Source organism: Cobetia sp. PDI-12MA, assembly GCF_059507695.1.
Genome location: NZ_CM183351.1, coordinates 3,965,784 through 4,023,454 on the forward strand (window position 1 = coordinate 3,965,784; position 57,671 = coordinate 4,023,454).

Here is a 57,671-nt window from a genome sequence, read left to right on the forward strand (position 1 = left end):
CTCAGGCCTGAGGGATTCATGCGCTATTGGACCAACGAGCTATGGCGCCTCGGCTACCTTGCCGGTGGCTTCGGCCTGATCGGTGGCCTGCTGGGCCATCTGGGCTGGGGCCTGGCGCTGGGTCTGGCGCTGTATCTGTTCGTCCATCTCAAGCACTTGAAGAGCCTCTATACCTGGCTGATCACCAATCCCCATGAAGAGCCACCGCCCGGCGATGGCGTGTGGGGAGACCTGCTCGATCGTCTCTACCGCTATCAGAAGGGCCAGCGTCAGACTCAGGAGCGACTGCGCAGCATCCTCAACCGTATCCAGGAATCCTCCGAGGCCATGCGCGACGGCCTGGTGATGCTGGACAACCACGGTGACATGGAATGGTGGAACAGCGCTGCCGAGCAGCTGGTCGGTCTCAAGGCCAGCCACGACCGCGGCCAGCACATCACCAACTATCTGCGTGACCCCGCCTTCATCGACTACTTCAATCGGCTGGCCTACCGCGAGCCGCTGACGCTGCAGTCGCCGCTGTCTGACAACCTGACGCTGCAGATTTCCATCACCCTGTTCGGTGACAACGAACGTCTGGTCATGCTGCGTGACGTCACCCGCCTCTATCGCCTGGAAGAGATGCGCCGCGACTTCGTGGCCAATGTCTCCCATGAACTGCGCACGCCGCTGACGGTACTGGCCGGCTATCTCGAGACCTACTCCGATTACGCCGATGACCTGCCACCGCGCTGGCAGCGTGGGCTGGGCCAGATGAAGAGCCAGACCGACCGCATGCAGCACCTGGTCGAGGACCTGCTGACCCTGTCACGCCTGGAAACCGACGAGCTGTCCGACAACGGCCGCTGCATCGACATGAGTGCCCTGCTCGGCCATATCCGCGACGACGCCGAAGGCCTGTCCCAGGGACGCCACACCTTCTCCATCGAGGCCGATGCCAGCCTGTCACTACGCGGTGAGGAGCAGGAACTGCGCAGCGCGATCTCGAATCTGGTCTTCAATGCGGTGCGCTACACTCCCGAAGACTGCCATATCACCCTGCGCTGGAAGGCGGATGACCAGGGCCTGCTGGTCGAGGTGGAAGATGACGGGGATGGCATCGACCCGGTCCACCTGCCGCGTCTGACCGAGCGCTTCTACCGCATCGACAAGGGCCGCAGCACCGCCACGGGAGGCACCGGTCTGGGGCTTGCCATCGTCAAGCATGTGCTGATTCGCCATCAGGGCCATCTGGAGATCGACAGCCACCCCGGCGAGGGTGCGCGCTTCCGCTGTCACTTCCCCGACGAGCGCGCCTGTCAGACGAGCGCTCCCCGGACCAGCAGTGCGCTAGCCCGGTGATGTGCTGACTCCGTGATGAGCTGAGCCGGAGGCCAGCCCAACGCGGAACACCCCGCAGCCACCTCGAAAGGAGGCGACTGCGGGGCGTTTCTTTTGGTCCGCCAGACGACGCTGCGGCTACCTCAACGACAAACCAGTACAGCGATGAACCAGCTGCGACAGGCTGTCTCAACGACGCGGCGCCGGCAACTGACGGTAGTGGCTCTGCCACATCAGTACCGCCCCGGCGACAGCGCCCGGAATGAACAGCAGATTGGCCAGAGGCACCAGCGTCATGACGAACACCGCGGCGCCGAAGGTCAGTGAGGGCCACCAGCGCGCCTTGAGGCGCTGCTTCATGTCACCGAAGCTGACCTGATGGTTGTCCATCGGGTAGTCGAGGTACTGGATCGACATGCTCCAGGCCGAGAACAGCCCCCACAACAGCGGCGAGAGCAGGTTCAGACCCGGGATGAAACCGATGATGAACAGCGCGATCATGCGCGGGATGAAATAGCCCAGCTTGGCCATTTCACGTCCCAGCGAGTCGACGCCGATCTTCATCAGCCCACGGTCATCGTCAATCAGTGTGCCATCCAGGCGATGCTCGACCTTCTCGGCCAGAATGCCGTAGAAGGGCGCGGCGATCAGGTTGGTCACCAGGCTGAAGGTGAAGAACACCACCAGCAACAGACTCACCACCAGCAGCGGCCAGATCAACCAGCTGAGCCAGTCCAGCCAGGCCGGCACCTTGAGCATCCAGTAATCGATCCAGCCACCGAACTGGTTGAACAACACCCACAGCGTGATGCTGTAGAGCACCAGGTTGATCGCCAGCGGTACGAATACGAAGCGGCGCAGCCCCGGGGTATAGACCATACGGGTCCCGCGGACCAGCGCCGATACGGCATCAATCATGCGACGTCCTCGTCATCTCAAAAGAACCGGCCAGCCAGCAGACTGACCGGAGCCACACCCTAGCACTCCCGCCTGCGCAGCGCAGCTGTCGGCCGCATGAGACTGCTCGCGCTCCCATGACGCAATCGCCCCGCGGCCTGCCGATGGGCAGGTGCGGGGCGAAGCATCGTGCAGAAGTCTGCGGGCGTTGCGTCACACCCGGGAGTTCAGCTCACTTCTTGTCCAGGTCCTGCGGCTTCAGGTCATGGGTGTCGGTATGACGCACGTCCACGCCCTTGACCAGGAAGATGACGTACTCGGCCAGGTTGTCGGCGTGGTCACCGATACGCTCCAGCGCACGCAGAATCCACATCACATTGAGCACCGGCGTGATCTGGCGCGCGTCTTCCATCATGAAGGTCATCAGCGAGCGCATGGCACTTTGATATTCCAGATCCACCGAGGCATCTTCACGCAGTACCTTGAGGGCAAGGTCGGTATCGAAGCGCGCAAAGGCCGTCAGGGAGTCACGCACCATGCTGCGCACGTGCTGGCTGAGGTGTCGCACCTCGACCATGCCGCGCGGGCTCTGGCCGTTCTCGACCAGCGAGATGGCGTTGCGTGCGATCTTGCTCGATTCATCACCGATACGCTCGAGATCGGAGGTGGCGCGGATGACGGCCAGCACCAGACGCAGGTCGGAGGCCGCCGGCTGACGGCGGGCCAGCACCCGGGTGCACTCGTCATCGATCTTGAGCTGCATGTCGTTGACAGCCTTGTCGTTGTCGCGCACCCGTGTGGCGGTCTCACTGTCGCCTTCCAGCAATGCCGTGACGGCATCCTGCAGCTGCTTCTCTACCAGTCCGCCCATGGCCAGCAGGTGTGTCTTCAGTGCATCCAGCTCGTGATTGAACTGCTCTGAGATATGCTTGCCGTGCGAATCGCTGGTGATATCCATTTCCCTCTCCCGGAAAGTCGCCCACCGAGTCAGGGGGCGTGACATGAATGACGTGACAAGTATGGCCCACTGCTGACTGACACAGCGGGCTCCCCCTCAGCATGCCGACACTTGATTGCAGTTATGTTTCACCCATGACTCAAAGGCGCTATCTGGCCTACATCGTCAGCAATATCAGGGCGAAAAGGCTACCTGGCTGCACGTTCGCGCATGAGCGCGCTAACCGAAACGCCCCGTGATGTAGTCTTCGGTCTGGCGGCGGCGCGGGTTGGTGAACAGCTGATCGGTCGGGGCGAATTCCACCAGGCGGCCCTCATGCAGGAAGGCGGTATCGTCCGAGACCCGCGCGGCCTGCTGCATGTTGTGCGTGACGATGATCAGCGTCAGGCGTGAGCGCAGCGAACGGATCAGCTCCTCGATCTTGAGCGTCGAGATGGGGTCCAGCGCCGAGGCCGGCTCATCCAGCAGCAGCACCTCCGGCTCGACCGCCAGTGTCCGCGCGATCACCAGCCGCTGTTGCTGGCCACCCGAGAGCCCCAGCGCGCTGTCGTGCAGGCGATCCTTCACCTCTTCCCAGAGTGCCGCGGAGCGCAGACAGGATTCGACCTTGTCATCGAGGTGGCGCTTGTCATTCTCGCCGACCAGCCGCAGCCCGAAGGCCACGTTCTCGTAGACCGACATCGGAAAGGGGTTGGGTGTCTGGAAGACCATGCCGATCCGGCGGCGCAGCATCGGCACGTCCACGCCGCGCGCATGGATGTCCTCGCCCTCGAGCAATACCTTGCCGGAAAGACGTGACTGTTCGTCGAGATCGGTCATGCGATTGAAGGTACGCAACAGGCTCGACTTGCCGCAGCCGGAAGGGCCGATGAAGGCCGTCACGCGCTTGCGTGCGATCTGCAGGCTGACATCCTCCAGTGCGCGTCGCGTCTGGTTCTCCTTGCCGACACGCGCCTGATAATCGAGGCTCAGGTGGCGGGTTTCCAGGCAGATGTCCTCAGCTGGCCGCGCAGGCGTCTCCTGAAGAAACAACTGGGGCTTGGGCTGTTCAGAGTCACGCCTCATTCGGTGGCTCCCTTGTAACGTTGTGCCAGCATGTGACGCAGGCGAATGGCACTCAGATTGAGGCATAGAATCACGACTACCAGCACCAGCGCGGTCGCATAGACCAGCGGCCGACTGCTGAAGGCGTCGCTGCTCTGGAAGGCCAGATCATAGACCTGATGCCCCAGATGCATGAATTTCCGGTCCAGATGCAGCCACGGGAAGCTGTCATCCAGCGGCAGGTCCGGGGCCAGCTTGACCACCCCGACCAGCATCAGCGGCGCGACTTCACCCGCCGCACGCGCCACGGCAAGAATCAGCCCCGTCATCAGCGCCGGCGAGGCGGCCGGAATCACCACGCGCTTGAGCGTTTCCAGGCGGGTCGCTCCCAGCGCCAGCGCGCCTTCGCGCAGACGACGCGGCACGCGCGCCAGCCCCTCTTCCGTGACGACGATCACCACCGGCAAGGTCAGCAGAGCCAGCGTCAGCGAGGCCCACAGAATGCCGCCGGTCCCGAAGGTCGGCGTCGGCAGCCGCTCGGAATAGAACAGCTCATCGATCCCGGCCCCCAGTCCATAGACGAAGAAGCCGAGACCGAACACGCCGTAGACGATGGAGGGTACCCCGGCCAGATTGCGCAGCGCGATGCGCGTCAGGCGCGTCAGGCGCCCCTGATGGGCCACCTCGTGCAGATAGAGCGCCGCCATCACGCCGAAGGGCATCACCATGATCGACATCAGCACCACCATCAGCACGGTGCCGAAGATGGCGGGCCAGACGCCACCGAAGCCCTCGGTGGAGGCACCGGCCACGAAGTCGCGAAAACGCTGGAACGTCATCATCAGCCGGCCGCTGAAGCCCATCGCATTGGGCTGCCAGGCATTGCGGATATCATCGAGCGCGATGCGGCCTTCGTAGCCGCCATTGCCGCCCAGCAGCAACTGTCCGCCCGCCAAGGCATCACGCAGGGCACTCAGCTGACCTTCACGCTCGATGAAGGCGCTGCGCACCTCTTCCAACTCCTCCTGTATCTCCCGCTCGAGCTCAGCGTCCTCATGAGCCTGCGCCGCTGCAACGTCAGCAGAGGGGCTGCGCCGGGATGCCAGAGACTGCTGCAGCGCCTGATAGCGACTGCTCAAGGCTTCACTGTCCAGGCGCAGCGCCTGCAGCTGGCGGCGCTCGCTCTCGATCATCTTCAGGCGGGCAAACAGTGGCTCGGTGTCTTCGGCCAGGGGCCGGGCAGGCCCGTCGCCAACATCGGGCGTGTGGTCCATCTCCCCTGTCATCGGGTCACTCAGCGCCCGTGGCATGCCGTAGAGAGTACGGCCGTCGCGCATTTCCAGCATCAGCGCCTGGCGGGGGAAGGTCATCCTGTCGAGCAGCGTCTCCGGCAGCCACTGCCAGCTGGCCGCGGCCCCGTCACGCGAGGATGTCTGCAGCAACCACCATTGCTGGCGAGCGTCGTCCCCCTCGCCCGAGGCGACACGGCGCATCTCCTCGTGCATCAGCTCGCCGAGCAGATGGCGATTGTCGGCCGCCGGCTCTCCGCGCGTGGTGGTCAGGGCCGTGGGACTTTCCCCCGGCTGCGCCGTCAGCTCCACCTCGACCAGCCGGGAGGGCCAGAAGTGACTGAAGGAGCCCACCACCAGCAGGCTGAGCAGGCCCAGCACCAGCACCAGCGAGACACTGACCGCCATGGCGTTCAGCCAGCCCCACGGGCCGCCATCACGCCAGTATCGCTGAAGGCGTCCGACCAGCGGCTCGCGTGGGCGCAGCAGTGAGGAGCTGGCGCGATTCGTGTCAGGGCGTCTCATCCCCAGCTCCCCTGATTGGGCGGCGTGAAGCGCTGTCGCAGCACTTCCGCCAGCGTATTGACCACGAAGGTGAAGACGAACAATGCCAGGGCAGCGAGGAACAGCAAGCGGTAGTGACTGCTGCCGACCTCGGCCTCCGGCAGCTCGATGGCCAGGGTCGCGGCCAGTGAGCGCAGGCCCTCGAACAGGCTGGCATCCACCAGCGGCGTATTGCCGGCCACCATCAGCACGATCATCGTCTCACCGACAGCGCGCCCCATGCCGATCATCATCGCCGAGAACAGCCCGACCGCAGCGGCTGGCAGGATGACGCGGCGCAGGCTCTGCCATGGCGTCGCGCCCAGCGCCGCAGAGCCGGCGGCCAGGCCACGCGGCACCGACGAGAGGGCATCCTCGCTGAGCGTGAACAGGGTCGGCATCACCGCCAGCCCCAACGCCATGCCGGTCACCAGGGTATTGCGCTGGGCATAATCGATGCCGTAGTGGCTGAACAGCCATTGACGGAGGTCGCCGTCGAACCACCACTGCTCGACCTGGCCGGCGATTGTCACATCCAGCCACAGCAGCACGAACAGCAGTGGCAACAGCCCGAAGGCCGCCATGTTTTCCGGCAGCAGGTTGCGCCATGCGCGCGGCGCCAGGGTCCACAGGAAGCCGGCCGCCATGGTGCCCAGCGGAATCAGGACCAGTCCCAGCAACACCGCCATCAGCTCACGCTCGACAAAGGGCGCGACCACCAGAGCGGCGATGAAGCCGATCACCACGGTCGGCAGTGCCTCCATCATCTCCAGCAGCGGCTTGATGCGGGAACGCTGGCGCGGCGCCATGAAGCAGGCGACATGGATGGCACAGCCGAGCCCCAACGGCACGGCAAACAGCAGCCCGGCCAGCGCCGCCTTGAGCGTGCCCCACATGATGGGCACCAGCGACAGACGGGGTTCGTGGGTGCCGGTGCTCTCCAGCTGCCAGATCCACTCCGGCGCAGCGCGTCCCTCATACCAGACCTTGCCAAAGATGGCGTCGAGCCCGACGGCCTGATGCGGGTCATGTATCGCAAGCCCGGCATAGGCCTTGCCGAGCGCCCCCAGCGGCGCGTCCTGAGCGAGCTGACCGGGCAACCTTGCCTCCCGGACCGCCGATGCCAGCAAGCGGCGGTCATCATTGTCGAATTCCAGCGCCACGCCTGTCGCGACCCGGGAGGCATCCAGCCAGTCCAGCACCTGACGGCGACGCTCGCTGGTGGCCAGATAGAGGCCAAGGCGGCCGTTGGCGTCCAGCGCGGCAAAGCCGAGGCTGTGATGGGCGGCAGCCATCGTCACCACCGGCGCCGACAGGCCACTGTCAAAGACGCCGGCCTTGACCAGCGGCTGCGCGTGCGCCGGCAACAAGTAATGGGTCAGGCCGCCTGCCGCGTCCCCGACGATCAGGCTTCTGCCGCCACGCAGGACGCTGAGCGCGGTGATCGCCGGCGATGACGCGGAGGCAGAAGAGCTCACAGCGTGATGTGCCAGCTTGCGTGCCAGCGGCCCGGTCCCGCTGGAGGCCTCGCTCAGTTGCCACTGGGTGAAGCCATCGCGGTCAGCGGTGACCAGCAGACGCCCCTGCTGCGAAGACAGTCTGGCCGTGCCCGGCAACCACTGCTGCTGCCACTCGGAGTGCCGGGGCTGACTTGCCGCATCGCCATCCAGCGCGCCTGCGGTGGCGTGCGACGCCGACAGCGTCAGGCGTGCCAGCCACAGGCCATCGCCATCCTCGAACGGAATACGCAGCCACAGCTGGTCGCGACTGAGCACCAGGCTTGCCTGGCGGCGCTCAAGTCCTGCGGGAACCTCGATGGCACTGCCGCGCAGGCGAATGCCCGCGGCGGACTGCTGTACCACCTGCAGACGATCATCCGCGAGCCAGACACCCGCCAGCGGCGAGGTGCGCAAGTCCGCCGTCGAATCATCACTGGCCAGCACGGGAGGCAGCCCGTCACGCGCGAATAGCCGCATGCCAGGCAAGGCGCTCAGCCAATCAGGGTCGCTCAGCCAGTCAAGGTCGGTCTGAGCGGCAGGCATCTGCTGGTCGATCGCCTGCTGTTCGAGCGGCTTGACGCTGGCGGGCTTGAGCAGCGGCCACGACACGCTGACCAGATAGGCCAGCATCACGACGACGATGACCATCACGCCCAATCCGGCCGCTGTCAGCCACAGACTGGCAAGACGGTCATGCCGCAGACGACGACGCTGCATTCGGGAGGCATCAACTGCCGACATGAAATATCACCACGAAAGGATTCGCGCCCGGGAGTGTCGACTCCGCAGACGCATGAAGCAGGTATGGCACCGAGATTATGTCCAGGTGATGACAGAAAGATGACAAAGGCGAATCAGAGGGCATCAACATCCTAGAGCCCCAGTTGCTGACGCCAGTGCAACAGCTGCTTTTCCGGCAATGGCACATAGCCACCACGCAGGATGGCCTGCTGGCCCTGACGCGACATGATCAATGACAGGAAGGCCTGTTCCAGCGCCGGGAGCGGCTCGTCCGGCACGCGATTGACGTAGATGTACAGCGCACGGGTCAGCGGATAGCGGCCGTCGCGAATGCTGGCCCGGCTCGGGAAGACAGCGTGGCCACCCGCCTCACGGCTGACGGATAGCTGCTTCACCAGCGGCGAAGAGGTGCTGAAGCTGGCATAGCCGATGCCATTGGGCGAGGAGCCCACCGCACCGATGATGGAGGCCGAGCCCGGCTGTTCGCTGACATCGAGACGGAAATCGCCATCGCACAGCGCGATTCGGCGAAAGGCGCCGTAGGTGCCCGAGGTGGCACTGCGCCCGAAGCGAGTGAGCTGGCGGTCATCCCACTCATCGCTCAGCCCGAGCTGGCCCCAGCGACTGGCCGCCTGCCCACCACAGTTGTGCGTGGCGGAGAAGATGGCATCCAGCTGCGCGATGCTGATCTCCTCCAGCGGATTGCTGCGATGCACGATGATGCCCATCGCATCCAGTGCCACGGGCACCCCCAGCGGCGGATAGCCGAATTCACGCGTGAAGTCCTGACGCTCCTGGTCACTCATCGGGCGCGACATCAGGCCGATGCGAGTGGTGCCGGCGATCAATGCCGGTGGCGCCGTCGAGGAGCCCGCGGCCTGCAGCTGCACGCGCACCCCCGGATGATAGCGGCGCAGCTGGGCAGCCCAGCGCGTCACCAGCACCGACAGGGTATCGGAGCCCACCGCCGTCAGGTTGCCCACTACCCCGGACACCGGGCGATATTCGGGCACCTTGTCGGCCAGCGCCGGAGCCGAGAGCGTCGAGAGCCCCAGCAGGCAGGCAAGCGACATCAGTCGCAGCGACGGTGGGCTTGAGCGCAGACGAGGCGCACCTGCGGAGGGCACATAAGAGGAAGGCACGGATGACCCGCGAAGCGAAGCGAACACGGCGCGAAACCCTGTACGGACAAGCGTCCCGACGGAAACTGACATGGCGACTTCCCACCAGAGAATGAACGAGATGACGATGCGACACGGAGCTGGCCACTGCTTGCCATGCCCGTGGTGACGGGCATGCGACGGTAGCTCAGGATGGCCCATGTAGCATGACGAAACACTGCGAGTATCCGCCATTGCTGCGTTGAGGAACGATACTCCATGCTGCAGCGCAAAAAAATTTCCTGACAGTCCCTTGTCAGTGAGGACAGTGCTTTGTCCGCCAGAGTAGGATACAGGAGATGATGAAGCCGCTGCGGCTCATCCGCCATGGCCTGCGTCGCGCTGCTACCACCGATGGCACCCGATGACGTCCTTCGGCCATTGCCGAAGCCTCCTTTGCAAGGCAGCGCCCTGCGCAAGGAAGTGCCCTAGGCAAGGAAGCGCACTGCGCCAAAAGACGCACCTTTTTCAGATGGAAGGGTGCAGAAATGAAATGGCCATTTTATAACAACAAGATAGCGAGTCATGACATGCAAGCTCTGGATGATATCCCGACGCCGAACGGCACACTGACGCTCAAATTGATCGCCCAGCGCCAGGACACCAATCTCTATGGCGACATCAGCGGCGGCTGGCTGATGCACCGCATGGACGAGGCCTGTGAGCTGGCCGCCGGGCGCGTCGCCCACGGGCGCACTGCCACCGTAGCCGTCGAGGGTCTCGATTTCCTGTCGCCGGTGCGTATCGGCTCGGTGGTCAATATCTTCACTCAGGTGGCAGAGGTCGGGCGCAGTTCGATCAGACTCTCCGTCGAGGTCTGGATCCGCCCGCCGCAGGAGCGCAATCAACATGCGCTGACCAAGGTGACCGAAGCCTGCTACGTGATGGTGGCACTCGATGACAATGGCCGCATCCGTGCCGTACCGGAGCAGGCCAGCACCGCCATCACCGGGGAGCAGGACTGAGCCAAGCGCCTCGCCCCTCTTCTTGTCAGCCACACGCCAAGAAAAAGCCGCCCTCAGGGGCGGCTTTTTCGTCAACAGTCAGTCACGCAGTCAGACAGTCCGTCAGGTAGCCCGAAAGAGACTCGCTCAGGCTTCGCCCAGCACTCGTCCACGCGCATCCAGATAGGCCTGCTCGCCGATACGTGACCAGGGCGCGACCTGCTGCTGGAAGGCGCGATAGGACTCATAGACGCGCCTGGCGTCCTCGTCCTTGGCGATGAACTCGTCCAGCACCTCGTTGGAGGCATCGAACAGCGCCGCATAGACGTCCTGGGGGAATTCACGCAGTTCCACACCGTGTTCCTCGACCAGCGAGGTCAGCGCGGTAGCGTTGCGCAGCGCGAACTCATCCACCATGGCGTGATTGGCGATTCTGGCCGCCTGGATCACCACCTGCTGCAGATCTTCCGGCAATGCCTGCCAGGCCTCGAGATTGACGGTGCCTTCGAGGATGGCGGAAGGCTCGTTCCAGGCCGGTGAGTAGTAATACTTGGCCACCTGATGCAGGCCGAAGGCCAGATCATTGTAGGGGCCGACCCAGTCGGTGGCATCGATCACGCCGGTTTCCATCGCGGTGAAGATCTCGCTGCCCGGCAGATTGACCGCGCTGGCGCCGATGCGATTCATCACTTCGCCCGCCAGCCCCGGCAGGCGGATCTTCAGGCCCTTCATGTCCTCGAGACTGTTCACTTCCTTGTTGAACCAGCCAGCCATCTGGGTGCCGGTGTTGCCCACCGCCAGCGGCTTGAGGTTGTGGCGCGAGTAGATCTCGTCCCACAGCTTCATGCCATCGCCGTGATACAGCCAGGCGTTGGTCTCGGTGGTGTTCATGCCGAAGGGCACGGCGGTGAAGAACTGGGCCGCAGGGACCTTGCCCTTCCAGTAGTAGGAGGCCGAGTGGCCCATCTGGGCAGTGCCGGAGGACACGGCATCGAAGACTTCCAGCGCCGGCACCATCTCGCCGGCGCCATAGACCTTGACCTGCAGGCGACCACCGGAGAGCTGACCGATCAGGCTGGCGAACTCATTGGCACCGGTGCCCAGTGCCGGGAAGTTCTTCGGCCAGGAGGTGACCATCTTCCAGTGGATGGTCTCGCCCTCGGAGGCATTGGCGGTGGACACGAAAGGCGCGGCGGCGAGACCGGCAGCACCGGCCCCCAGAGCAGAGAGAAAACGGCGGCGTTGCATGGGACTTTCCTTGTTCGAGTTGTGGGCAATGCATGACACGGCATCAAGACAGCAGATTGTCTGCCACTATGCCGCGACCCATGGATGGCCCACAACTGCACCAAGGCCGTAATGGCGCACGAATACCGCGCCCCCTGCGCCACTCTTCACCTCTTGCCAGCGCCTCGTATCAGCGCCTGCTATCAGGACTTGCTGTCAGCTCAGCACTTCCAGCTTGGCAAAGCCCAGCACCAGCCACTTGTCGCCTTCGCCCTCGAAGCTGATCTGCACGCGCGCGCGCTCACCCTGGCCTTCGGCATTGATGACCACGCCTTCCCCGAACAGCGGATGGCGCACCAGGCTGCCAAGCGAGAGTGCCGGCATGTCGCCATTGGCCTCGACACTCTCCTGACGCGGACCGGATGGACGGCGATTCGGCGTGGCGCGCTGGGTCGAGACCGGACGCGAGACCTGACCACGCAGACGCACCTCTTCCAGCAGCTCTTCCGGCAGCTCACGCAGGAAGCGCGACGGCCGCTGGAAAGTCTCCTTGCCGTGCATGCGCCGCAGCTCGGCGTAGGTCAGGTAGAGGCGCTGCATGGCGCGGGTGACACCGACATAACACAGGCGACGCTCTTCCTCGAGACGCCCCGGCTCTTCCAGCGACATCTTGTGCGGGAACAGTCCCTCCTCGACCCCGGCGACGAATACCACCGGGAATTCGAGTCCCTTGGCGGAGTGCAGCGTCATCATCTGCACGCATTCCTCGCCTTCGGCGGCTTCATGGTCGCCGGCATCCAGTGCGGCTTCGGCGAGGAAGGGTTCCAGCGCCTCGGCACCTTCGCTGGGGGCTTCCGGGTCCATGCGCTCGCCCTGACTGAAGGCACGGCAGGCATTGACCAGCTCCGAGAGGTTCTCGAGGCGTGCCTGGCCCTTCTCGCCCTTCTCGGCGGCGTGATGCTCACGCAGGCCGGTGGCGTGGATGACGTGCTCGACCAGCTCATGCAGCGCCATGCCGGCGGTGTCGTTGTCGAGGCCATCGATGATGTCGGCGAAGGCTCGCACGGCAGTCGCGGCGCGTCCCTTGAGGGCGCCATCGGAGACCGCATCGCTCATCGCCTGCCACATGGTCAGGTTGCCGTAGCGTGCGCGCTCGCGCAGCTGCTCGACGGTGCGCATTCCGATGCCACGCGCCGGCACGTTGATCACGCGCTCCAGGGCGGCATCGTCCTCGCGGTTGTTCATCAGGCGCAAATAGGCGAGCGCGTTCTTGATCTCGAGACGCTCGTAGAAGCGCTGGCCGCCATAGATGCGATAGGGCATGCCCTGGCGGATCAGCGTCTCCTCCAGCACGCGTGACTGGGCATTGGAGCGATACAGGATCGCGATCTCGTCGCGGCTGTAGCCATGCTCATTGACCAGCTCACGGATGGTATCGGCGATATAACGCGACTCGTCGATATCATTGAAGCCGGCATAGACACGAATGCGCTCGCCACGACCGCTATCGGTCCACAGCTCCTTGCCCATGCGCCCGCCGTTGTGGCTGATCAGGGCGTTGGCGGCCTCCAGAATGGCGCTGGAGGAGCGGTAGTTCTGCTCCAGACGCACCACGCGGGTGTTGGCGAACTCCTCGGTGAAGCGCTGGATGTTCTCGACCCGCGCGCCACGCCAGCCGTAGATGGACTGGTCATCATCGCCGACCACGGTCATGCACTCGCGATCACCGGCCAACAGCTTCAGCCAGGCGTACTGCAGGGTGTTGGTATCCTGGAACTCGTCGACCAACAGGTGGGCGAAGCGCTCGCGGTAATGCGCCAGCAGATGCGGCGTATCACGCAGCAGTTCCAGCGAGCGCAGCAGCAGCTCACCGAAATCGACCAGGCCGCCGCGTTCACAGGCGAGCTGATAGAGCTCATACATCTCGACCATCTTGCCCATGTAGGCATCGCCATGGGTCTGCACCTGATGGGCGCGCAGACCTTCCTCCTTGCAGCCGGCGATGAAGTACTGGACCTGCTTGGGCGGCCAGCGCTCATCATCGACGTTGTGCTCCTTGAGCAGCCGTTTGACCATGCGCAGCTGGTCATCGCTGTCGATGATCTGGAAGTGCTCGGGCAGGCGCGCCTCCTGCCAATGGGTGCGCAGCAGACGGTGACTGATTGAGTGGAAGGTACCGACCCACATGTGGCGCAGGCTGCTGCCATTGAGCGCCTCGAGACGCGTGCGCATCTCCCGCGAGGCCTTGTTGGTGAAGGTCACCGACAGGATGGCGTAGGGCGAGAACTGATATTGGTCCATCAACCAGGCGATGCGGTGAACCAGCACGCGGGTCTTGCCGGAACCGGCCCCCGCCAGTACCAGCATGTTGCCCGGCGGCGCGGACACGGCCTCACGCTGATGCGTGTTGAGGTGATCGAGGAGGGGCGATTCGGTCATGCAGGGCTCACCACAGGGCAGAGGAGTCGAGGAGCGGAGCAGCGTGAGATTCGCTGCCCCTGTTCAGGCATCCACCTTATCACAGCGGCCTGCCCTGCTCTTCCCCGCGCCGGCCTTCCTTGCACATACGTGCCTTGCACTTGCCTTCAAGGCAGAGGATGCCCAAGTGATGCTCAGTGGGTATCGAAGTCGTGGTCGTCGATGCGCAGAGTGGCGAGGCTCTTCTTGACTGCCTCCAGCTGCTCCTTGAGCTTGGGGCCACGCGCCTTGGCGACACCGACCGCCAGCGTATCGACGATTACCAGGTGCGCGATACGCGAGCTCATCGGGGTGTAGATCTCGGTGTCTTCGTGCACATCGATGTGCAGCGGCAGCGTGACTTCATCCGCCAGTGGCGAACCACTCGGGCACAGCCCGATGACGGTCGCGCCGGCGTCACGCGCCAGCCGCACGCTGGCGATCAGTGCCTTGGTGCGGCCGGTCTGGGAGATGGCCACCACCACGTCACGCGGCCCCAGCGTCACCGCTGACATGTTCTGCATGTGCGGGTCGGTGTAGGCGGCAGTGGAGATCTGCAGGCGGAAGAACTTGTGCTGGGCATCGTGAGCCACGGCGCCCGAGGCGCCATAGCCGTAGAACTCGACCCGGCTGGCGGAGGCCAGCGAGTGGATGGCACGCGCGACGGCTTCGGCATCCAGGCGGTCACGCACCGACAGCAGGGTACCGATGGTGGAATCGAACAGCGAGTGCGAGAACTCGGCCACGCTGTCGGAGTCATTCATGGAGAACTGGGCGAACTGGGTGCCGGTGGCGAGGCGTTGCGCCAGCTGCAGCTTGAAATCCTGGAAGCCGGCAAAGCCCATTGCCCGACAGAAACGCACGACCGTCGGCTCACTGACCGATGACTCGCTGGCCAGATCGACGATCCGCATGTGAATCACTTCCTCCGGATGACGAAGGACATAGCGTGCGACCTTTTGTTCAGAGCGGCGGAAATTCTCCATCCGGCTCCTCAGGTCGTCGAAGATGGCATGGCTCACGGCACACTCCTTGCAGACTTCATGGGCATGCCTGAGCTTACGTCATCCCCCCGGGGGTGTCGCCTGCACAGGCAGGCTATAGTCACAATTTTGTCAAGTGAGCTATAGTAAAACGGTGTGGCGCCAGTGAAAGCCCACATCCTTTGGATGCCATGGAGGTCGAATCATGCGTAATTCAGAGCAGGTAGATACGCTCAAGAAAGAGCTTCTCGATATTTTCATGACTCTCGGTGCCGACGAACATCAGGCCCGCAAGAAACAAAGCGCAGTCCGCCATCTCCGCGCCCGTCGTGGAATAGAATTGCACAACGAAATCAAGCGCCTAAGCGAGGATTTAAGCGACATCGAAGTGCTGGAAATGGATACTGAAAGCGATATCGACACCCACTGATTCCAGGCGGGGAGGCGATACGCTCCCCGCCGATCAGTGATGTTTTCACGCTCTGATCCGCCAGGGTTCGGGCTCCATGCGACACCTTCCACCATCTCTTTCGAGCATGGTCGTACCCCCCTCTCGCGGTATTTCTCGTCAGATCCTCCCGACAAACACTTCTTGTTGCGGCCCCTGTTGCGTCTGAAATCTCCTGAAATGGCGTGTTTTCTACACAAGGCCTGAAGATATCTCGCCGAAAGGTCGTGATATTCATGCCTCATATTGCAAAACCCTACGACCAATGACGCACCATTACAGTGCGAGCGCTCACTGACCCTATCTGACCTCAGAGAATCCGCCTCTTGCCTCGTCAGAAACACGAGAGGCCCGCCGGATAGGCGAGCCTCTTGAGGTACTGCATCTTCGTGCTGAGTGTGACGTGCCTCTGCTGGGGTCAGCGAGGACGGAGGTAGTTACAGGCTTGACGCGAACACCACGACCACACCGATCGGGGCGATATAGCGCGCCACGAAGCTCCACAGCGAGAAGGCCGAGTCGCTCATGTTGAGCTGGCTGCGCACTTCGTCACGGCCCATGAACCAGCCGACGAAGACGATGGTCGCCAGACCGGTCAGCGGCAGCATCAGCTTGCTGGTCGCGTAGTCGAGCAGGTCGAAGATGGTCATGCCTTCGAACTTGGCGAACATGCCCAGCGGCGCCACGTCACTCCACAGGTTGAAGGACAGGATGGTGGCGATGCCCAGCAGCCAGGTGGCGATACCCGCGACCCAGGCCGAGCCGACGCGCGACATCGGCGTCTTCTCTTCCAGCCATTCGACGATAGGCTCCAGCAGCGAGATGCCTGAGGTCCAGGCCGCGAATACCAGCAGTACGAAGAACACCACACCGAAGACTTCACCGCCCGGCATGTGACCGAAGGCCAGCGGCAGGGTCTGGAAGATCAGACCCGGGCCCGCCGCGGCGTCGAGGCCGTTGGAGAACACCACCGGGAAGATGGCCAGACCGGCCAGCAGGGCGATGACGGTATCCAGCACCACCACGACCAGCGCGGTACGCCCGATATTGACGTCATCGGACAGGTAGGAGCCGTAGGCCATCATGATGCCCATGCCCAGTGACAGGGTGAAGAAGGCATGCCCCATGGCCGCCAGCACGCCATCCTTGTCGAGCTTGGAGAAGTCCGGCGTCAGCAGCCAGGCGGCCGCATCAGCGAAGCCATCGGTGGTGGCGGCGTAGCCGACCAGCACGATCAACATCACCGCCAGCAGCGGCATCAGGATCTTGGCGGCACGCTCCAGGCCACCGGCGACCCCGCCGGCAACGACCAGGATCACCATCAGCATGAAGGCACTGTGCCAGGCCAGCAGCGTGGTCGGGTCCCCCAGCAGACCGCCGAACAGGCTACCGGCCGTGTCAGAGGTCAGGGTTTCGAAACTGCCGCTGGCCGCGTCGGCGATGAAGGCCAGCGCCCAACCGCCGATGACGCTGTAGAAGGACAGGATCAGGTAGGCGCCGAGCACGCCGGCTACCCCGATCAAGACCCAGGCGGGACTGCGTTTGAGCCGGGCACTGATGTGGCTCATGGTCGAGATGGGGTTCTTCTGCCCCAAGCGACCCAGCAGCCATTCCGACATCAGGATCGGCAGGCCGATCAGCAGGATGCAGATCAGATAGACGAGGACGAAGGCACCGCCGCCGCTCTCACCTGTCATGTAGGGGAATTTCCAGATATTGCCCAGACCGACGGAAGAACCGACGGCAGCCAGGGTAAAGGCCAGGCGAGAAGACCACTGTGCGTGGGAATGCGGTTTGGATGACATGTGAATCCCTGATTCGTCGCGAGGGCGCCTGTCGCTGGTAGCGACTTCGGGCACCTTGTTGTGCTTGTTGCATCATGCTGCCAATGCGGACGGATCATCCGTGGCCAACACGATGGCGTCGCAGGATCACTGCTGTGGTGCTCCCGGCATTCACGCTGACCGGGTAGGTCGTGGGGAATGACAGGCAAGTGCCGATAGGCACGCCGGAACGGGCAGACTGCCCATCTCCGGTAAATATCGCCGCGGTAACGGCAACATGTGGCTAAAGCTACTCGATTGAGGGGCCATCTGCCAGCAAGCCACCATCAGACCATGGCCTCACAGGAGAAACATCACGCCCTGATGGAGCGTCAGAACAGACTGCCCTGCCCCTCGCCCGGAAAGGCCCCGACCAAGGGGCGGCCCAGTTTCGCCAGCACCTGATTGGCCAACAGGCGTGCCAGTGCGGGCGCTGCCTTGTTGTCCGGTGTATGCACGAAGAGGAACGGGCTTTTCCCCTGACTTATCCACAAGGAAAGACGCTCTACCCAGGGGGCAAACAGTGCCCGATTGGTGGATTCATCGTAATGCCCGATGAAACGCACCACGGGATGTTGTCCGCTGGAGAACACATGCAATGGGCGGTGAGGCTTTTCCGAGCGCGCCACCGCAAGGCCCGGATGCGCGGTGGTAGGGCCACTGAAGAGTGGACGCACATCCAGCATCACGCGATCGACTGCGTGAGTTATCAACAAGCGATTCAACTGTCGTTCCACCTCACCCTTGGCGAAGAATATCGGGTCGCGGGGCTCCACCGCCCAGGCAAGCCCTGTTCCCTTCACCGACTGCAGAAATTGCTCGAGGCGTGGCAGGACGTCCGCCCCGAGGTCACGTGGTAGCTGAATCATGATCGGACCGAGGCGGTCCTTTATCGGTACCAGGCAATCGAGAAATGCCGCCAATTCCTGCTCGATGCCCTGCAGACGCAATTCATGAGTCAGTCGGCCCGGCAACTTGAAGCAGAAGCGAAAATTGGCCGGTGCCTGACGTGCCCAGCTGGCGATGGCAGCAGCCGTGGGCTGGGCATAGAAACTGGTATTGCCCTCGACACTATCGAAGACCCTGGCGTAATCCGCCAGATGTTCCCGCGGGCCGCTGCCCGGCAACAGGCTGCCGCGCCAGTCGTCATTGGCCCACATCGCGAGCCCGAGATGAAGATGTCCCGCCGAGTGCGAGGTATCCGGCGGTTCGGAGGCTGCATGAAAATGGTGCATGAAGAGGCCAGAACTAGAGGAATATAAGGGTCAAAGAGCCAACAAGCCGAAGAATATCGTCTGCCAGAGCGACGTAAGCACAATAAAAACTGTCATCACGGCGTGCTATGGTCCGCATCCTGCATGACACGTCAGCAGGCGGTCCACCCACCGCCCTGACTCCGCTTCCTGCCAGCCACAAGCCGCGCCGGAAGACACTCTTGTTGACTGCCCATACCCCGGAGCCTGTCATGACTGCTTTCCAACGACTCATACTGCGCGCCAGCGGCAGCCGCTCACGCGCGGCAAATGCCATCACCCTGCGCAGCCTGATCACGCTCATCGAGGGCTGCCTGCTGGTGGCGCTTGGCGTACGCCTGCTGCAGGCCGGTGGCCTGCTGGTCAGTGGCACTGCCGGCATGTCGTTGCTGGGTGCCGACCTGACAGCACTGAGCTTCGGCAGCCTGTTCTTCCTGATCAACCTGCCCTTCTACGGCCTGGCCTGGAAACAGCTGGGGCTGAATTTCACCCTGCGCACGCTGGGCTGCGTCACCCTGCTCTCCGTGCTGTCCGATGTGCTGGCGGTCAGCTTGCCGCTGGGCGCTGTCAGCCTGCCGGTCGCGGCGATAGCCGCAGGCCTGTTGATCGGCCTGGGCATCACGCTGCTGTTTCGCGAGAACGCCTCACTGGGCGGCCTGAACATTCTGGCGCTGCATCTGGAGCGACGCTTCGGCATCCATGCCGGTCGCACCACCTTCGCCTTCGACCTGCTGCTGATCGCGATCGCCGCGCTGGTCTACCCCTGGCCACAGGTCATCTGTTCAGCACTGGCATTCGCGACACTGTCCTTCGTGCTGGGCCGCTACCATCGCCGCACGCCCCAGACCGCACAGCCTGCTTCACCGGCACATGACAAGCAGGTACAGACGGCTCACTAGCGGCGACCGCGTCCCCCGCTGGAAGAGCCGCCGCCCTTGTACGAGGCGCCCTTGCCAGCCGGGCTGTTTTTCCCCGAGCTCGTGTTGCCGTAACTCTTGCTGCTACCGCCCTTGTTGGCAGAGCCTTTGTTGGCAGAGCTCTTGTTAACAGCCCCCTTGCTGTTGGCCGCGCCACGCTCATTGCGACCATCGCTGGCGTTGCCACGCGTGCGCGGCTTGAGGCCGCCGGCGAGCTTGCCGGCGCCTCCCGAACTCTTGGTGGTATTCCTGCGGGCACTTTTACCGTCACTTCTGCCTTCCTGATTGCCACGCCCCGGGGTGCGCTCATCAGAACGCTCACGACGCCCTGTACTCTCCTGCTTGGCTCCTGAACGCTGGCCCGGATGGCGTTGATCAGCACCGCGCTGACCTGTGTCGCGCTTATCAGGGCTGCGCTGACCCGGACTGCGCCGACGTGTGTCACGCTGACCGACAGCGCTATTGCCGCCTTCATGACGTCGAGTCCCGCTACGCCGGCCAGCGTCCGTACCCTGGGCGGCGCGCTGATGGCGCGCGGCCGTCGCATGCTGGGAAGGCGGCGGTGCCGCGGCCAGGCGCGAGGCTTCTTCGGTTCCACTGGAGCCCTCGATCATCTGCTGGATATCCGCCATCTCGCGCTGGGTGAGATATCGCCATTCGCCGACTCCCAGCCCGTCCAGGCTGACATTCATGATGCGCACCCGCTTGAGCTTGAAGACCTCATAGCCCAGCGCCTCACACATGCGACGGATCTGACGGTTGAGGCCCTGGGTCAGGATGATGCGGAACACATAGGTCGAGATCTGCTCGATGCGACACGGCTGGGTGATGGTGTCCAGAATCGGCACGCCAGCGGCCATGCGCTTGAGGAAGTCGGCGTTGATCGGCTTGTCGACCCGCACCACATATTCCTTCTCGTGGGCATTGCCGGCACGCAGGATCTTGTTGACGATATCGCCGTCACTGGTCAGGAAGATCAGGCCATCGGAGGGCTTGTCGAGGCGGCCGATCGGGAAGATCCGCTTGGGATGACCGATGTAATCGATGATGTTGCCATCGACATGGCGCTCGGTGGTACAGGTGATGCCCACCGGCTTGTTGAAGGCCAGGTAGACCGCTTCCTGCTTGGCTTTCAATGGCTTGCCGTTGACCAGCACTTCATCGCCCGGCGCGACCTTGGTACCCATTTCGGGCACGTCCCCATTGATGGTCACGCGTCCTTCGGCGATGTAGCGGTCCGCCTCGCGCCGCGAGCAGAAGCCCGTTTCGCTGATGAACTTGTTGAGGCGGGTAAGCGATGCGTCGCGATCAGTCATGGCAGGTCACGTGCGTGCGCCGGGCGATGAACGCGCAGCGGACGGAAGGGGATAAGAAGGCAGGCGCACAGGATACCAAAAACGGCAGCCCGAAGGCTGCCGTTGGCACAATGAGACTGGGCTCATCCAGTGCTGCGCCAGATAGGGCGCAGCCGTCCTGCAGCGCGGATCACTCGACCGTGACACTCTTGGCCAGGTTGCGCGGCTGATCGACATCAGTGCCCTTGAGCACGGCGACGTGATAGGACAGCAGCTGCAGCGGCAGGGTGTAGAGAATCGGCGCCAGCACTTCACTGACATGCGGCATGCGCAGCACACGCACGCCTTCGCTCTCTTCAAGGCTGATGTTCTCGTCAGCGAACACGTAAAGCTCGCCGCCACGCGCACGCACTTCCTGCAGATTCGACTTGAGCTTCTCGAGCAGCTCGTCGTTCGGCGCCACCGCCACTACCGGCATGTCGGCATCGACCAGTGCCAGCGGGCCGTGTTTCAGCTCACCCGCCGGATAAGCCTCAGCGTGGATGTAGGAGATTTCCTTGAGCTTGAGCGCGCCTTCCAGTGCGATGGGGAACTGGGTGCCACGCCCGAGGAACAGCGCATTGTGCTTGTCGGCGAAGGCCTCGGAGAGACGTTCGATCTCGCTGTCCATGGCCAGTGCCTTGGTGACCAGCGACGGCAGCTGACGCAGCTCACGCACCACCTCGGCTTCCCCCGCCTCATCACCGCCACGCACACGACGCAGCGACAGTGTCAGCAGCATCAGACCGATCAGCTGGGTGGTAAAGGCCTTGGTGGAGGCGACGCCGATTTCCGGGCCGGCCATGGTCATCAGGCTGAGGTCTGATTCCCGCACCAGCGAGCTGCCCGGGACGTTGCAGATCGCCAGGCTACCGAGGAAGCCACCCAGCGACTGGGCATAGCGCAGCGCGGACAGCGTATCGGCGGTCTCGCCGGACTGGGACAGTGTGACGAACAGGGTGCCATCGGCGACCACCACCGGACGGTAGCGGAACTCGGACGCGACCTCGACCGCCGCCGGAATGCCGGCCAGACGCTCGATCCAGTAATGCGCGACCATGCCGGCGTGGTAGCTGGTCCCACAGGCGACGATCTGCACCTGCTTGACCTGACGGAAGAGGTTTTCCGCCTCGCTGCCGAAGCTGCGCACCAGCACGTGGTCACCGTTCAGGCGGCCTTCCAGCGTGGCGGCCAGCACACGCGACTGCTCGTGGATTTCCTTGAGCATGAAGTGACGGTAATCGCCCTTGGAAGCGGCATCCTGCGCGTGCTCGAAGGTCTGCACCGGACGCTCGTTGGCCTCGGTGACCAGGCGCTCGCCCTGCTCGAAGATCTCGATCTGCTCGGCGGTCATGCGCACCAGATCGCCTTCCTTCAGGTAGATGAAGCGATCAGTGACCTGCAGCAGCGCCAACTGATCGGAGGCCAGGAAGTGCTCGTCGATCCCGACACCGATCACCAGCGGGCTTCCCTGACGCGCGCCGATCAGAACGTCCGGCTGGGCACGATGCACCACGCCCAGCGCGAAGGCGCCATCGAGCAGCGCCACCGCCTTCTGCACCGCGGTCAGAAGGTCCTGACTCAGGGTGTATTCACGCGCCAGCAGGTGCGCGACGACCTCGGTGTCCGTCTCGGAGGTAAAGACATAACCCTGACCTTCCAGCTCGCGCTTGAGGGTCTCGTAGTTCTCGATGATGCCGTTGTGGACCACGGCCAGACTGTCACCGGACTGGTGCGGGTGGGCGTTGGCCTCACTCGGTGCACCATGGGTGGCCCAGCGGGTGTGCGCGATGCCGACACGCCCCTTGAGCGGCGCTTCCTCGAGACGCTCCTGCAGCGCTGCGACCTTGCCCAGCGCACGCACGCGGTTCAGGCGCCCCTCTTCGGAGAGGACGGCCATGCCTGCGCTGTCGTAGCCACGGTATTCGAGGCGGTGCAGGCCCTCGAGCAGGATGTTCTGGACGTTACGACTGGCGACGGCGCCGACGATGCCACACATGAGCGATCTCCTTATGCAGTTGCTGGCTCGATGAGCGGGGCGATCAACACCTCGACGCCATGAGCGCGAATCTGGTCACGCGCGGCATCAGGCAGCGCGTCATCGGTTATCAGGGTACTGACGCTGGTCCAGGCCAGCTCCAGGTTGGGAATGCGACGGCCCAGCTTGTGGGATTCCGCCATCACCACCACTTCTCGCGACACCTCGGCCATCACGCGCGACAGGCCGATCAGCTCGTTGAAGGTGGTGGTGCCACGCTCGAGGTCGAGACCATCCGCGCCGAGAAACACCTGATCGAAGTCATAGCTGCGCAGTACCTGCTCCGCCACCTGACCCTGGAAGGAATCCGAGTGCGGGTCCCAGGTGCCGCCGGTCATCAGCAGCACCGGCTCGTTTTCCAGCTCGCGGATGGCATTGGCCACGCTCAGCGAGTTGGTCATCACGATCAGGTCATCCCGACCCTTGAGCTCGGGAATCAACACCACCGTGGTGGTGCCACTGTCGATGATGATGCGCTGGTGCGCGCGGATACGGCTCGCGGCGAGGCGGGCGATGGCCTGCTTGGCGGCGCTGACCGGCTCGTCATGTACCAGCAGCTCACGCGGCATGGCCACGGCGCCGCCATAGCGCCTGAGCAGCAGGCCACTCTTCTCGAGGAAGGCCAGGTCCTTGCGGATGGTGACCTCCGAGGTGGCAAGCTCCCGCGCCAGTGCCTCGACACTGACCTCACCGTCACGCGCCAGCTGATCAAGGATCTGGTGACGCCGTTGTGGTGTCAGTCGCTTTGACATCGGGAACTCCCATAAAGTTTCGAACCGAAAGATAAGAGAGATTAATCGAAACATCAAGTGAAAGACGCTAGAGGATGAGACGATTCGCTCCCGGCCGGTCAACCAGCACAATCGGCCGTGACGAAAAAACGGGGAGACACCTGTCGGTGCCTCCCCGCCGGTGATGCTCATCTCCCCTCAGGGGCAAGCATCACTACCACTACTGCCGATCACTGTAGCCGATCACTTCTTGGTCGGACGCGGCCATTCCGGCTTGTCGATACGCTTGCCGCGCGCCACGCTCAGCGCGCCCTCGGCGACATCGCGGCTCAAGGTAGAACCGGCACCCACAGTGGCACCGGCACCGATCTTGAGCGGTGCCACCAGCGCCGAGTTGGAGCCGATGAAGGCATTGGCGCCGATTTCGGTGCGGAACTTGTTGGCACCATCATAGTTGCAGGTGATGGTGCCGGCGCCGACATTGACGGCCTCGCCGAGGGTGGCATCGCCGACATAACTCAGGTGATTGATCTTGGCATCGACACCGACCTGGGCATTCTTGGTCTCGACGAAGTTGCCGATACGTGCGCCACGCGCAAGCTCGGTGCCCGGACGCAGACGCGCGAACGGACCGACGTTGTTGTCGCCTTCCAGCACGGCGCCGTCGATGACGCTGTGCGGCGCGATGTTGGCACCGGCACCGATGGTGGCGTTGCGGATCACGCAGTGGGCGCCGATGACCACATCATCCGCCAGGGTGACGTCGCCTTCGAAGATGCAGCCGACATCGATGCTGATGTCAGTGCCGATGGTCAGCTTGCCGCGCACATCGATGCGTGACGGATCGGCCAGGCTGGCGCCTTCGGTCATCAGGCGGTTGGCCTCACGACGCTGGAAGGCACGCTCGAGATCGGCCAGCTGCAGGCGGTTGTTGACGCCCTGCACTTCCTCGACTGCCGCCGGCTGGGCGGTGGCGATGTTGACGCCTTCGCTGGCTGCCATGGCGATGATGTCGGTCAGGTAGTACTCACCCTGGGCATTGTCGGCGGACAGCGCCGGCAGCCAGCGCTTGAGCTGAGCACCGGTGGTGGCGAGGATACCGGTGTTGCCTTCCTGGATGGCCAGCTGCTCCGGCGTGGCATCCTTGTGCTCGACGATGGCGCTGACGCGGCCTTCGGCGTCACGCACGATACGGCCATAGCCTGTCGGGTCTTCCAGAATCACCGTCAGCAGCCCCAGGGTCTGCTCACTGACTTCGGCCAGCAGCGCCTCGAGGGTCTCGCGACGAATCAGCGGCACATCGCCATACAGGATCAGTACCTTGCCATCACCGATGGCGTCCAGTGACTGGGCCACGGCATGCCCTGTGCCCTTCTGCTCTGCCTGTACCGCGAAACTGGCACCGGTATCGGCCAGCTGCTGCTGGACGCGCTCACCACCATGACCGATGACGACATTCAGATGCGCACCGTTCAGACCTGCAGCAGTGTCAGCCACATGACGCACCATCGCCTTGCCTGCCAGCGGGTGCAGCACCTTCGGCAATCTGGAACGCATGCGGGTGCCCTGGCCTGCGGCAAGAATGACGACGTCGGTACGCTCTGCGCTGCTCATCGGTGAACTCCTGTAGAAAGCGGGTCTTCATACCTGAAGCCCTGAAAATAGTGGCGCCATGATAGCAGCTGATCCGTGACCTGCCAGTGACGAGGTTTACCCACGGGGCTGTCGCCGAGAACAGACCCGAGAAAGTAGCAGTACTCCCGCAAGAGGCTTGAGCCTATAGGCTCAGCACTCAAGGCGCTGGCGAATGAGTATGCTCAGCCTTGGATCACGCCAGGCTGCCTCGCCGGTCAGACCGGCCGTCCCATTGTGCCAAGCACAAAAAAAGGCGACCCGAAGGTCGCCTCTTTCCTGTCACTGGCCGTCATGGCCCAGTGCATCTCAGCGCGTGTGACGACGCATCTGCTGCACGGTGCGCAGCTTGGCCATCGCCTCGGCCAGTTCGGCCGTGGCGCGTGAGTATTCCAGTTCGGAAGCCTGGTCGTTCATGGCCTTCAAGGCCACTTCCTTGGCTTCCTGGGCTGCCGCCTCATCCAGATCGTCGGCACGTACTGCGGTGTCGGCGAGGACTGAAACGAGGTTCGGCTGCACTTCGAGAAATCCGCCACTGACGTAGTAGATTTCCTCGGCCCCACCCTGACGCTGAACGCGAATCGGGCCGGGTTGCAGCTCGGTCAGCAGCGGAGCGTGGCCCGGCATGATGCCGAGATCACCTTCGCTGCCGGCAGCCACGAGACGCTCGACCAGGCCGGAAAAGATGCCTTTCTCAGCGCTGACGATGTCGCAATGGACGCTCATAGCCATACCTGTTTCCTCATGCCTGAACAGGGAAATTACATGCCCTTGGCTTTCTCGACAGCTTCGTCGATGGTGCCGACCATGTAGAACGCCTGCTCCGGCAGTGCGTCATATTCGCCGTCCAGAATACCTTGGAAGCCGCGGATGGTGTCCTTGAGGGACACGTACTTGCCCGGCGCGCCGGTGAAGATTTCCGCAACGAAGAACGGCTGTGACAGGAAGCGCTGGATCTTGCGCGCACGTGCCACGGTCTGCTTGTCTTCGTCAGACAGCTCGTCCATCCCGAGGATGGCGATGATGTCTTTCAGCTCCTTGTAGCGCTGCAACACACCCTGAACGTTACGGGCAGTGTTGTAGTGCTCTTCGCCAACGACCAGCGGGTCGAGCTGACGAGAGGTGGAGTCGAGCGGGTCAACGGCCGGATAGATACCCAGCTCGGCAATCTGACGGGACAGTACGACAGTCGCGTCAAGGTGCGAGAAGGTGGTCGCCGGCGACGGATCGGTCAAGTCATCCGCGGGGACGTAGACGGCCTGCACGGAAGTGATCGAGCCAGTCTTGGTAGAAGTGATGCGCTCCTGCAGGACGCCCATCTCTTCCGCCAGAGTCGGCTGATAACCAACCGCGGACGGCATACGACCCAGCAGTGCGGACACTTCGGTCCCCGCCAGGGTGTAACGATAGATGTTGTCGACGAACAGCAGAACGTCACGACCTTCGTCACGGAACTTCTCGGCGATGGTCAGGCCGGTCAGTGCCACGCGCAGACGGTTGCCCGGCGGCTCGTTCATCTGGCCATAGACCAGGGCAACCTTGTCGAGAACGTTGGATTCCTTCATTTCGTGGAAGAAATCGTTACCTTCACGAGTACGCTCACCCACGCCCGCGAACACGGAATAACCGCTGTGCTCGGTGGCGATGTTGCGGATCAGCTCCATCATGTTGACGGTCTTGCCGACACCGGCGCCGCCGAACAGACCGACCTTGCCGCCCTTGGCGAACGGGCAGACCAGGTCGATGACCTTGATGCCGGTTTCCAGAAGCTCGCTGGACGCTGCCTGTTCCGCGAAGCTCGGGGCTGCACGGTGAATCGGCATGTGCTCTTCAGCACCCACGTCGCCAGCTTCGTCGATCGGCTGACCCAGCACGTTCATGATGCGACCCAGAGTCGCCGTGCCGACCGGCACGGAGATCGGAGCACCGGTGCTCTCAACTGCGAGACTGCGCTTGAGGCCTTCGGTCGAACCCATTGCGATAGTACGGACCACGCCGTCGCCCAGCTGCTGCTGGACTTCGAGTACGGTCTCGCTATCGGCGACGTTCAGGGCGTCGTAGACCTTGGGCACTGCGTCCCGCGGAAACTCGACGTCAATCACCGCGCCGATGATTTGTACGATACGTCCGCTCATTCCTGGTTCCTCTTAAACCTGCGATTGAAACCTGCTTGCCTGTTGCCACGCTGTCATCAGACGGCGGCGGCACCGGATACGATCTCGGAGATTTCCTGAGTGATCGCTGCCTGGCGGGCCTTGTTGTAGACCAGCTGAAGGTCGTCGATCAGGTCGCCGGCGTTATCGGTCGCACTCTTCATTGCGATCATTCGCGCTGCCTGTTCGCAGGCGATGTTCTCGACCACGGCCTGGTAGACCTGGGCCTCGACATAGCGCTTGAGCAGCTTGTCGAGCAACGAGACGGCATCCGGCTCATACAGGTAGTCCCATGTAGTGGGACCGGTTTCTTCGTCATTCAGATCAGCTTCGAGAGGAAGCAGCTGACGCACGACCGGCTTCTGCGTCATGGTGTTGACGAACTCGTTGAACACCACGTACAGACGGTCGAGGCTGCCCTCGTCGAATGCGTCCAGCATGGCCTTGACGCTACCGATCAGATCCTGGGTACCCGGGGAATCCCCGAGACCGGACTTGGCGGCAAGCAGGTTGCCACCGTAGTTGCGGAAGAAGGTACCGGCCTTGGAGCCGAGGGCACAGAAGTCCACCTCGACACCCTGATCGCGCCAGCTCTTCGCATGCTTGGTGACAGCCTTGAACAGATTGGCGTTCAGGCCACCACACAGGCCGCGATCACTGGAGACCACAATATAACCGACACGCTTCACATCGCGTTCCATCAGATAGGGATGGCGATATTCCGGGTTGGCCCGGGCGATGTGTCCTACAACTTTGCGGATCTGATGAGCATAAGGCTGGCTGGCCGCCATGCGATCCTGCGCTTTACGCATCTTGGACGCAGCCACCATTTCCATGGCGCTGGTGATCTTTTGCGTATTTTTGATGCTCCCGATCTGGGAGCGAATCTCTTTTGCAGCTGCCATAGCGATCTGCCTTATTCATGCCACCCGAAGGGAAACGACAGGGCCCGGCCTAGCCGGGCCATGCCACTTACCAGCTTTGAGTCGCCTTGAACTTCTCGACGCCAGCCTTGAGACCATTCTTGATCTCGTCATCGTAGCCGCCGGACTGATTGATCTTGTCCAGAAGATCCGCGTGCTCGGAGCGCATGAAGTCCAGCAGCGCCTTCTCGAAGCCCAGCACCTTGGCGACTTCGACGTCATCCAGGTAGCCTTCGTTGGCCGCGAACAGCGAGATCGCCATGTCGGCCACGGACATCGGAGAGTACTGCTTCTGCTTCATCAGCTCGGTGACACGCTGACCATGCTCGAGCTGCTTGCGGGTCGCTTCGTCCAGATCAGAGGCGAACTGGGAGAAAGCTGCCAGCTCACGGTACTGAGCCAGTGCCAGACGCACACCACCACCCAACTTCTTGATGATCTTGGTCTGAGCAGCACCACCGACACGGGAAACAGACAGACCCGCGTTGATGGACGGACGGATACCGGAGTTGAACAGGCTGGTCTCGAGGAAGATCTGACCGTCGGTGATGGAGATCACGTTGGTCGGAACGAACGCAGACACGTCGCCACCCTGGGTCTCGATGATCGGCAGCGCAGTCAGGGAGCCGGTCTTGCCTTTCACTTCACCGTTGGTGAACTGCTCGACATATTCGGCGTTGACGCGTGCGGAACGCTCAAGCAGACGGGAGTGGAGATAGAAGACGTCGCCCGGGTAGGCTTCACGGCCCGGCGGACGCTTGAGCAGCAGGGAGATCTGACGGTACGCCCATGCCTGCTTGGTCAGATCGTCATAGACGATCATCGCGTCTTCACCGCGGTCGCGGAAGTATTCACCCATGGTGCAACCGGCGTACGGTGCCAGGAACAGCATGGCAGCCGGGTCGGAAGCGCCAGCCGCGACGATGATGGTGTGTTCCATCGCGCCGTGCTCTTCGAGCTTGCGCACGACGTTGGCAATGGTGGACTGCTTCTGGCCGACGGCGACGTAGACACAGGTAATGCCCTTGCCCTTCTGATTGATGATGGCATCAATCGCGATGGCGGACTTACCAATCTGACGGTCACCGATGATCAGCTCGCGCTGACCACGGCCGATCGGCACCATGGCATCGATGGACTTCAGACCTGTCTGCACCGGCTGGTCGACCGGCTCACGGGCGATGACGCCCGGAGCGACCTTCTCAACCGCATCAGTCAGCTTGGCGTCGATCGGGCCTTTGCCGTCAATCGGATTACCCAGCGCGTCGACCACACGGCCGACCATTTCCGGGCCTACCGGCACTTCGAGGATACGACCGGTGCACTGCGCGGTCATGCCCTCTTCGAGCTGGAGGTAGTCACCCAGAACGACAGCACCGACGCTGTCGCGCTCAAGGTTGAGCGCCATACCAAAGACGCCACCCGGGAATTCAATCATCTCACCGAACATGACGTCTGCGAGGCCGTGGATCTGCACGATGCCGTCGGAGACGCTGACGATGGTGCCCTGATTACGGGCTTCGGATGCGACGTCAAGCTTTTCGATACGCTGCTTGATGATGTCGCTGATCTCGGAAGGATTCAGTTGCTGCATGCCATGTCCCTCGGACTCAGGAGTTCAGTGCTTCGGAAAGCCGGGCCAGCTTGCCGCGCACGGAGCCGTCAATGACGGTATCTCCGGCACGGATGATGACGCCGCCGAGCAGCGTACTATCCACCTGAGTGGTAATGGAGATGTCGCGGTTCAGACGCTTGCGCAGGGCAGTGGCGAGCTTTTCTTCCTGCTCACTCTCCAGTGCAAAGGCAGACACCAGGGTCACCTCGACACGCTGTTCCTGCTCGGCCTTCTGGGCCTCGAACAATTCGGCCACGGAGGGCAGGGCCGCAAGGCGGTCCTGCTCACCGAGAGTCCGGATGAAGTTGCGGGCGCTGTCATCCAGCGCCTCACCGCACACGTCCAGGAAGGTGCCAACCTTGTGCTCGGTGGAGAGCTTGGGGTTGTCGAGCACCGCCTTGACGTTTGCGTCGACAGCGACGAGCGCCGCTGTCGACAACATGCCGGACCAGGCCTCTAGCGCCTGCTGGCCGCGTGCAAACTCGAACGCCGCCTTGGCGTACGGGCGAGCCGCGGTGGAGGTAGACGTTTCAGCCATGGAATCAGTCTCCTCAGAGCTCGGCAGCGAGCTTGTCAATCAGCTCGCGGTGCTTGGCTTCGTCGATGGAGGATTCCAGGATGCGCTCGGCGCCGATCACTGCAAGAGCAGCGACCTGACCACGGAGCTCGTCCTTGGCCTGGTTGATCTCCTGGGAGATTTCGGCACGGGCCTGCGCAACGAGACGCTCGCCTTCCGCACGTGCAGTTTCACGTGCTTCCTCGATCATCTGGTTGGAGCGCTTATGGGTCTGCTCAATGATGCGTGCTGCTTCATCCTTGCTTTCCCGCAGAGTCTCGGTGGCTTTTTCCTGCGCCAGTTCGAGGTCACGGGTAGCACGGCTGGCAGCATCCAGACCATCTGCAATCTTCTTCTGACGTTCTGCCAGAGCCTGTGTGACCGGCGGCCAGACATACTTCATGCAGAAATAAACGAAGACCGCAAAGGCGATGGCCTGACCAATCAGGGTTAAGTTCAGATTCACGCCAGCACCTCTCGCTTCACGATTGTTGGGTCAAAAACACGGTAGGCCGGAGGCCAGCCGATGTTTAACCGACAAACGGGTTGGCGAAGGTGAAGAACAGCGCGATACCAACACCGATCATGGTCACGGCATCCAGCAGACCAGCGACGATGAACATCTTGACCTGCAGCTGCGGGATCATTTCCGGCTGACGCGCTGCGCCTTCCAGGAACTTGCCACCCAGGATACCGAAACCGATGGCGGTGCCCAGGGCGCCCAGGCCGATCAGCAGGGAGACGGCGATAGCGGTCATGCCAAGAACTTGTGCTTCCATTGTGGAACTCCAGTTTTAGTCAAGTTTAAGTCAAGGGGTTGAGGGTGTGAGCAGAGCTCGGAAATCTTGCCCCACGCCACGGATGGCGTGGGGCGAAATGCATCAGTGGTCTTCGCTGGCCATGCTCAGGTAGACGATGGTCAGCATCATGAAGATGAATGCCTGCAGGGTAATGACCAGGATATGGAAGACCGCCCACGGGAAGTGCAGGGGCAGCTGCCAGATACCGACCAGCGAGATCAGGATGAAGATCAGCTCGCCTGCATACATGTTACCGAACAGACGCAGCGCCAGAGAGATCGGCTTGGCGATCAGCGTCACGAACTCAAGCAGGAAGTTGACCGGAATCAGCGCGATCTGTGCCAGCTTGTTCGGAGTGTTGAACGGGTGCAGCGTCAGTTCGGCCAGGAAGCCCTTGAGGCCCTTGACGCGAATGGAATAGAAGATGATCAACGCGAACACGGACAGTGACATGCCCAGCGTGGCATTGATGTCAGTGGACGGCACCACCTTGAAGAACACGTGAGCCGGATCGGCGCCGAACATCTCACCGACCTTGGCAGCAACGCCAGGCAGCCAGTCGACGGGGATCAAGTCCATCAGGTTCATCAGGAAGATCCAGCAGAAGATCGTCAGTGACAGCGGTGCGATCAGGCGTGAACGGCCGTGGAAGGTCTCACGCACGGACTGATCGACGAACTCGACCATCAATTCGACGAAGTTCTGCAGACCGCTGGGAACGCCAGTGGTGGCGGACTTGGCGACCTTGCGGAACAGGCACAGGAAGATCAGGCCCAGACCGATGGACCAGCCCATGGTGTCCAGGTGGATGGCCCAGAATCCCATGTCGGCCGCTTCCTGAGCGCTGTGCGCCAGTGACCATCCGTGTTCCGGGTGGTTGCCGTACGTCAGATTCTGCAGGTGGTGCTGAATATATTCGGAGGGACTCGGGTTGGTGCCTGCCATGACTCTGCCTCAGGTTCGTGTGTACGGTGTTCGCTTCACCAGCCAGGGGCCCAGCCAGTGAACCGCCATTGCCGCCACGTAAGCGCAAAAAAATAAAGCGGGGTTTGAGGGCGGCACTGCAATGAAGAAGAACGCAAACAATACGGCCGTCAAACCGAACTTACCGGCCTCGGCCTGATAGAAGGCCTTGACCATTGCCTGGGCGTAGCGTGCACCGGTCACACGCAGTGAACGCCAGGCGAAAAACAGATTGGGCAGCAGGCAGACCAGCCCACCACACAGCGCGGAAAGCGCCGCACCACTGCCTTTCATCACTCCCGCCAGCAAGACGGCAATCACGATGACCAGCGCCTGGCCCCAGAGCAATCGAGCTACCTGAGGGCGTTGTAGAGCAGCGGGTGTCGTCTTGTGCATCTTGGACCTGTGTCTCGCAATGATGGCCTTCGCCATTTCTGGCGCTGCGCTGGACACAGCCCGGGAGCAAACTCGCCGGATTATAGGGGAGCGCTTCACCGCCATCAACCAAACGACAAGCTAAATTCCTTGATCTTTCGCAAGCTTACGACCAAAGCCTCACTATCTTGCGGGAAACCGATGACAGTTTGCTTACGTTGACAGTCGCTTGCGGTGCGAGCGACACAGGGTTGCATGAATCACAACCTGACGTCAGCAACATCCTTCAATATCTTGAATGTCAGATGCATTTCGCGCCCCTGCGACAATGAGTCACAGGGGCGCGAAAGAAGATCGTGATCCGTCACGCAGAAAATTGCCGCCAGGGAAGGTGTGACGCACGGTCAGCCCTCCCCTGCTCACCCATTAGTGGATATGGCCGAGAATGCCGTCCAGCTCATCCAGACTGGTGTAGGAGATGGTGACCTTGCCCTTGCCGCTCTTGCCATGACGGATGTTGACGGCGGCGCCCAGCTGCTCCGAGAGGCGCGTTTCCAGACGCTGGATGTCGGCGTCCGGTCGTGCCGGCGCCGGCTTGGACTGTTCACCCTTTTGCACGCTTTTCACCAGTGCTTCGGTCTGGCGCACGGTCAGCTCGCGCTCGACCACTTCATGGGCCAGCTTGCGCTGGCGTGCCGGGGTCAGGCCGATCAGGGCACGCGCGTGCCCCATGTCGAGCTCACCGCGCTCCAGCAGGGTCTGCACTTCCTGTTCCAGCGTCAGCAGCCGCAGCAGGTTGGTGACCTGGGCGCGTGAACGCCCGACGGCGTCGCCCACCTGCTGCTGGGTCAGCTCGAATTCCTCAAGCAGACGCTTGAGCGCCAGGGCTTCCTCGACCGGATTGAGGTTCTCGCGCTGGATGTTCTCGATCAATGCCAGCGCAAGCGCGATCTCATCGCTGATGCCTTCGCGGATGACGGCAGGAATGGTATCCAGCTCCGCCAGCTGCGAGGCACGCCAGCGGCGCTCGCCGGCGATGATCTCGTAGCGCCCCTCCCCCACCGGACGCACCACGATGGGCTGCATCACGCCCTGAGCCCGGATGGAATCCGCCAGCTCCTCGAGCGCTTCCGGCTGAATGTCACGCCGTGGCTGATACTTGCCACGCTGCAACTGCCCGAGCGGCAGGCGCTCGAGGCGCTCGCTAGGCAATTCCGCCGTGGCAGCGGCCGGATTCGCGGCCAGCGCGGCATCCGGTGACGCATCGATGGCGTCGCCATCGACAGTTTCTATATCGGCTTCGACATGGCGGCGGCGGCTTCCGGCGCCAATCAGGGCATCCAGGCCCCTTCCCAGGGCACGCTTACGCGTCATGGACCTTCCTCGGTGAAGTTACAGCGAGAGACGACGAATCAATTCCTTGGCGAGCACCCGATAGGCCTGGCTGCCACGCGACAGACGCGCATACTTGGTCACCGGCAGGCCGTGGCTCGGCGCTTCCGCCACCCGCACGTTGCGCGGAATGGTCGCCTTGATCAGGGTATCGCCAAAGTAATCGGAAAGTTGCTTGCTGACATCGCGGGTCAGACTGTTGCGAGCGTCGTACATGGTACGCACGATCCCGAACACGTCGAGGGCCGGATTCACGTTGCCTTGAATCTGCTCGATGGTATCGAGCAGCGCTGACAGACCTTCCAGCGCGTAGAACTCGCACTGCAGCGGGATCAGCACGCCATGGGCGGCGGTCAGGGCATTGACGGTCAACATGTTGAGCGAGGGCGGGCAGTCGATCAGTACCACGTCATATTCCGCGGCGATCGGCGCCAGAGCTTCCGTGAGGCGGCGCTCACGCCCCTCGACACCGAGAAGATCGACCTCGGCGGCGGTAAGGTCGCCATTGCCGGGCAACAGGGCGTAGCCGGCATCGGGACAATCGAGAATCACGTCACTGGCACGCAGCTCGCCCAGCAGCACATCCAACACGCTACCTTCGAGGTCGTGCTTGTCGATGCCGCTGCCCATGGTGGCATGGCCCTGCGGGTCGAGATCGATCAGCAGAACGCGGCGATCGAGTGCCGCCAGCGACGCCGCCAGATTGACGGCAGTGGTGGTCTTGCCGACGCCACCCTTCTGGTTGGTCAGCGCGATGATCTTGGTCACGAGTGACTTCCTTGGTTCCTTGAGAAGCGGGGCCATTGGCACCAGCCACATGCTCACGAGGACAGATCAATGATCTGCCCTCGTGAAAACATCAGGCTGCCTGCCTTTTGCGCCCGGCACAATCCCTGCGCACACCTTGAGGCGCTTTATCAGTCGCGCTTGAGGCGCAGAAGGTGGCGCTCCCCTTCCTCGCCTGGCACTTCCAGCACCAATGTCTCGACCAGCGAGACACCCATCGGCAGGCGGGCAATCTCATCACTGGGGATGCGCCCTTTCATGGCCAACCATTCGCCGCCCTCGGCGAGCACGGCCGCTGACAGATTGACGAAGGCATCGGTATCGGCGAAGGCACGCGAGATGATCTGTTCGAACGGCGCGCCATCATAGGCTTCGATACGGACCTGGGTCGGGCTCAGATTCTTGAGGCCCAGTTCATGGCCGGCCTGAATCTGGAAGCGCACCTTCTTGCCATTCGAATCCAGCGGCACGACGGCGATGTCGGGACGCATGATCGCGATCACGATGCTGGGCAGGCCCGGGCCGGCGCCGACATCCAGAAGGCGTGGCCCGCTGATATAAGGCAGCACACTGAGGCTATCGAGCAGATGGCGAGTCACCATCGCCTCCGGCTCACGTACCGCGGTGAGGTTATAGGCGCGATTCCACTTGTGCAACAGCACCAGCAGTGTCATCAGCTGAGCATGTTGTTCCTCGCTCAACTCTACGCCCATGGCGCTGGCACCGCGGCTGAGCAGCTGAGCGCAACGTTCACGCTGGGTCTCGTTGAGCGTCTGGCTCATTGCGCGACTCCCGTGTCAGTTGTTGCGGCATCTGCGGGTGTCTCCGCCTTGATCAGCTGACGCTTCTTCAAGTGAATCAACAGGATGGAGACGGCTGCCGGCGTGACACCGGAAATACGGCCGGCCTGGGCCAGCGTCGCCGGGCGCGCTTCGTTGAGCTTCTGCTTGATCTCGTTGGAGAGACCATCGACGGAATCATAGTCGAGGCTGGTCGGCAGTTCGGTGTGCTCGTGACGGCGCAGGCGGTCGATCTCCTCCTGCTGACGCTGGATATAGCCTGCGTACTTGGCAGTGATCTGTACCTGTTCGGCGATGCGCCAGTCGTCGACCCCTTCCCCTTTCAGGTCTGCCACATCCGGATACTCGAGCTCCGGACGCTTGAGCAGCTCCATCAGGCTGGCTTCGCGCTTGAGCGGCGAGCTGAGCTTGTCACTCAACGGGGCCAGCTCCGGACTCTTCGGCGTCAGCCAGGTGCTCTCGAGACGTGCGGTCTCGCGGGCGATGGCTTCACGCTTGCGATCGAAGGCTTCCCAACGGGCGTCATCGATCAGGCCCAGCTCGCGCCCCTTGGCGGTCAGGCGCAGATCGGCATTGTCCTCACGCAGCAACAGGCGATATTCGGCGCGCGAGGTGAACATGCGGTACGGCTCGCGCGTGCCGAGGGTGATCAGGTCATCGACCATCACACCGGTGTAGGCCTCGTCACGCAGCGGATGCCAGGACTCGTCGTCAGTGGCGCGCAAGGCGGCATTGACGCCCGCCAGCAGCCCCTGGGCACCGGCTTCTTCATAGCCGGTGGTGCCATTGATCTGACCGGCGAAGTAGAGGTTCTTGATGAAACGGGTCTCCAGGGAGTGATGCAGGTCCTGGGGATTGAAGAAATCGTACTCGATGGCGTAGCCGGGACGCGTGATGTGCGCGTTCTCCATGCCACGGATCGAGCGCACCACCTCGAGCTGCGTATCGAAGGGCAGCGAGGTGGAGATGCCGTTGGGATACAGCTCATGGGTATTCAGGCCTTCCGGCTCGATGAAGACCTGGTGGCTGTTCTTGTCGGCGAAGCGATGCACCTTGTCCTCGATGGACGGACAGTAACGCGGCCCGATGCCATCGATGACGCCGGAGTACATCGGCGAGCGGTCGAGATTGGCGAAGATGATCTCGTGAGTGCGCTCGTTGGTGTGCGTGATGTAGCAGTTGACCTGCTCCGGCTGCATCTCACGGCTGCCCATGTAGGACATCACCGGTCGCGGCGTGTCACCCGGCTGGGCTTCCATCTTGCTGAAGTCGACGCTCTTGGCATCGATGCGCGGCGGGGTGCCGGTCTTGAGGCGATCTACCCGGAACGGCAGTTCACGCAGACGTGACGCCAGCCCATTGGCGGGCGGATCACCGGCGCGACCACCGGCATGGTTGTCCAGACCGATGTGAATCACGCCGCCGAGGAAGGTCCCGGTCGCCAGCACCACCGTGGTGGCGTGGAAGCGGATCCCGGTCTGGGTGACGACACCCCGCACGGTCTCGCCGTCGACGATCAGGTCTTCCGCACCCTGCTGGAACAGCGTCAGGTTCGGCTGGTTTTCCAGCACGTTGCGGATCGCGGCCTTGTACAGCGCCCGGTCAGCCTGGGCGCGAGTGGCACGCACTGCCGGCCCCTTGCGGGCATTCAGGGTACGGAACTGGATACCCGCCATGTCGGTGGCCAGGCCCATGGCGCCGCCCAGCGCATCGATCTCCTTGACCAGATGGCTCTTGCCGATCCCACCGATGGCGGGATTGCAGGACATCTGGCCCAGCGTCTCGATGTTATGGGTCAGCAGCAGGGTCTGACGGCCCATGCGGGCAGCAGCCAGTGCGGCTTCCGTACCGGCATGACCGCCGCCGATGACGATCACGTCAAAGCGGTTCGGGTAATCCACGTTGGCACCTCGGGGTATCACGAAACTTGGGTGAAGCGCTGTTCGCTGGTTGGCGAAGCAGGCAAATCGGCCAGGCAGGGCGATGAATCGATGCCTGGATGAATCAAGGTCTGCCAGACGGCATGGCGAATGATGTCCGTCGCCGAAGGCATGTGCTCGACCGGTGAGGGAGCTTGCAAGCCAGCAGGATGACGTCCGGGCCGCACAGTATAAACCGCCTGTGGGTAAGCGTCAGGAGTTTTCCACAGCGCCGTGCCCTGGCAGGTCATGAATGAATGCCCGGGTTGTTTCTACTCAGGCATCAATCCACACCGTGACGATTCACGAGTCTTGCGGATACGACACGTCGATTTTCCGCCGAGGGATGTGCTGACCGACAGCCGTTCGTTATCCCGAACACTTCGGGTTCGGTGAGTTCACGTCAGGTCGATCGTGAGGTCTCGGTCCGTCCTTCGGGTTTCCGGATAACAAGATTATATAAAGAAAAGAAAAAGGGGTTCTGTTGATGTTGTAACTACTGTTGTGGACAAAATCAGTGGGAAATCGACTTTATCCGTTACAAATCAAAAGCTTACGATGTTGATATAGTTGGGGAGAAAATGCGGAGTACCTGAGGACGTCACCGGTCGCTTCCTGTGGATGAAATGTGCCCTTGTCCACAGCCCCGATTATCCCCTGATTCATACCGAGCTGGTACCCGACTTTTCTGCCCTGCTGTGCACAAGTTGCGTTGTTACCCACAACCCCTAGTGCTGCATGGCCTGACGGCAAGAAGGCCGCGGATAATGCCGGAAAATGTCCACAGAGGCAAATGTCGATTTCCTGCGCTGGCCAAAGCTGTAGACAGTCATGGGATAAGTGGTGCGTGAATGCCTACAGCCCTCGCCAATGGTGCCAATGACGCGATGCGTCCCAGCCTGTGGATACTTTTTCGCTTGTCTTGCCCGTATCGGCCGCTGAGATTGCCTGAACGCTGTCCCGGCGGCTCACGGTGCACGTTATCCTCGTGTGGTTTTCCGACTAGGCCCCTGATTTATCCCTGCTTTTCACACGCTAAAGCGACGCTTGAGTGAGGGCTGCCAGGCGGGGAAAGCGACATTCGTTCGAGCGTCGAGGCGTGTTTGCGTGACCTGGCAAGGGGGTGGCCGGGGCCAAAAAATTCGTTTTTTTCTTCTCGAAATGCCGACAGTAGGCGTGGAGGGAGAAGATTTTTCATCGTTTGGCGATCCGCAGGGCTCGCAAGCCTCTCTGAGGACAAAAAAATGCCCCTACCTGACGGTCGGGGCATGCCCGCTGCCATGCGTGCAGCGGGTGGGACATCACATGCTCAACGCGTGTCCGGACAGTGGCTCAGCTAGCTTTCCGGAAGACGCTCAGTGAGACAGTACGCGGGCCAGGAAGCTCTGGGTGCGTGGATGTTGCGGCGTATCGAAGACCTGCTCTGGCGTGCCTTCCTCGACGATGCTGCCCTGATGGATGAACACCACCCGGTCTGCCACTTCACGGGCAAAACTCATTTCATGGGTGACGATCATCATCGTCATGCCTTCGCGGGCCAGCTTGCGCATGACATCGAGCACCTCACCGATCATTTCCGGGTCCAGTGCCGAGGTGGGCTCATCGAACAGCATCAGGCGCGGTTCCATCGCCAGTGAGCGGGCAATGGCCACGCGTTGCTGCTGGCCACCGGAGAGTTGCCCCGGGTACTTGTCGGCCTGCTCGAGGATATTGACCCGCTCGAGCAGCGTATCGGCTTGCTGCTCGGCCGCCGGACGCGAGGTGCCGCGGACCTTGATGGGGGCCAGGCTGACGTTGTCACGCACGCTCATGTGCGGAAAGAGATTGAACTGCTGGAAGACCATGCCGACTTCGGTGCGTATCGCCTTGAGCGCCCTGTGGCTCTTGCCGTGGGGGATCAGCGAGTGCCCATCCACCTCGATGTTGCCGTCCTGAAACTCCTCCAGGCCGTTCACGCAGCGAATCAGTGTCGACTTGCCGGAGCCACTGGCCCCGATGATCACCACCACCTCCCCCTGGGCGACCTCGAGCTCGATGTCCTTGAGGACATGCAGGCTGCCGAAATGCTTGTTGAGCTTGTGCATCTTCACGATGGCAGTCATGGGGCGCTCCGAACCGGCGCTGCATGCCGGATGGTCGTCAGAGAAATGAGATCAGGCAGAAGGAGAGGTGGCGCGGCGATATCCGTCACGTTTGGGGGGCAGAGAGACATCATTGGCCCACCAACCCGCGGCGCTCGAGCATCCGCAAGCCAAATGACAGGCTGAGGGTGATCACCAGATACAGCAGCGCAACCATGAAGTAGGTTTCCAGCGCATTGAAGGTCGTGGCGATGTAGATCTGCCCCTGACGCACCAGCTCACCGACGCCGATCACCGAGAACAGCGAGGTGTCCTTGATCGAGACGATGCCCTGGTTGCCAAGCGCAGGGATCATGCGGCGCAGCGCCTGGGGCCAGATGACATAGCGGAAGGTCTGCGGGGTGGAAAGGCCGAGTGACAGGCCGGCTTCCCGCTGGCCCCGGGCGATGGACTGCACGCCACCGCGCACGATTTCCGAGATATAGGCCGCCGAGTTCAAGGCGATCGCGGCGATGCCGGCGGTCAGGGCATCGATGGGGCCACCGATGATCTGTGGCAGGCCATAGAAGATGAAGAGCACCTGGACGAGTACCGGGGTGCCACGGAAGATCTCGATATAGGCGGTGGCGACCCAGCGCAGGATCCGGCTGGGAGACAGGCTCAGCAGTCCGAACAGGATGCCGAGCACGAAGCCGATGGCGAGGCCACCGAAGGATATGGCGAGGGTCCAGGGAATGCCCTCGAGCAGGTAGGGCACCGAATTGAGTGCGGCCTGCCAATCAAACTGGAACTGAACGTCCACGGGGGGCTCCTTGGCACGAACCTCTCATGCACCGCTGGGCGCGCCGGAGGTTCGAGACGACCGACATTCCGGCAGGCTGTCGCTGCCGAAATGTCGTGATGATGATCTGTACTACGTTCTGCACTACGCGATGTGGGGCGTCCGAGGCGAGTCGAAAGCGGCTTACTGGCTGTCGCCGGGCATGGCGCCGAACCACTTCTGGTAAATCTCGGCATAGCTGCCATCGGACTTCATCTCGGCCAGCGCCTTGTTGGCGGCCTCGGTCCACTCGCTGCCTTCGGTGAAGGCGATACCGTATTGCTGGCCTTCATAGAGCGGCCCCACCGTCTTGACGCGTCCATTGCCCTTGGTCTTGGCGAAGTAGCCGACGTTGGGGGCATCGTAGAAGACGGCATCGACGCTGCCGGACATCAGGGCCATGTACATGTCGGCGCTGCCCGGATAAGGCGTGATGGTGGAGTCACCGAGGTTGGCGGTGAGATAGTCGTAACTGGTGGATCCGATCTTGGTACCGACCTTCTTGCCTTCCAGGCCCTCGATATCCTCGATGTCGCCGTTGTTGGTCGAGGTCAGAATCTGCAGGCCGGAGTCATAGTAGGGATCGGTGAAGTCGACGATCTTCTCGCGTGCTTCGGTGATGGTGATGCCGGCGATGGCGACATCGACGCTACCAGTCTGCACGGCCGGGATGATGCCATTGAAGTCCATGGTCTTGAGGTCGATATCGAAGCCGGCGCGCTCGCCGATGGCATTGAGGATGTCGATATCGAAGCCGACCATCTCGCCACTTTCCTGATCGAGCATCTCGAAGGGCACGAAGCTCGGGTCGGTCGCCGCCTTGAGGGTGACGGCATGGGCAGCGCTGGCCATGAAGGTGGCGGCCGCAAGGCCAGAGAGGGAGGCCAGCAGGTGGGATCTGCGCATTTTACATTTCTCTTTATATTTAGATTTTAGGATGTATAGCGTTTTTAGATTGACGAGCGCACCGGGCCCCGTCAAGTCTGCCGCCGCTGCCATACCGCGAAGGGAAGCTCGCAAGCCACTGAGATGACAAAAAAATCGCCCCCTACCAGGAACCGGTAGGGGGCGATCAGGCGCCAGCAAGGCGCCAATGTCGTGTGCGGGGCGTGTCAGATCCTCACGGTCAGATCCTCAATGATCAGACCATGAAGGAAGATCCGCAGCCACAGGTGCTGGTGGCATTGGGGTTCTGGATAATGAAGCGGGCGCCTGCCAGACCTTCCTCATAGTCGATCGTCGAGCCGACCAGATACTGGTAGGACAGCGGGTCGATCACGATGGCGGCTTCGCCCAGCTCGACCACGGTGTCGTCATCGGCCAGATCGGTGGCGATATCGAAACCGTACTGGAAGCCGGAACAGCCGCCGCCAGTGACGTAGACCCTGAGACGCAGCTCCGGGTTGGCTTCTTCCGCGCGCAGCGCTGCAATCCGGGCACTGGCGCGCTCGGACAGGTACAACGGCGTGGGGATGAAGCTTTGTGCTTCGCTCATGCGGGCCTCCTGGAAGGAGTCGGAGGCCGGACGCTGAAGACAGCGCCCGGCACGGTATAGAGAACGGAATGACGGCTATTATCCCTATATCCGAGCAAAAGGGTCAACTTTGTCTGACGTGCAGCCTTGCGGGCGTACGCTGGCGGTTCAGGGCATCATCGCCGGCGCACCGATCCCCATCATCTCATCGAGACCGAACATCAGATTGAGGTTCTGGATGGCCTGGCCTGACGCGCCCTTTACCAGGTTGTCGATCACCGACAGCACCACCAGGGTGTCGCCGTTGCCCGGACGATGCAGGGCGATGCGGCACAGGTTGGTGCCCCGCACACTGCGCGTCTCCGGATGGCTGCCCAGCGGCATGACATCGACGGCGGGGTGGTCGGCGTAGCGCTGTTCGAACAGCGTCTGCAGATCTTCCAGCGTGCCGCTGAAGCCGCTCAGACGCGGATAGAGGGTGGAGTGGATGCCGCGAATCATCGGCGTCAGGTGCGGGACGAAGGTCAGACCGACCGCGCTGCCGGCTGCCAGGTCCAGCCCCTGGGTGATTTCCGGCAGATGACGGTGGCCGGAGGCGCCGTAGGCCTTCATGGACTCGCCGGCTTCACACAGCAGAGAGCCGACCTTGGCACCGCGACCCGCGCCGGAGACGGCGGACTTGCAGTCGGCGATGATGTTGTCGGTCTCGATCAGGCCGGCTTCCAGCAGCGGGATCAGGCCCAGCTGCACGGAGGTCGGGTAGCAGCCCGGCACCGCGATCAGGCGTGCTTCGCGGATGGCATCGCGATTGACTTCCGGCAGGCCGTAGACGGCTTCGCCGAGCAGCTCCGGCGCGCCATGCGGCTGGCCATACCACTCGGCCCAGACGTCGGCGTCCTTGATGCGGAAGTCCGCGGACAGGTCGATGACACGCGTGCCGCGTGCCAGCAGATCGCCAGCTAGGGCGTGAGCGACACCGTGAGGCGTGGCGAAGAATACGGCGTCACAGGCGGCCAGCACGTCGGCATCCGGCTCGCTGAATGCGAGAGTGTCGTAGTGGCCGCGCAGATTGGGGTACATCTCGTCGACACGCACGCCTTTCTCGCTTCGCGAGGTGATCACGGTCACTTCCACCTGCGGATGGCTGGCCAGGAGCCTGAGGAGTTCCACTCCGGTGTAACCGGTGCCGCCGACGATACCTACCTTGATCATGCTGCCTCCCCGCCTTCGGGCGGTGTCCTGTTGATGCGAGATGTAATCTTGTGTCCGATCTGCTGCTGCGACCTTTGGTGGCCTGTGCGCGAGACAGGCGTTGCGCCATGCTGTGCCGAGGTTGTCGGATTGCGCACGGTCGCGACGGTTCGCAATCGATATGATACACAGGTGTCAGGCGGGCAGTAATGCGCTGCCGACATGGATGTCCTCTGTCATTGCCAGTGCCTTCAAGGAGTCGTGAGTGTCACGCCTGACGCGTCCGCATCTGCCTCGTCCCAGTCTCGACAATTTTCGGCGCAAGCTGGCGGCGGTCGATGCACTCCCGCAACTGTGTCTGCTGGGGCTGGTGGCAGGGCTGCTGACCGGCTCATTGATGGTCGGTTTCCGCCTGCTGTTGAGTGCCGGTGCTCTGGGCTTCATGCCCGATGACAACCCGGAGAACTTCGAGGGACTTGCCCCCTGGGTGCGCGCGTCGCTGCCGCTGCTGGCGGTGCTGGTGATCGGCATCGTGCTGGGGCGACAGCATCCGGCGCAGCGCAAGCTAGGCATCGGTCATGTCATCGAGCGCCTGACCTACCATCAGGGCAAGATGCCGCTGCGTGCCTGGCTCAATCAGGTCGTGGTCGGGGTCGCGAGCGTGCTCGGCGGCTTGTCGGCGGGGCGTGAAGGCCCGGCGATCCACCTGGGTGCCGGTGCCTCGAGCTGGATCGGCGAGCGCCTCAAGCTGCCCAACAACAGTCTGCGCGTGCTGGTCGCCTGTGGTACGGCGGCGGGCATCTCCGCCTCCTTCAATACGCCGATCGCCGGGGTCATCTTCGCCATGGAAGTGGTGATGATGGAGTACACCCTGATGGGGTTCATGCCGGTGATTCTGGCCTCGACCACCGGCGCGGTGGTCACGCAGATGGTCTACGGCTCGGCACCGGCCTTCGCGGTGCCGTCTCTGCTGCTGCATTCCCTGCTCGATCTGCCCTGGGTCATCGTCACGGCGCTGGTCATCGGCCTGCTGGCGGGGGGCTTCGTGCATCTGGCGCGTCAGCAGGCGCGCGTGGCACACCTGTCATGGGGGATGCGCATGGCGCTGGTCGGGGTCTCGACGGCCGTCGTGGCGTGGTGGTATCCCCAGGTACAAGGCATCGGCTATGACAGTCTGGCTCAGTTGCTCGACGGCCAGCTGGCGCTGGATATCCTGTTGGCGCTGGTGGTCGGCAAGCTGGTGCTGTCGGCACTGTGCGTGGCCTGTGGCGTGCCGATCGGCATCATCGGCCCGGTGGTGGTGGCGGGCGCCGCGGCCGGGGCATTGATGGGCATGCTGGGCGGCTGGCTGTTGCCGGACCAGGCCTCGGACATCGCGCTTTACGCCCTGCTCGGCATGGCGGCGATGATGGGTGCGGTGCTTCAGGCGCCACTGGCCGCCCTGATGGCACTGCTCGAATTGACGCATTCGCCGAATATCATCCTGCCCGGCATGCTGGCGGTGGTGGTGGCAGGCCTGACCTGTCGCCAGCTGTGTCACTGCCAGGGCTTCTTCATCTCGACGCTGACGGCGCAGGGACTGCATCCGCTCCAGCAGCCATTGATGCAGGCGCTGTCGCGGGTGGCGGTGCCGGCGGTGATGGAGCGCTCGCTGGTCAGCGTGCCGCGCCGCATCACGCGTGAACGTGCTCGCGCCCTGCTCGACAGCAAGCCGGTCTGGCTGGTGGTCACGCGCTCGACGCCGGAAAAGCCGATGGTCGCACTGCCGGCGGCGGATCTGGTGCGTGTGCTGATGGATGAGCATTGGCGGGAGCAGGAAGAGCTCGACCTGCTCGAGATCCCCGCGCAGCGTCTGGATCTCGCGCCCATCCACCTGCAGGCTACCTTGTCCGAGGCCTATGAGCGGCTGCTGCCCAGCGATGTCGATGCCCTCTATGTCGAGCACACCACCGCACCGATGATTCGCAAGATTTCAGGTATCATCACGCGGGATGCAATAGAGAGCTACTATCGCTATACGCCCTGAAGCACCTCGTGGCACCTGCTTCTCAGGCGTGAATTCACTTTGCGCACGCCTGGCCGCGACCGCATACCGCATGGGCCTTGGCGGTGTCACATGCCATCGTGGCGATCCGATTGCTTCATCCGCGCGTCCACTTTCTGACCTTCCCGACCCTGACTGACGGAGCTCCCTCATGTATCTGTGGATCAAGGCTTTCCATCTGATTGCCGTAGTGTGCTGGTTTGCTGCCCTCTTCTATTTGCCGCGGCTGTACGTCTATCACGCCCAGGCGCGTGATGCCGGCGACCACAAGGCCATCGAGTACTTCAAGACCATGGAGCGCAAGCTTTATCGCGGCATCATGATGCCGTCGATGATCGCGACCCTGGTGCTGGGAATCTGGCTGCTGGCGCTGGTGCCGAGCTTCATGAGCATGGGCTGGATGCACCTCAAGCTGACCATGGTCGTGCTGCTGGTCGGCTATCACCATGCCTGTGGCCTGTATCTGAAGCAGTTCGCCGCCGATACCTGCAAGAGAACCTCGCGCTACTTCCGCTTCTTCAATGAAGTGCCGGTACTGATGCTGGTGGTGATCGTCATCTGCGTCATCGTCAAACCGTTCTGAGGGATGGTTCAGCCATGACCGAGTGCTCAGCGCAACTGCCCTACGTGCTGGTATTGGCGGGGCATGATCCCAGCGGCGGCGCGGGTCTGGTCGCCGACAGCGAGGCGATCCGTGCCGGTGGTGGCTGGGCGCTGACAGTGCCGACGGCACTGACGGTGCAGAACTCCTGCAATGTACAGGCGGTGATTCCGCAATCGGGCGAGTCGATGCTCGCCATGGCCCGCACCCTGTGTGAGGACTTCCGCCCGGGCGCGCTCAAGATCGGTCTGCTCGCCAGCGAAGCGGCGCTCACGGCGTGTGTGACGCTGATCGAGGAACTCCAGCAGCGCTGGCCGGGGCTACCCGTGGTATGGGACCCGGTGTTGAAAGCGGGCGGCGGGCTGGAGCTTTCCACCGAGTCGCTCATCCATCAGGCGCGTGAGAGCTTGCTGCCGCACGTGGATGTGCTCACGCCCAACCGCGCGGAGCTTGCGCGGCTGGCGGCCTGCCCCGCGGGGACGGGCGACGGTCAACTCGCCGAGCATCTACTGGCGGCAGGCGCCGGGGCCGTGCTGGTCACCGGTACTGATCCTGTCGAGCGCGATGCTGACCCGCTGGGAAATGGCGCTGATTCGCTGGCTGAGCCGTCGGTGATCCATCGTCTGTATCGCCGAGATCATGCCACACTCGCACTGGACTGCCCGCGACTGACTGGCAGCTTCCATGGCAGCGGCTGCACGCTGGCTTCGCACCTGGCGGTGCGTCTGGCGCGCGGTATGACATTGCCATCGGCATGGCAGGCTGCCCAGCAGGCCACCTGGCAGAGTCTCGTCGATGGCCAGCAGCGTGGGCGGAAAGGTGCGTTGCCCGAGGCCCAGTTTCTGCCCTGGCGATAGCGCTATTGCCTCTTTCGATGCCGGCACCCCTTGCGCTCGCGCGGCTGCAACTCACCCGTGAGTCGCGTTAAGCTGTCGCCATCGACGGCATTCGGATTATCCACACCCCCCTTTGCCGCCCCGAGGCTATCGGGCCGTTTTTTTTGCTGTGGACAAGCTGCACTCACGTTATCCACAGCCTCTTTGTGTCTGATCACCCTTTCTCCATTTTCGCGGCCGATGTGCCGCCCGCCGCTTATCAAGAGGTATGTCATGACCACGTCCGCTGCCCAGTTCGAACGCGCCAGCCGTCATATTCCCGGTGGCGTCAACTCGCCGGTCCGCGCCTTCAAGGGACTGCATCGTCCGCCGGTGTTCATCGACCATGCCAAGGGCGCGTATCTGTTCGATGTGGAAAATACGCGCTATATCGATTACGTCGGTTCCTGGGGGCCGATGATCACCGGTCACGCCGATGAAGATGTGCTTAGCGCCGTGCGCGAGCGTCTCGAGAGTGGCCTGTCCTTCGGCGCGCCCACCGAGATCGAGTCCGAGATGGCCGAGCTGATCTGCGAGATGCTGCCGAGCCTCGACATGGTGCGCATGACCAACTCCGGCACCGAAGCCACCATGTCGGCGATTCGCCTGGCGCGTGGTTTCACCGGTCGTGACAAGATCGTCAAGTTCGAGGGTAACTATCACGGTCACTCCGACTCGCTGCTGGTCAAGGCCGGTTCCGGCGCGCTGACCCATGGCGAGCCCAGCTCCCCGGGCGTGCCGGCGTCGCTGGCCGAGCACACCATCACGCTGGACTACAACGATGCCGAGGGCGTGCGTCGTTGCTTCGCCGAGCTGGGTGACGAGATCGCCTGCATCATCGTCGAGCCGGTCGCCGGCAACATGAACTGCATTCCGCCGGTTCCGGGCTTCCTGGAAAGCCTGCGTGAAGTGTGCGATGCCCATGGCAGCGTGCTGATCCTCGATGAGGTGATGACGGGCTTCCGTGTCGCCCTGGGTGGCGCTCAGGCGCATTACGGCATCACGCCGGACCTGACCTGCCTGGGAAAGATCGTCGGCGGCGGCATGCCGGTGGGTGCCTTCGGCGGCAAGCGCGAGATCATGCACCACCTCTCGCCGCTGGGGCCGGTCTACCAGGCCGGGACGCTGGCAGGCAATCCGCTGGCGATGGCCGCTGGCGTCGCGCTGCTGCGCAAGCTCAAGGCGCCCGGCTTCCACGCCGAGCTTTCACGCAAGGTCGAGATGCTGTGTGAAGGCCTGGAAAGCCGTGCCAAGGCGGCAGGCATCCGTCTGATCACCCAGCATGCCGGTGGCATGTTCGGTGTCTTCTTCACCGATGACGCAGAAGTCAGCAATTTCGCCTCCGCCACGCGCTGCCGTCAGCAGGATTTCGTGACCTTCTTCAACGCGATGCTCGCCGAAGGCGTCTATCTGGCACCCTCCGCCTATGAAGCCGGCTTCATGTCCGCGGCGCACACCGATGCGGATATCCAGGCCACGCTGGATGCGGCTGAGCGGGTCTTTGCGCAGATGTCCTCATCGAACTGAGTGCGACGTAATACAGTACCTGAGTCCGCGGGTTGGCCAACGCAGACAGGAACCCGCTCGGCAGGCTGCCGGGCGGGCTGCCATCCGGTACACTTGTCGCCAACGATAGCGATTGCGCTAATGACCTTATAGCCAGCTTGCCTTAGCGGAGACGACCTTGAGCCAGGCCTTGATTCGAGCCCTTCACACAGCCGATTGCTTCGATCACCCCGTGAAGGATATCGAAGTGCACGAGACGCATATCTCGTGGATCGTGCTGACCGGCGACTACGCCTACAAGATCAAGAAGCCGCTGGATTTCGGCAGCTTCCTGGATTTCTCGACCCTTGAGCGCCGCAAGCTCCTGTGCGAACAGGAAGTGCGCCTCAACCGCCGTCTGGCACCGACGCTGTATCTGGATACCGTGGCGATCTCGGGCACGCCCGAGGCTCCGCGCATCGGAGACGACAGTGCTGTCTTCGAGTACGCGGTCAAGATGCGCCAGTTCTCCAATCGCCATCTGTTCAGCGCCCTGCAGGCCAGTGGCGAGCTGTCGCTGGAATTGCTGGATGATCTGGTCGACCAGCTGGTGGCCTTCCATGAGCAGGCCGAGCGCATCCAGGGCGATAGCGAGCTGGGTAGCCCGCAGATGGTCAGTCGTACCATCGACAACGAGTTCGAACTGATTCGTCCCCGCCTCGGCGATGATGCCGAGGCCATCAAGCGACTCGCGCTGCTCAAGCAGTGGACAGAAGAGACCTTCCAGCGCCTCAATCCCGAGTTCGAGCGTCGCTGGCAGGAAGGCTTCGTGCGTGAGACTCACGGTGATATCCACCTGGGTAACGCCGTGCGCCATGAAGGCCGTGCTCTGTTGTTTGACGGCATCGAGTTCAATGAAGAATTGCGCTGGAACGATGTCGGTTGTGACCTGGCCTTCCTGGTGATGGATCTCGAAGCGCGTGATGAGCAGGCCTTTGCCCATCATGCACTCAACCGTTATCTCGAGCTCTCCGGTGATTACTCGCTGGTGCGTCTGCTGCCGTACTACAAGATCTATCGCGCACTGATCCGGGCCAAGGTGGCGATGATTCGCTATCACCAACCGGACCTGTGTGAGGCGGATCGCGCCGATGTGCTGGCCGAGTACGAGCGCTATATCGGGCTGGCGGAGCGTTATAGCGAGATCCGCTTCCCTTACATGATCATCGGTGTGGGTGTCTCCGGCAGTGGCAAGAGTCGCTTCACGGAAGAGATGGTGCGCGAGCTGGGCGGCGTGCGTATTCGCAGTGATGTGGAGCGCAAGCGCCTGTATGGCTTTGCGGCGGATGCCGATACCGAGTCCGGGCTCAATAGTGGCATCTATACCCCCCAGGCTACCCATGCGACCTACGAGCGACTCTCGAATCTGTCAGCCACGCTGCTGGAATCGGGTATCCCCGTCTGCATCGACGCCACCTGCCTGAAGAAGGTGCAGCGTGATCGCCTGCGTCATGAGGCAGAAGCCCGTGGCCTGCCGGTACTGATGATCAGCTTCGAGGCCGATGACGAGACGCTGCGCAAGCGCATCATCAAGCGTAGTCAGCGCAGTGGCGAGGCTTCCGAAGCGGGACTGGAAGTGCTCGACAAGCAATTGGCCAATCGCGAGCCATTTGCGCCAGAAGAGCATGGTCAGCTGGTCCATATCGACACGACAGCACCCAACGCCAATGTCACCTTGGCTCGTCTGATTCGTGAGCAGCTCAGGCTGCATTGAGGTGAGCGATCGTTGTCATGGGGCAAGGCGGGGTTCGCCAGCGGCAACAGGCAGGTCAGCAAGGGCCGCCAGATGGTGGATGAAAGCCTTGAGAGTTATCGCAAGCCCTTCCCGGAGGGTGCCGTGACAGCGCCAAAGAAGTAACTTGCCGCTGCGATAGATGTTTCGCGGCTGGTACTGGAAGGCCGCTGACGACCCTGTCAGCGGCCTTTTTCATTATGGGGATCCACCGGGCGAAAAAACGAAAACCCCGCTTGCGCGGGGTTCTGTAAGACATCCTGGCTGGCGCGTGATCAATACTGCATCACGTTGGCTACGTTGCCACCGCCAGTCTGGGTCACGCTGGAAGCGTTCATGGCGCCTGATTGAACGACGTGAGCACGGTTGGCGACGAAGCTCAGGAACCCCCCAGACTGCTGAAGGACATCAGAGGTGTGACCAGATCCCGTCTGCTGGACGCGAGCATGGTCGTTGAGGCCGGTCTGGGTAATCAGTGAGTCACTGTTGGTACCGCCCTGTTCGACGATGGCGTAGTTGGAGTAGCCACTCTGATTGTTGATGGCCAGGTTCTCGCTGCCTGTCTGGCTGATATCGGAGTACTGCAGCATGTCGGACTGGTTCACCAGCGCGGTATTGTTCGCATCGCTCTGGTTGACGAGCGAGTCATGAGAGCTGCCATCCTGCGTGACCCGTGCGACTTGATTGGCGCCAGCCTGGGTGACGGTGGAATCGATACGTGATCCGGTCTGGGTCACGACGGCAAGACCCAGCTCACCAGTCTGCGTCACTGTGGAGTTGTTGAAGCGGCCTTCCTGAGTGACACGTGCACGGTTGTATTCGCCGGTCTGCATAACATCCGAGGCGTGCTGATAGCCGCCTTGGGTCACTCGGGCAATGGTGTAACTGCCTTGCTGGGTGGCCATGGAGTCATTGAATGCTCCTGTCTGAGTCACGACAAGAGTATTTTCACGCCCCGCCGGAGAGCCACTAGCGCCCTGCCACGATTCAGAATGGTTGGCAAAGCCATCCTGAGTGACACGGGTGAGATGCTTGTAGCTTTTCTGGTTCAGGTCAACGGAATTGTAGACGCCAGTCTGGTTGACGATACCAGTATTGGTGCTGCTGTATTGGGTTGATTCTACCTTGTTGGCGCCACCCAGCTGATTGATGCGAATCGTATGATTGACGCCGTTCTGATAGCTGTTCGCCTTGTTGTAGAGGCCGACCTGATCAATATCACTATCGTGGGAGCTGTCGAGAGACCCACCATCACGTGATGTCTGGCCAACATTGGCCATGTTCATGAAGCCAGTTTGATCGACATCTGCGGTGTTGTTGTCTGCCATGGCCTGAGAGGAAAAGGCAATCGCGACAGCCAGCAGGCTCATTTGGATTTTCATGGTTTGTTCCCTTGTGTAGATCATTTTTTGAGTTGTGTTTTTATTATTGACTTGCTTCTGGTCATGCATCCCCTGACATGATGACAGTCTGGTTTTTCGTGATCCGCGACATCATGTTGTACTGCTACTGCTCTTTTATGGCCTTGCCAGGAGGTTGTATTCGTCATGCAGGTCTCTTGACTACATGTAACTGAGAACCTCTCCTGGCCAGGCAAAATTCGTATTGGCGATTCGATGAAAGCGGCTGTTCAGCCATCACCTTCACAAGCATCATTGTCATGGAGCGATGTCATGCGAGCCATCGTGATAAAGATCACTGTTGTATGACCTGGACACGCATATGGCCCCGTGAATATTGAGTGATACTTGCCGGTATCTGGCTACTGGCCTGTTGTAGAAGCGTGGCGCTTCCCCCGATGCCTGTCTGCTGAATGCTGGCGCTTTGCCCAACACCTTGCTGAATGATCAGCGCATCATGATATTGGCCATGCTGAAGAATGCTGGCCTCATGCAGGGCACCCTCTTGCAGTGTGTATGCCGTGTTTCCATTGCCATATTGGTCGACACCTGCTTCATTCAGGGCACCGCTCTGGCCAATCAATGAGGCGTTGCCATTGCCATGCTGAGCGATCATCGCTGTGTTGTATGTGCCAGATTGCTCGATGACTGCCACTGAGTGGCTGCTTCCCAATTCGGAGGTGGTCGCCAGGTCATTGGCCAACACCCATAAGCTGAGTGTCAGTGATGAAAAGAAAAGGCAGGCCTGTAGCATTCTTATTTGTTGATGCTTTGCCGAAGCCATGGCGTGAGTCCATCCAGGTGACCGTCTAAGTGCACTAACTATTGGTCTTTATCGAGGCCATCGCCATCAGTCATTTTCGGGTTTATGAGGGCTAGAGATTGCTACTCATAATGTCTTGCCCATTAGCGGTGTGTAATGACAAAGGGTGGCCAGATTTTCAGCACCGTTCAGGGAGGTATTACTGTTGACGGTATTAGACGCATGCTATTTCATGCTTTGTTGTTTTATTTATCTCTTATATTTATGCCGATACGAAAAAGGCAGCCACCTCTTGTGAGGTGACTGCCTTTCAAGGGAGAGATAAACACCGCGAATACCACGATGCTCTCTTCGGGGTCTTGAATGTGGGTCGGCTCTACAACATCGGAGTCGGGGCTTGCAGATACTCCATCAGTTCTGATGTCTGAAGGCTGTCCGGGTCCTGGAGAACCCAGAGCTGGCGTTCGACGCCTTGCGCAATCAAGTGAATCACGGCGGATTCGATGGCGGACATGACCGCCATCTGTACGGGTTCATTGCTGGTATACCCCGCCTCCATCTCCAGCAAGCGACTGAAATCGATGAAGCGATAGACGCCCGCTCTCAGCTCCCGGGAGTAGATCGTCTTGCTGGTATTGACGTTGGCGATGACCTGCCCTGTGGTGATATCGACAGCGCGTAGGTTGACCGTCACCTGATCTACCTGATACTGACCAGAGGCGCCGATGCCGAAGTATTCCGCGCCTGCCCCGCCTGTTCTGACATTGGAGTCGAAGGCAATGATGCCACCCTCGAACAGCAGGTTGGCAGCTTGCAGCGCGGCAAGATCATTCTGGCCTGTGCGCTCCATGTTGGCACGGATGATCTTGCGCTCTGTCAGCAGGTTCTGCAGTCCCACGCGCTCGAGGGGGATGAACCAGCCGGAGTCCGACAATGCGGCGCTCAGCATGGCGGCTCCGCCCTGGGTGACCGCCGTAGAGAAGGTACTGGCAGGGGCAGGCCGGTACTGGCCCGTCTGGTCACGGAAGTCGTAGATGGCGACCGGGATACGGCCGGCAGGAGGCGGTAGACTGATCAGATCCTGATAGGTGGAGGTTCTTGGCATCAAGGTGCTGGGCACCCCTTCAAGACCCTGGGTATTGGCGACCATCGGTGCACAGCCAGCAAGCGCCAGGCTGGCGACAGCCAGCATGGAAGTGAGTGTCTTCATTGAGCGAAACCTTTCATCAGTAGCGGATCAGAATGTATTGCCTGATGTGCCGAGGTTGATGACGGTGGTTTCACCTGTGGCGCGATCAAGCACCTGCATGGAGAAACCGCCATTGCCGTTACTGATGACTTCGACACGCAGCTGAGCGCTGTCGATCACGCTGGAGCGGCCGGGTTCTGTGGAATCGACAGCATCGGTGATGGCATCGGATACCAGGCTATTGCGCAGGTCGCTGATGAAAAGTTCTGTTTCGGAAAGACTATCGAAGGAGTAGGCATCAGGATCCTCGTGGGTGTCCTGGGCCTGGGCCTTGCCAAGCAGATAGCTGCCATTGAGAGGGTTGCCACCAAAACTCGGGTTGATGGGCTGATAGATGAGTTCACCGGCATATAGCGGCATCGCCGATAACAGCAACGACACCGCGAGTGTCTGATGCTTCATGATGTTCCCCTGTTCCCTTGCGTATTGTCAGGGTCTCCGTGTCCGGAGCCCATTTATTATGTCGGTCTTCAATACATCAGAATTCGTCACCGGCCATGTCCGGGTCATTGCGCAGGGCTTCCATGACCTTGCGACGCAGGAACTGGTCGGAGACGTTTGATACAGCGGCGCTGGCGTACATATCCACGTCATTAAGGCGCGGAGGGAGCGTCGCTTCATACAGAACGTTGTTGCCTTCGGTGATCCAGATGAGGCTGCCCCAGCGTGCTGAGGGGCGTTCATGGATACTGAGGGATGTGTTGCGGATGGCTGGGCTATCGAGGCGTTGCTGACTGAACTGGCGGAAGAAGGTCTTGCCGATCATGGTCATGGTGCGATCGATCATCACCCCACTTAGACCGTCGGAAAGCGTGGGGCGAGCGTGCTGGATGGCGACCCCATCTTCCCCCTGACGGCGAGCCTGCTGCTCTTCACTGGCAACGGATACCTCGGGTCGCACCGCCTCCGGCGCGGATTGCGCGAAGGCGGGCGACAGACTGAAGCATGTCAGTCCCCAGGCGACCACCTGGCGGCTTGTCATGCCCCGACCGTTCACGACATCTGTGCTCTGCGAGCGATGCGTGGGGTGCGCGAGACAGGCATTGCCAGGTTCTGACGTGCCCAGTTCATGGCTTGAATGCGGTTATGCACCTTGATCTTGCGGAAGATGTTGTAGAGATGTGACTTGACCGTGTGTTCACTGACGAACAGCTGGTCAGCAATCTCGGTATTCGAGGCACCCGTGCCCAGCAAGCCGATGATTTCCACCTCACGCTGGGTCAGACCACAGACCGGGCGATAGGCGTTGAGCTGCTGACGGCGATAGAAATCCAGCAGGCGGGTCATCAGCGGTCGGGACATCCACATGTCGCCTTCCAGCAGTTTCGCGATGCCCTTGCTGATCAGTGAGAGGCTGTCCTGTCGGTAGAACACGCCTTGAAGATGGGTGCTGACCAGCAGGCTGGCAGCTTCCTCTTCATCACTGATGTTGATAGCGGCCAGCTCTGCGCTGGCATCCTGGCTGGCATCTGCATCCCAGCGTTGCATCGTGCCTTCATCGACGTGGTCGGTGTCCAGCAGCACTATCGTTCTTTCTGCCTGCCCGGGTGTGTAATCCTCGTCGGGGCTTGCGGAAGCCACCTGACACTCAAGCTGCTGGCGAATGTAATCCATGAAAAGCGCTGACTGCGGATTGCAGTCAGTCACCAGCAGCACCATTGCGTTCCCTGTAATCATGGTGCGAGACCTCTGAGTTGTCGTACCGATTTTCTTGGCGGAGCCATATCTGAAGTGTGGTTGGGTGAGTCGTGTAGCACTGCACTCATTCACGTCGGGCATTACGCGCTGAGCACCTTTATAGGATTGCGCGATAGTGGGGATAAGGCAACCTCTAATCAGTACTTGCTAAAATAACCAGTTTATCCTTCCCCTCCAGTTCTGATTTGACCCAGAAAAAGAATAGGAAAAACAGTACGTAAACCTGATGAAAATAGCGCTGGTCATGATGACCCTTCTCGAGAGTGCAATGAAAACCAGACCTTTGCGCTTTTTTTACCAAGCTTTTCACTGGTTCAAAGGTACCACATATCTAATACTGAAAAGCGTCTCTTCAATGTCATTATGTAACTGGGCTTGTCTTTTTGTATCCACGTATTTGAGGGGTGTCAGGAATGCGACGCAGTACTGCACATGAGTCATTTCACTCTTGAAAAGTGAAGCGCTTACTACGCGTAGCCGACTTGGGGCATGCTCTGTCGCAGTGGTTACCTCACAGGTCCGCCTCGTGGGAGAGGTGGTCGCCCAGCGTCACCTGAGCCTCAGGATTCCGGCTCCGTCGTGCGCTTGGGGATGTAAAGGTTGAGGTGCTCGTGGGCCCACTGGATCGCCTGATGGCGGTTGTGGACTCTGATCTTGCGAAAAATGTTATATAAATGAGATTTCACGGTGTGCTGGCTCAACATCAATCTATGCGCGATATCTGCATTACTTTGCTGTGAGGCAATGAGTGACAATATTTCCAGTTCTCGTTGTGTCAGTCCCATGACAGGCTGAAAGGCAATCTGTTGTTGTTGACGATAATGACGAATCAGCGTCTGCATGATATTGCGAGTCAGCCAGTTTTCATTCTCGAGTATCTTGCCGATTCCCTTGCTGATCTGTTCAAGGCTGTCCTGGCGATAGAAGATTCCACTGAAAGGAATATTCAGAAGTAGTGAGATGGCATCGTCTTCATGTTCGACATTGAAGGCAGCGATCTTGTCGATATGACTCCATCGCATCATCTGGGCCAGACTGCACTGGGTGCTGTCGATCAGCACCAGGCAGGGAGATGACGGCAGTGGGGCTTCATGGTGGCAGGCCTCGACGACACATTTCAGTGTCTCTTGCAGGTACTCGACGAACAGTTCGGTCTGCGGTGAAGGGCTTGTCACGAACAGGACTCTGGTAGCAGTCATGGGGGCGCTCCTGTCGCAAGCGTTGGGGGGGCTCATCATCAGCAGGCTGAGGCGGAGACATGAATCCACGGTGATTCGATGGTTGTCTTGAAGTCTAGTCGAGTGTCATCTGGGGGCTGGCGCTGCGCATAGTGTTAGATGGCATAACGCATATTCCTTTTATTTCTCAATTTAAAGATATACAAATCATCGAGTTACGCGATTCTTTCGGTTGATGCTTACTTGCTTGAGCCGCGAGGCACAGACAAATCCTGCACTGGCATTAGCCCGCTATGGGGCAGATAGCCTGTATCGGCCTGTCAGTCATCAAGTTGAGCACATGAGTGATATCGGCCCATGACACCATGGATCTCAGTCGTGCCTGGCGCAGACCCCTCGCGTGTACGCATCGGATGCACGCGCTAGAATGGGGTGCTGCAAGCGCCTCGCCCGTGTGACTCACACGCGGCCGCATTCTCGTTGTTCCTATCCCGGAGATTCACATGTCCGCTTCTTCTCTCGTACTGGCCAGTGGCAATGCCGGCAAGCTACGTGAATTTTCCCACCTGCTCGCGCCGCTGGGGATCGAACCGATTCCTCAAGGGCAGCTGGGAGTGAGTGACGCCGAAGAGACAGGGCTGACCTTCGTCGAGAATGCATTGATCAAGGCGCGCCACGCCGCAGAGGCCACCGGCCTGCCGGCGCTGGCAGATGATTCCGGGATCGAAGTCGATGCGCTGGGCGGGGAGCCGGGCATCTATTCCGCACGCTTTGCCGCGCGGCGTCAGCAAGGTAGTGGTGATGGTGACAACAACGCCGCCCTGTTGGCAGCGCTTGAGGGCGTGCCTGAGCAAGCGCGTACGGCGCGCTACTGGTGCGTGCTCGTCTATCTGCGCCATGCGGCAGACCCGGTGCCGATCATCGTTCAGGCCAGTTGGGAGGGGTGTGTTCTTGACGCGCCACAAGGCGAGGGTGGCTTCGGTTATGACCCGCTTTTCTGGTTGCCGGAGCATGACATGACCGCCGCGGCCCTGGATGCCGAGACCAAGAACCGTCTCAGCCACCGGGGACGTGCGATGCAGCAGTTGCTCGAGGCGCTTGCCGCGCAGAGCGGTCAAGCGTGATGTCCGCCGCGAACCTGCCGCCTCTGTCGCTCTATATTCACGTGCCGTGGTGCGTGCGCAAGTGCCCCTACTGTGACTTCAACTCCCACGGGGTCGGGCGTGATGCCGGCTTGCCTGAAGCGGAATACATCACGGCACTGCTGGCCGATCTCGATCAGGACCTGCAGTTGCTGCAGGGCCAGCCCGAGCGTGAATTGCACAGCATCTTCATCGGCGGCGGCACGCCGAGCCTGCTGAGCGGAGCGGCTTACCAGCGACTGTTCGATGGCCTGCGGGCGCGCATGACGTTCTCTGCCGACTGCGAGGTCACGCTGGAGGCCAATCCCGGCACGCTGGAGCAGGGCCGCTTTGCCGCCTATCGCGCCGCCGGCATCAA

52 protein-coding genes (2 of these 52 cut by a window edge) are annotated in these 57,671 nt (G+C 61.7%); 12 read left to right on the forward strand and 40 right to left on the reverse strand.

Annotation, left to right across the window (positions count from 1 at the left end; genetic code table 11):
* Together phoB and phoR are read left to right on the forward strand one after the other, a co-directional pair.
* Positions 1-11, forward strand: partial view of a phosphate regulon transcriptional regulator PhoB gene (gene phoB, locus AC5WNI_RS16800; RefSeq protein ID WP_043331741.1) — the end only. Its footprint begins 679 nt before the window's first position; 11 of the gene's 690 nt are visible here — the last part of the coding sequence; the start codon falls outside the window, past its left edge; it ends in the stop codon at positions 9-11.
* 7 nt (positions 12-18) lie between these two features.
* Entirely contained in the window at positions 19-1,341 is a 1,323-nt protein-coding gene (phoR, locus tag AC5WNI_RS16805; RefSeq protein WP_175088886.1) for a phosphate regulon sensor histidine kinase PhoR, read from the forward strand.
* A gap of 168 nt (positions 1,342-1,509) precedes the next feature.
* Here phoR and cysZ read toward each other — a convergent pair whose 3' ends face one another.
* The 6 genes from cysZ to AC5WNI_RS16835 form a co-directional block, all read right to left on the reverse strand.
* Complete coding sequence (gene cysZ / locus AC5WNI_RS16810; protein WP_175088887.1) at positions 1,510-2,238, reverse strand: sulfate transporter CysZ; 729 nt, start codon at positions 2,236-2,238, stop codon at positions 1,510-1,512.
* 211 nt (positions 2,239-2,449) lie between these two features.
* On the reverse strand, positions 2,450-3,175 hold the full coding sequence (gene phoU / locus AC5WNI_RS16815; RefSeq protein ID WP_043331737.1) for a phosphate signaling complex protein PhoU: 726 nt from the start codon (positions 3,173-3,175) through the stop codon (positions 2,450-2,452).
* 219 nt (positions 3,176-3,394) lie between these two features.
* Complete coding sequence (pstB, locus tag AC5WNI_RS16820; protein WP_084589238.1) at positions 3,395-4,240, reverse strand: phosphate ABC transporter ATP-binding protein PstB; 846 nt, start codon at positions 4,238-4,240, stop codon at positions 3,395-3,397.
* Positions 4,237-6,033, reverse strand: a complete 1,797-nt coding sequence (gene pstA, locus AC5WNI_RS16825) for a phosphate ABC transporter permease PstA (RefSeq protein WP_175088888.1) — start codon at positions 6,031-6,033, stop codon at positions 4,237-4,239. The genes pstB and pstA overlap by 4 nt, the downstream gene beginning before the upstream one ends.
* The gene (locus tag AC5WNI_RS16830) at positions 6,030-8,291 is read right to left on the reverse strand and encodes an ABC transporter permease subunit (RefSeq protein WP_175088889.1); all 2,262 of its coding nucleotides are present in this window, start codon (positions 8,289-8,291) and stop codon (positions 6,030-6,032) included. Before AC5WNI_RS16830 ends, pstA begins: the two co-directional genes overlap by 4 nt.
* A 131-nt stretch (positions 8,292-8,422) precedes the next feature.
* Complete coding sequence (locus AC5WNI_RS16835; protein ID WP_175088890.1) at positions 8,423-9,433, reverse strand: PstS family phosphate ABC transporter substrate-binding protein; 1,011 nt, start codon at positions 9,431-9,433, stop codon at positions 8,423-8,425.
* A gap of 548 nt (positions 9,434-9,981) precedes the next feature.
* Between AC5WNI_RS16835 and AC5WNI_RS16840 the strand changes: the two genes are divergently transcribed.
* Positions 9,982-10,416, forward strand: a complete 435-nt coding sequence (locus AC5WNI_RS16840) for an acyl-CoA thioesterase (RefSeq protein WP_175088891.1) — start codon at positions 9,982-9,984, stop codon at positions 10,414-10,416.
* 126 nt (positions 10,417-10,542) lie between these two features.
* On the opposite strand, the gene AC5WNI_RS16845 is transcribed toward AC5WNI_RS16840, so the two are convergent.
* From AC5WNI_RS16845 to hexR, 3 genes are all read right to left on the reverse strand, one after another.
* The gene (locus tag AC5WNI_RS16845; protein ID WP_175088892.1) at positions 10,543-11,643 is read right to left on the reverse strand and encodes a TRAP transporter substrate-binding protein; all 1,101 of its coding nucleotides are present in this window, start codon (positions 11,641-11,643) and stop codon (positions 10,543-10,545) included.
* 195 nt (positions 11,644-11,838) lie between these two features.
* Positions 11,839-14,061 carry a DNA helicase II gene (uvrD, locus tag AC5WNI_RS16850; protein WP_175088893.1) on the reverse strand — a complete coding sequence of 741 codons (2,223 nt, stop codon included), beginning with the start codon at positions 14,059-14,061 and terminating at the stop codon, positions 11,839-11,841.
* A 173-nt stretch (positions 14,062-14,234) separates the two neighbouring features.
* Positions 14,235-15,101 carry a transcriptional regulator HexR gene (gene hexR, locus AC5WNI_RS16855; protein WP_043331730.1) on the reverse strand — a complete coding sequence of 289 codons (867 nt, stop codon included), beginning with the start codon at positions 15,099-15,101 and terminating at the stop codon, positions 14,235-14,237.
* Positions 15,102-15,267: 166 nt separating this feature from the next.
* Between hexR and AC5WNI_RS16860 the strand changes: the two genes are divergently transcribed.
* On the forward strand, positions 15,268-15,492 hold the full coding sequence (locus AC5WNI_RS16860; RefSeq protein WP_043331728.1) for a PA3496 family putative envelope integrity protein: 225 nt from the start codon (positions 15,268-15,270) through the stop codon (positions 15,490-15,492).
* A 455-nt stretch (positions 15,493-15,947) separates the two neighbouring features.
* Here the strand turns inward: AC5WNI_RS16860 and AC5WNI_RS16865 are convergent, their stop codons facing one another.
* Both AC5WNI_RS16865 and AC5WNI_RS16870 read right to left on the reverse strand, forming a co-directional pair.
* Complete coding sequence (locus tag AC5WNI_RS16865) at positions 15,948-17,315, reverse strand: sodium-dependent transporter (RefSeq protein WP_043331727.1); 1,368 nt, start codon at positions 17,313-17,315, stop codon at positions 15,948-15,950.
* Positions 17,316-17,665: 350 nt separating this feature from the next.
* Complete coding sequence (locus AC5WNI_RS16870) at positions 17,666-18,568, reverse strand: DUF72 domain-containing protein (protein ID WP_175088894.1); 903 nt, start codon at positions 18,566-18,568, stop codon at positions 17,666-17,668.
* Between the two features lie 230 nt (positions 18,569-18,798).
* Here AC5WNI_RS16870 and AC5WNI_RS16875 point away from each other — a divergent pair, with 230 nt between their 5' ends.
* A complete protein-coding gene (locus AC5WNI_RS16875; RefSeq protein ID WP_175088895.1) occupies positions 18,799-19,485 on the forward strand; it encodes a YitT family protein in 687 nt (228 codons plus the stop codon).
* Here the strand turns inward: AC5WNI_RS16875 and rluF are convergent.
* The 22 genes from rluF to argC form a co-directional block, all read right to left on the reverse strand.
* A complete protein-coding gene (rluF, locus tag AC5WNI_RS16880) occupies positions 19,482-20,819 on the reverse strand; it encodes a 23S rRNA pseudouridine(2604) synthase RluF (RefSeq protein ID WP_175088896.1) in 1,338 nt (445 codons plus the stop codon). The genes AC5WNI_RS16875 and rluF overlap by 4 nt on opposite strands.
* A gap of 169 nt (positions 20,820-20,988) precedes the next feature.
* On the reverse strand, positions 20,989-22,836 hold the full coding sequence (glmS, locus tag AC5WNI_RS16885) for a glutamine--fructose-6-phosphate transaminase (isomerizing) (protein WP_175088897.1): 1,848 nt from the start codon (positions 22,834-22,836) through the stop codon (positions 20,989-20,991).
* Positions 22,837-22,847: 11 nt separating this feature from the next.
* Entirely contained in the window at positions 22,848-23,627 is a 780-nt protein-coding gene (locus tag AC5WNI_RS16890) for a DeoR/GlpR family DNA-binding transcription regulator (RefSeq protein ID WP_175088898.1), read from the reverse strand.
* 222 nt (positions 23,628-23,849) lie between these two features.
* The gene (glmU, locus tag AC5WNI_RS16895; protein ID WP_175088899.1) at positions 23,850-25,220 is read right to left on the reverse strand and encodes a bifunctional UDP-N-acetylglucosamine diphosphorylase/glucosamine-1-phosphate N-acetyltransferase GlmU; all 1,371 of its coding nucleotides are present in this window, start codon (positions 25,218-25,220) and stop codon (positions 23,850-23,852) included.
* A 327-nt stretch (positions 25,221-25,547) separates the two neighbouring features.
* Positions 25,548-25,970 carry a F0F1 ATP synthase subunit epsilon gene (locus AC5WNI_RS16900; protein ID WP_054556360.1) on the reverse strand — a complete coding sequence of 141 codons (423 nt, stop codon included), beginning with the start codon at positions 25,968-25,970 and terminating at the stop codon, positions 25,548-25,550.
* Positions 25,971-25,999: 29 nt separating this feature from the next.
* Complete coding sequence (gene atpD, locus AC5WNI_RS16905) at positions 26,000-27,373, reverse strand: F0F1 ATP synthase subunit beta (RefSeq protein WP_175088900.1); 1,374 nt, start codon at positions 27,371-27,373, stop codon at positions 26,000-26,002.
* A gap of 56 nt (positions 27,374-27,429) precedes the next feature.
* Entirely contained in the window at positions 27,430-28,296 is an 867-nt protein-coding gene (atpG, locus tag AC5WNI_RS16910; RefSeq protein ID WP_043331714.1) for a F0F1 ATP synthase subunit gamma, read from the reverse strand.
* Between the two features lie 67 nt (positions 28,297-28,363).
* Positions 28,364-29,908 (reverse strand): F0F1 ATP synthase subunit alpha, encoded by a 1,545-nt coding sequence (gene atpA, locus AC5WNI_RS16915; protein ID WP_175088901.1) that lies wholly within the window; start codon positions 29,906-29,908, stop codon positions 28,364-28,366.
* A 16-nt stretch (positions 29,909-29,924) separates the two neighbouring features.
* Positions 29,925-30,467: a F0F1 ATP synthase subunit delta gene (locus AC5WNI_RS16920; protein WP_043331710.1), complete on the reverse strand. Its 543-nt coding sequence runs from the start codon at positions 30,465-30,467 to the stop codon at positions 29,925-29,927.
* Between the two features lie 13 nt (positions 30,468-30,480).
* Positions 30,481-30,951, reverse strand: a complete 471-nt coding sequence (locus AC5WNI_RS16925) for a F0F1 ATP synthase subunit B (RefSeq protein WP_175088902.1) — start codon at positions 30,949-30,951, stop codon at positions 30,481-30,483.
* Positions 30,952-31,015: 64 nt separating this feature from the next.
* Positions 31,016-31,264, reverse strand: coding sequence for a F0F1 ATP synthase subunit C (atpE, locus tag AC5WNI_RS16930; protein ID WP_011508579.1), 249 nt, complete (start codon positions 31,262-31,264; stop codon positions 31,016-31,018).
* 102 nt (positions 31,265-31,366) lie between these two features.
* Positions 31,367-32,230 (reverse strand): F0F1 ATP synthase subunit A, encoded by an 864-nt coding sequence (gene atpB / locus AC5WNI_RS16935; RefSeq protein ID WP_043331706.1) that lies wholly within the window; start codon positions 32,228-32,230, stop codon positions 31,367-31,369.
* 9 nt (positions 32,231-32,239) lie between these two features.
* Positions 32,240-32,644 (reverse strand): ATP synthase subunit I, encoded by a 405-nt coding sequence (locus AC5WNI_RS16940; protein WP_043331819.1) that lies wholly within the window; start codon positions 32,642-32,644, stop codon positions 32,240-32,242.
* A gap of 405 nt (positions 32,645-33,049) precedes the next feature.
* Positions 33,050-33,997, reverse strand: a complete 948-nt coding sequence (locus AC5WNI_RS16945; protein ID WP_175088903.1) for a ParB/RepB/Spo0J family partition protein — start codon at positions 33,995-33,997, stop codon at positions 33,050-33,052.
* Between the two features lie 18 nt (positions 33,998-34,015).
* On the reverse strand, positions 34,016-34,783 hold the full coding sequence (locus AC5WNI_RS16950; RefSeq protein ID WP_175088904.1) for a ParA family protein: 768 nt from the start codon (positions 34,781-34,783) through the stop codon (positions 34,016-34,018).
* 149 nt (positions 34,784-34,932) lie between these two features.
* The gene (gene rsmG, locus AC5WNI_RS16955) at positions 34,933-35,583 is read right to left on the reverse strand and encodes a 16S rRNA (guanine(527)-N(7))-methyltransferase RsmG (protein ID WP_175088905.1); all 651 of its coding nucleotides are present in this window, start codon (positions 35,581-35,583) and stop codon (positions 34,933-34,935) included.
* The gene (gene mnmG, locus AC5WNI_RS16960; RefSeq protein ID WP_175088906.1) at positions 35,580-37,502 is read right to left on the reverse strand and encodes a tRNA uridine-5-carboxymethylaminomethyl(34) synthesis enzyme MnmG; all 1,923 of its coding nucleotides are present in this window, start codon (positions 37,500-37,502) and stop codon (positions 35,580-35,582) included. The genes rsmG and mnmG overlap by 4 nt, the downstream gene beginning before the upstream one ends.
* A gap of 1,373 nt (positions 37,503-38,875) precedes the next feature.
* On the reverse strand, positions 38,876-39,622 hold the full coding sequence (locus AC5WNI_RS16965; protein ID WP_054556363.1) for an amino acid ABC transporter ATP-binding protein: 747 nt from the start codon (positions 39,620-39,622) through the stop codon (positions 38,876-38,878).
* Positions 39,623-39,731: 109 nt separating this feature from the next.
* A complete protein-coding gene (locus AC5WNI_RS16970; RefSeq protein ID WP_043331697.1) occupies positions 39,732-40,403 on the reverse strand; it encodes an amino acid ABC transporter permease in 672 nt (223 codons plus the stop codon).
* Between the two features lie 162 nt (positions 40,404-40,565).
* Entirely contained in the window at positions 40,566-41,327 is a 762-nt protein-coding gene (locus AC5WNI_RS16975; protein WP_175088907.1) for a transporter substrate-binding domain-containing protein, read from the reverse strand.
* Between the two features lie 235 nt (positions 41,328-41,562).
* On the reverse strand, positions 41,563-41,916 hold the full coding sequence (erpA, locus tag AC5WNI_RS16980) for an iron-sulfur cluster insertion protein ErpA (RefSeq protein ID WP_175088908.1): 354 nt from the start codon (positions 41,914-41,916) through the stop codon (positions 41,563-41,565).
* 147 nt (positions 41,917-42,063) lie between these two features.
* Positions 42,064-43,107 carry an N-acetyl-gamma-glutamyl-phosphate reductase gene (argC, locus tag AC5WNI_RS16985; protein ID WP_175088909.1) on the reverse strand — a complete coding sequence of 348 codons (1,044 nt, stop codon included), beginning with the start codon at positions 43,105-43,107 and terminating at the stop codon, positions 42,064-42,066.
* A gap of 253 nt (positions 43,108-43,360) precedes the next feature.
* Between argC and AC5WNI_RS16990 the strand changes: the two genes are divergently transcribed.
* The 5 genes from AC5WNI_RS16990 (at position 43,361) to AC5WNI_RS17010 (ending at position 49,865) form a co-directional block, all read left to right on the forward strand.
* Positions 43,361-45,112, forward strand: a complete 1,752-nt coding sequence (locus AC5WNI_RS16990; protein ID WP_175089065.1) for a chloride channel protein — start codon at positions 43,361-43,363, stop codon at positions 45,110-45,112.
* Between the two features lie 169 nt (positions 45,113-45,281).
* Positions 45,282-45,713 (forward strand): protoporphyrinogen oxidase HemJ, encoded by a 432-nt coding sequence (gene hemJ / locus AC5WNI_RS16995; protein ID WP_043331686.1) that lies wholly within the window; start codon positions 45,282-45,284, stop codon positions 45,711-45,713.
* 14 nt (positions 45,714-45,727) lie between these two features.
* Complete coding sequence (thiD, locus tag AC5WNI_RS17000) at positions 45,728-46,588, forward strand: bifunctional hydroxymethylpyrimidine kinase/phosphomethylpyrimidine kinase (protein ID WP_175088910.1); 861 nt, start codon at positions 45,728-45,730, stop codon at positions 46,586-46,588.
* Positions 46,589-46,840: 252 nt separating this feature from the next.
* Positions 46,841-48,133: a glutamate-1-semialdehyde 2,1-aminomutase gene (gene hemL, locus AC5WNI_RS17005; RefSeq protein ID WP_175088911.1), complete on the forward strand. Its 1,293-nt coding sequence runs from the start codon at positions 46,841-46,843 to the stop codon at positions 48,131-48,133.
* 211 nt (positions 48,134-48,344) lie between these two features.
* Positions 48,345-49,865: a bifunctional aminoglycoside phosphotransferase/ATP-binding protein gene (locus tag AC5WNI_RS17010; RefSeq protein ID WP_282627861.1), complete on the forward strand. Its 1,521-nt coding sequence runs from the start codon at positions 48,345-48,347 to the stop codon at positions 49,863-49,865.
* A gap of 293 nt (positions 49,866-50,158) precedes the next feature.
* Here the strand turns inward: AC5WNI_RS17010 and AC5WNI_RS17015 are convergent, their stop codons facing one another.
* The 7 genes from AC5WNI_RS17015 to AC5WNI_RS17045 all read right to left on the reverse strand — a co-directional run bounded on the left by AC5WNI_RS17015 (position 50,159) and on the right by AC5WNI_RS17045 (position 56,192).
* On the reverse strand, positions 50,159-51,334 hold the full coding sequence (locus AC5WNI_RS17015) for a hypothetical protein (RefSeq protein WP_495928563.1): 1,176 nt from the start codon (positions 51,332-51,334) through the stop codon (positions 50,159-50,161).
* A 244-nt stretch (positions 51,335-51,578) separates the two neighbouring features.
* The gene (locus tag AC5WNI_RS17020) at positions 51,579-52,067 is read right to left on the reverse strand and encodes a hypothetical protein (protein ID WP_175088914.1); all 489 of its coding nucleotides are present in this window, start codon (positions 52,065-52,067) and stop codon (positions 51,579-51,581) included.
* A 355-nt stretch (positions 52,068-52,422) separates the two neighbouring features.
* On the reverse strand, positions 52,423-53,256 hold the full coding sequence (locus tag AC5WNI_RS17025; RefSeq protein WP_175088915.1) for a CsgG/HfaB family protein: 834 nt from the start codon (positions 53,254-53,256) through the stop codon (positions 52,423-52,425).
* Between the two features lie 27 nt (positions 53,257-53,283).
* Entirely contained in the window at positions 53,284-53,697 is a 414-nt protein-coding gene (locus AC5WNI_RS17030) for a curli assembly protein CsgF (RefSeq protein ID WP_054556371.1), read from the reverse strand.
* 76 nt (positions 53,698-53,773) lie between these two features.
* The gene (locus tag AC5WNI_RS17035) at positions 53,774-54,277 is read right to left on the reverse strand and encodes a CsgE family curli-type amyloid fiber assembly protein (protein WP_175088916.1); all 504 of its coding nucleotides are present in this window, start codon (positions 54,275-54,277) and stop codon (positions 53,774-53,776) included.
* 11 nt (positions 54,278-54,288) lie between these two features.
* Positions 54,289-54,972, reverse strand: coding sequence for a LuxR C-terminal-related transcriptional regulator (locus tag AC5WNI_RS17040; protein ID WP_043331668.1), 684 nt, complete (start codon positions 54,970-54,972; stop codon positions 54,289-54,291).
* 581 nt (positions 54,973-55,553) lie between these two features.
* Positions 55,554-56,192 carry a LuxR C-terminal-related transcriptional regulator gene (locus AC5WNI_RS17045; RefSeq protein ID WP_052384307.1) on the reverse strand — a complete coding sequence of 213 codons (639 nt, stop codon included), beginning with the start codon at positions 56,190-56,192 and terminating at the stop codon, positions 55,554-55,556.
* Between the two features lie 482 nt (positions 56,193-56,674).
* Here AC5WNI_RS17045 and rdgB point away from each other — a divergent pair, with 482 nt between their 5' ends.
* Positions 56,675-57,295, forward strand: a complete 621-nt coding sequence (rdgB, locus tag AC5WNI_RS17050) for an RdgB/HAM1 family non-canonical purine NTP pyrophosphatase (protein WP_175088917.1) — start codon at positions 56,675-56,677, stop codon at positions 57,293-57,295.
* Positions 57,295-57,671, forward strand: partial view of a radical SAM family heme chaperone HemW gene (hemW, locus tag AC5WNI_RS17055; protein WP_175088918.1) — the start only. The gene runs 823 nt beyond the window's last position; 377 of the gene's 1,200 nt are visible here — the first part of the coding sequence; the start codon lies at positions 57,295-57,297; its stop codon lies off the right edge, out of view. Before rdgB ends, hemW begins: the two co-directional genes overlap by 1 nt.

Bases quoted from the DNA above. Each gene is read 5' to 3' on its own strand.
- AC5WNI_RS16975 (WP_175088907.1), bottom strand. From the start codon at position 41,327: ATGCGCAGATCCCACCTGCTGGCCTCCCTCTCTGGCCTTGCGGCCGCC.
- AC5WNI_RS16920 (WP_043331710.1), bottom strand. From the start codon at position 30,467: ATGGCTGAAACGTCTACCTCCACCGCGGCTCGCCCGTACGCCAAGGCG.
- AC5WNI_RS16845 (WP_175088892.1), bottom strand. From the start codon at position 11,643: ATGCAACGCCGCCGTTTTCTCTCTGCTCTGGGGGCCGGTGCTGCCGGT.
- AC5WNI_RS16940 (WP_043331819.1), bottom strand. From the start codon at position 32,644: ATGCACAAGACGACACCCGCTGCTCTACAACGCCCTCAGGTAGCTCGA.
- AC5WNI_RS16965 (WP_054556363.1), bottom strand. From the start codon at position 39,622: ATGACTGCCATCGTGAAGATGCACAAGCTCAACAAGCATTTCGGCAGC.
- AC5WNI_RS16945 (WP_175088903.1), bottom strand. From the start codon at position 33,997: ATGACGCGTAAGCGTGCCCTGGGAAGGGGCCTGGATGCCCTGATTGGC.
- AC5WNI_RS16900 (WP_054556360.1), bottom strand. From the start codon at position 25,970: ATGGCTATGAGCGTCCATTGCGACATCGTCAGCGCTGAGAAAGGCATC.
- AC5WNI_RS17045 (WP_052384307.1), bottom strand. From the start codon at position 56,192: ATGACTGCTACCAGAGTCCTGTTCGTGACAAGCCCTTCACCGCAGACC.
- pstA (WP_175088888.1), bottom strand. From the start codon at position 6,033: ATGAGACGCCCTGACACGAATCGCGCCAGCTCCTCACTGCTGCGCCCA.
- atpE (WP_011508579.1), bottom strand. From the start codon at position 31,264: ATGGAAGCACAAGTTCTTGGCATGACCGCTATCGCCGTCTCCCTGCTG.
- glmS (WP_175088897.1), bottom strand. From the start codon at position 22,836: ATGTGTGGCATCGTCGGCGCCGTCGCCAGTCGTAACGTCCAGAACATC.
- hemL (WP_175088911.1), top strand. From the start codon at position 46,841: ATGACCACGTCCGCTGCCCAGTTCGAACGCGCCAGCCGTCATATTCCC.
- AC5WNI_RS17035 (WP_175088916.1), bottom strand. From the start codon at position 54,277: ATGACAAGCCGCCAGGTGGTCGCCTGGGGACTGACATGCTTCAGTCTG.
- AC5WNI_RS16860 (WP_043331728.1), top strand. From the start codon at position 15,268: ATGCGTAATTCAGAGCAGGTAGATACGCTCAAGAAAGAGCTTCTCGAT.
- AC5WNI_RS17020 (WP_175088914.1), bottom strand. From the start codon at position 52,067: ATGGCTTCGGCAAAGCATCAACAAATAAGAATGCTACAGGCCTGCCTT.
- atpG (WP_043331714.1), bottom strand. From the start codon at position 28,296: ATGGCAGCTGCAAAAGAGATTCGCTCCCAGATCGGGAGCATCAAAAAT.
- AC5WNI_RS16830 (WP_175088889.1), bottom strand. From the start codon at position 8,291: ATGTCGGCAGTTGATGCCTCCCGAATGCAGCGTCGTCGTCTGCGGCAT.
- AC5WNI_RS16840 (WP_175088891.1), top strand. From the start codon at position 9,982: ATGCAAGCTCTGGATGATATCCCGACGCCGAACGGCACACTGACGCTC.
- rsmG (WP_175088905.1), bottom strand. From the start codon at position 35,583: ATGAGCCAGACGCTCAACGAGACCCAGCGTGAACGTTGCGCTCAGCTG.
- cysZ (WP_175088887.1), bottom strand. From the start codon at position 2,238: ATGATTGATGCCGTATCGGCGCTGGTCCGCGGGACCCGTATGGTCTAT.
- rdgB (WP_175088917.1), top strand. From the start codon at position 56,675: ATGTCCGCTTCTTCTCTCGTACTGGCCAGTGGCAATGCCGGCAAGCTA.
- AC5WNI_RS17040 (WP_043331668.1), bottom strand. From the start codon at position 54,972: ATGATTACAGGGAACGCAATGGTGCTGCTGGTGACTGACTGCAATCCG.
- AC5WNI_RS16890 (WP_175088898.1), bottom strand. From the start codon at position 23,627: ATGTCAAAGCGACTGACACCACAACGGCGTCACCAGATCCTTGATCAG.
- uvrD (WP_175088893.1), bottom strand. From the start codon at position 14,061: ATGACCGAATCGCCCCTCCTCGATCACCTCAACACGCATCAGCGTGAG.
- AC5WNI_RS16865 (WP_043331727.1), bottom strand. From the start codon at position 17,315: ATGTCATCCAAACCGCATTCCCACGCACAGTGGTCTTCTCGCCTGGCC.
- phoR (WP_175088886.1), top strand. From the start codon at position 19: ATGCGCTATTGGACCAACGAGCTATGGCGCCTCGGCTACCTTGCCGGT.
- atpB (WP_043331706.1), bottom strand. From the start codon at position 32,230: ATGGCAGGCACCAACCCGAGTCCCTCCGAATATATTCAGCACCACCTG.
- atpA (WP_175088901.1), bottom strand. From the start codon at position 29,908: ATGCAGCAACTGAATCCTTCCGAGATCAGCGACATCATCAAGCAGCGT.
- glmU (WP_175088899.1), bottom strand. From the start codon at position 25,220: ATGAGCAGCGCAGAGCGTACCGACGTCGTCATTCTTGCCGCAGGCCAG.
- erpA (WP_175088908.1), bottom strand. From the start codon at position 41,916: ATGAGCGAAGCACAAAGCTTCATCCCCACGCCGTTGTACCTGTCCGAG.
- hemJ (WP_043331686.1), top strand. From the start codon at position 45,282: ATGTATCTGTGGATCAAGGCTTTCCATCTGATTGCCGTAGTGTGCTGG.
- AC5WNI_RS16870 (WP_175088894.1), bottom strand. From the start codon at position 18,568: ATGCACCATTTTCATGCAGCCTCCGAACCGCCGGATACCTCGCACTCG.
- AC5WNI_RS17015 (WP_495928563.1), bottom strand. From the start codon at position 51,334: ATGCATGACCAGAAGCAAGTCAATAATAAAAACACAACTCAAAAAATG.
- pstB (WP_084589238.1), bottom strand. From the start codon at position 4,240: ATGAGGCGTGACTCTGAACAGCCCAAGCCCCAGTTGTTTCTTCAGGAG.
- atpD (WP_175088900.1), bottom strand. From the start codon at position 27,373: ATGAGCGGACGTATCGTACAAATCATCGGCGCGGTGATTGACGTCGAG.
- AC5WNI_RS16875 (WP_175088895.1), top strand. From the start codon at position 18,799: ATGACTGCTTTCCAACGACTCATACTGCGCGCCAGCGGCAGCCGCTCA.
- AC5WNI_RS17025 (WP_175088915.1), bottom strand. From the start codon at position 53,256: ATGAAGACACTCACTTCCATGCTGGCTGTCGCCAGCCTGGCGCTTGCT.
- thiD (WP_175088910.1), top strand. From the start codon at position 45,728: ATGACCGAGTGCTCAGCGCAACTGCCCTACGTGCTGGTATTGGCGGGG.
- phoU (WP_043331737.1), bottom strand. From the start codon at position 3,175: ATGGATATCACCAGCGATTCGCACGGCAAGCATATCTCAGAGCAGTTC.
- rluF (WP_175088896.1), bottom strand. From the start codon at position 20,819: ATGACTGATCGCGACGCATCGCTTACCCGCCTCAACAAGTTCATCAGC.
- AC5WNI_RS17030 (WP_054556371.1), bottom strand. From the start codon at position 53,697: ATGAAGCATCAGACACTCGCGGTGTCGTTGCTGTTATCGGCGATGCCG.
- argC (WP_175088909.1), bottom strand. From the start codon at position 43,107: ATGATCAAGGTAGGTATCGTCGGCGGCACCGGTTACACCGGAGTGGAA.